53 protein-coding genes and 1 tRNA gene (1 of these 54 only partly in view) are annotated in these 54255 nt (G+C 60.6%); 39 read left to right on the top strand and 15 right to left on the bottom strand.

The genetic code is table 11. The features are described from left to right. Positions 1–4: 4 nt before the first annotated feature. The 3 genes from ACT3TP_RS02205 to ACT3TP_RS02195 all read right to left on the bottom strand — a co-directional run bounded on the left by ACT3TP_RS02205 (position 5) and on the right by ACT3TP_RS02195 (position 2431). Positions 5–88, bottom strand: a tRNA-Leu gene (locus tag ACT3TP_RS02205). A 265-nt stretch (positions 89–353) separates the two neighbouring features. Continuing rightward, positions 354–1016, bottom strand: a complete 663-nt coding sequence (locus ACT3TP_RS02200; protein WP_105552101.1) for an NADPH-dependent F420 reductase — start codon at positions 1014–1016, stop codon at positions 354–356. 113 nt (positions 1017–1129) lie between these two features. Further along, positions 1130–2431, bottom strand: coding sequence for an Nramp family divalent metal transporter (locus tag ACT3TP_RS02195; protein ID WP_105552102.1), 1302 nt, complete (start codon positions 2429–2431; stop codon positions 1130–1132). A 263-nt stretch (positions 2432–2694) separates the two neighbouring features. On the opposite strand from ACT3TP_RS02195, the gene ACT3TP_RS02190 reads away from it, so the two are divergent. The 5 genes from ACT3TP_RS02190 to ACT3TP_RS02170 all read left to right on the top strand — a co-directional run bounded on the left by ACT3TP_RS02190 (position 2695) and on the right by ACT3TP_RS02170 (position 8289). Further along, a complete protein-coding gene (locus ACT3TP_RS02190; protein ID WP_105552482.1) occupies positions 2695–3360 on the top strand; it encodes a response regulator transcription factor in 666 nt (221 codons plus the stop codon). Further along, the gene (locus ACT3TP_RS02185) at positions 3357–4787 is read left to right on the top strand and encodes a sensor histidine kinase (RefSeq protein ID WP_444619045.1); all 1431 of its coding nucleotides are present in this window, start codon (positions 3357–3359) and stop codon (positions 4785–4787) included. The genes ACT3TP_RS02190 and ACT3TP_RS02185 overlap by 4 nt, the downstream gene beginning before the upstream one ends. Next, positions 4780–5742, top strand: a complete 963-nt coding sequence (locus ACT3TP_RS02180; protein WP_444619043.1) for a TAXI family TRAP transporter solute-binding subunit — start codon at positions 4780–4782, stop codon at positions 5740–5742. Before ACT3TP_RS02185 ends, ACT3TP_RS02180 begins: the two co-directional genes overlap by 8 nt. 79 nt (positions 5743–5821) lie before the next feature. Continuing rightward, positions 5822–7138: a M20/M25/M40 family metallo-hydrolase gene (locus ACT3TP_RS02175; protein WP_444619041.1), complete on the top strand. Its 1317-nt coding sequence runs from the start codon at positions 5822–5824 to the stop codon at positions 7136–7138. Between the two features lie 11 nt (positions 7139–7149). Continuing rightward, positions 7150–8289, top strand: coding sequence for an acyl-CoA dehydrogenase family protein (locus tag ACT3TP_RS02170; protein ID WP_444619039.1), 1140 nt, complete (start codon positions 7150–7152; stop codon positions 8287–8289). On the opposite strand, the gene ACT3TP_RS02165 is transcribed toward ACT3TP_RS02170, so the two are convergent. Beyond that, positions 8278–8520 (bottom strand): DUF5703 family protein, encoded by a 243-nt coding sequence (locus ACT3TP_RS02165; protein ID WP_096284409.1) that lies wholly within the window; start codon positions 8518–8520, stop codon positions 8278–8280. The genes ACT3TP_RS02170 and ACT3TP_RS02165 overlap by 12 nt on opposite strands. A 44-nt stretch (positions 8521–8564) precedes the next feature. Here ACT3TP_RS02165 and ACT3TP_RS02160 point away from each other — a divergent pair, with 44 nt between their 5' ends. From ACT3TP_RS02160 to mshC, 3 genes are all read left to right on the top strand, one after another. Then, positions 8565–8783 carry a hypothetical protein gene (locus tag ACT3TP_RS02160; protein WP_096284411.1) on the top strand — a complete coding sequence of 73 codons (219 nt, stop codon included), beginning with the start codon at positions 8565–8567 and terminating at the stop codon, positions 8781–8783. A 78-nt stretch (positions 8784–8861) separates the two neighbouring features. Next, on the top strand, positions 8862–9686 hold the full coding sequence (locus ACT3TP_RS02155; RefSeq protein ID WP_444619037.1) for an undecaprenyl-diphosphate phosphatase: 825 nt from the start codon (positions 8862–8864) through the stop codon (positions 9684–9686). Positions 9687–9776: 90 nt separating this feature from the next. After that, positions 9777–11039 carry a cysteine--1-D-myo-inosityl 2-amino-2-deoxy-alpha-D-glucopyranoside ligase gene (mshC, locus tag ACT3TP_RS02150; RefSeq protein WP_444619035.1) on the top strand — a complete coding sequence of 421 codons (1263 nt, stop codon included), beginning with the start codon at positions 9777–9779 and terminating at the stop codon, positions 11037–11039. 75 nt (positions 11040–11114) lie between these two features. On the opposite strand, the gene ACT3TP_RS02145 is transcribed toward mshC, so the two are convergent. Then, positions 11115–12023 carry a proteasome assembly chaperone family protein gene (locus tag ACT3TP_RS02145; RefSeq protein WP_444619033.1) on the bottom strand — a complete coding sequence of 303 codons (909 nt, stop codon included), beginning with the start codon at positions 12021–12023 and terminating at the stop codon, positions 11115–11117. 83 nt (positions 12024–12106) lie between these two features. Between ACT3TP_RS02145 and ACT3TP_RS02140 the strand changes: the two genes are divergently transcribed. The 16 genes from ACT3TP_RS02140 to ACT3TP_RS02065 all read left to right on the top strand — a co-directional run bounded on the left by ACT3TP_RS02140 (position 12107) and on the right by ACT3TP_RS02065 (position 30765). Then, positions 12107–12820 (top strand): HAD family hydrolase, encoded by a 714-nt coding sequence (locus ACT3TP_RS02140; protein ID WP_444619031.1) that lies wholly within the window; start codon positions 12107–12109, stop codon positions 12818–12820. Beyond that, positions 12817–13944, top strand: coding sequence for a site-2 protease family protein (locus tag ACT3TP_RS02135; protein WP_105552109.1), 1128 nt, complete (start codon positions 12817–12819; stop codon positions 13942–13944). The genes ACT3TP_RS02140 and ACT3TP_RS02135 overlap by 4 nt, the downstream gene beginning before the upstream one ends. A 25-nt stretch (positions 13945–13969) precedes the next feature. Then, on the top strand, positions 13970–15022 hold the full coding sequence (locus tag ACT3TP_RS02130; RefSeq protein WP_255248365.1) for a tRNA (adenine-N1)-methyltransferase: 1053 nt from the start codon (positions 13970–13972) through the stop codon (positions 15020–15022). Positions 15023–15206: 184 nt separating this feature from the next. Then, positions 15207–16844 carry a proteasome ATPase gene (gene arc / locus ACT3TP_RS02125; RefSeq protein ID WP_105569272.1) on the top strand — a complete coding sequence of 546 codons (1638 nt, stop codon included), beginning with the start codon at positions 15207–15209 and terminating at the stop codon, positions 16842–16844. Further along, on the top strand, positions 16841–18457 hold the full coding sequence (dop, locus tag ACT3TP_RS02120; protein ID WP_444619028.1) for a depupylase/deamidase Dop: 1617 nt from the start codon (positions 16841–16843) through the stop codon (positions 18455–18457). The genes arc and dop overlap by 4 nt, the downstream gene beginning before the upstream one ends. A 66-nt stretch (positions 18458–18523) precedes the next feature. Then, complete coding sequence (locus ACT3TP_RS02115; RefSeq protein WP_096284431.1) at positions 18524–18709, top strand: ubiquitin-like protein Pup; 186 nt, start codon at positions 18524–18526, stop codon at positions 18707–18709. Between the two features lie 62 nt (positions 18710–18771). Further along, positions 18772–20145 carry a Pup--protein ligase gene (gene pafA, locus ACT3TP_RS02110; protein WP_444616945.1) on the top strand — a complete coding sequence of 458 codons (1374 nt, stop codon included), beginning with the start codon at positions 18772–18774 and terminating at the stop codon, positions 20143–20145. 194 nt (positions 20146–20339) lie between these two features. Further along, complete coding sequence (locus ACT3TP_RS02105; RefSeq protein ID WP_146113322.1) at positions 20340–21197, top strand: FKBP-type peptidyl-prolyl cis-trans isomerase; 858 nt, start codon at positions 20340–20342, stop codon at positions 21195–21197. A gap of 16 nt (positions 21198–21213) precedes the next feature. Next, positions 21214–21609, top strand: coding sequence for an FKBP-type peptidyl-prolyl cis-trans isomerase (locus ACT3TP_RS02100; protein ID WP_096284437.1), 396 nt, complete (start codon positions 21214–21216; stop codon positions 21607–21609). 104 nt (positions 21610–21713) lie between these two features. Beyond that, positions 21714–23717 (top strand): helix-turn-helix transcriptional regulator, encoded by a 2004-nt coding sequence (locus tag ACT3TP_RS02095; RefSeq protein WP_444619025.1) that lies wholly within the window; start codon positions 21714–21716, stop codon positions 23715–23717. A gap of 3 nt (positions 23718–23720) precedes the next feature. Next, on the top strand, positions 23721–24080 hold the full coding sequence (locus tag ACT3TP_RS02090; RefSeq protein ID WP_096284441.1) for a hypothetical protein: 360 nt from the start codon (positions 23721–23723) through the stop codon (positions 24078–24080). Between the two features lie 32 nt (positions 24081–24112). Then, a complete protein-coding gene (gene tatA, locus ACT3TP_RS02085; protein WP_096284442.1) occupies positions 24113–24328 on the top strand; it encodes a Sec-independent protein translocase subunit TatA in 216 nt (71 codons plus the stop codon). 9 nt (positions 24329–24337) lie between these two features. After that, positions 24338–25189, top strand: coding sequence for a twin-arginine translocase subunit TatC (gene tatC / locus ACT3TP_RS02080; protein ID WP_105569070.1), 852 nt, complete (start codon positions 24338–24340; stop codon positions 25187–25189). Positions 25190–25247: 58 nt separating this feature from the next. Continuing rightward, a complete protein-coding gene (locus tag ACT3TP_RS02075; RefSeq protein ID WP_444619023.1) occupies positions 25248–28031 on the top strand; it encodes a DEAD/DEAH box helicase in 2784 nt (927 codons plus the stop codon). Positions 28032–28065: 34 nt separating this feature from the next. Then, positions 28066–29655 carry an amidohydrolase gene (locus ACT3TP_RS02070; protein ID WP_444619021.1) on the top strand — a complete coding sequence of 530 codons (1590 nt, stop codon included), beginning with the start codon at positions 28066–28068 and terminating at the stop codon, positions 29653–29655. Positions 29656–30036: 381 nt separating this feature from the next. Next, positions 30037–30765, top strand: coding sequence for a polyprenol monophosphomannose synthase (locus tag ACT3TP_RS02065; protein ID WP_096284450.1), 729 nt, complete (start codon positions 30037–30039; stop codon positions 30763–30765). Positions 30766–30846: 81 nt separating this feature from the next. On the opposite strand, the gene ACT3TP_RS02060 is transcribed toward ACT3TP_RS02065, so the two are convergent. The 6 genes from ACT3TP_RS02060 to zapE all read right to left on the bottom strand — a co-directional run bounded on the left by ACT3TP_RS02060 (position 30847) and on the right by zapE (position 35482). Next, a complete protein-coding gene (locus tag ACT3TP_RS02060; protein WP_096284452.1) occupies positions 30847–31194 on the bottom strand; it encodes an RNA polymerase-binding protein RbpA in 348 nt (115 codons plus the stop codon). Between the two features lie 175 nt (positions 31195–31369). After that, positions 31370–32299, bottom strand: coding sequence for an SPFH domain-containing protein (locus tag ACT3TP_RS02055; protein ID WP_255248366.1), 930 nt, complete (start codon positions 32297–32299; stop codon positions 31370–31372). Positions 32300–32354: 55 nt separating this feature from the next. Then, on the bottom strand, positions 32355–32825 hold the full coding sequence (locus ACT3TP_RS02050; RefSeq protein WP_096284454.1) for an NfeD family protein: 471 nt from the start codon (positions 32823–32825) through the stop codon (positions 32355–32357). Between the two features lie 103 nt (positions 32826–32928). Continuing rightward, positions 32929–33777, bottom strand: coding sequence for a putative RNA methyltransferase (locus ACT3TP_RS02045; protein ID WP_096284456.1), 849 nt, complete (start codon positions 33775–33777; stop codon positions 32929–32931). Next, positions 33777–34421, bottom strand: coding sequence for a peptide deformylase (locus ACT3TP_RS02040; RefSeq protein WP_096284458.1), 645 nt, complete (start codon positions 34419–34421; stop codon positions 33777–33779). The genes ACT3TP_RS02045 and ACT3TP_RS02040 overlap by 1 nt, the downstream gene beginning before the upstream one ends. Then, on the bottom strand, positions 34418–35482 hold the full coding sequence (zapE, locus tag ACT3TP_RS02035) for a cell division protein ZapE (protein ID WP_444619018.1): 1065 nt from the start codon (positions 35480–35482) through the stop codon (positions 34418–34420). The genes ACT3TP_RS02040 and zapE overlap by 4 nt, the downstream gene beginning before the upstream one ends. Positions 35483–35820: 338 nt before the next feature. On the opposite strand from zapE, the gene ACT3TP_RS02030 reads away from it, so the two are divergent. The 4 genes from ACT3TP_RS02030 to ACT3TP_RS02015 all read left to right on the top strand — a co-directional run bounded on the left by ACT3TP_RS02030 (position 35821) and on the right by ACT3TP_RS02015 (position 40173). Further along, positions 35821–36180, top strand: coding sequence for an ArsR/SmtB family transcription factor (locus ACT3TP_RS02030; protein WP_444619016.1), 360 nt, complete (start codon positions 35821–35823; stop codon positions 36178–36180). Between the two features lie 496 nt (positions 36181–36676). Next, positions 36677–37138, top strand: a complete 462-nt coding sequence (locus tag ACT3TP_RS02025) for a DUF3817 domain-containing protein (protein WP_444619014.1) — start codon at positions 36677–36679, stop codon at positions 37136–37138. Positions 37139–37602: 464 nt separating this feature from the next. After that, positions 37603–38451 (top strand): SDR family NAD(P)-dependent oxidoreductase, encoded by an 849-nt coding sequence (locus tag ACT3TP_RS02020; protein WP_444619012.1) that lies wholly within the window; start codon positions 37603–37605, stop codon positions 38449–38451. 447 nt (positions 38452–38898) lie between these two features. Next, positions 38899–40173 carry a glycosyltransferase gene (locus tag ACT3TP_RS02015; RefSeq protein ID WP_096284468.1) on the top strand — a complete coding sequence of 425 codons (1275 nt, stop codon included), beginning with the start codon at positions 38899–38901 and terminating at the stop codon, positions 40171–40173. A 34-nt stretch (positions 40174–40207) separates the two neighbouring features. On the opposite strand, the gene ACT3TP_RS02010 is transcribed toward ACT3TP_RS02015, so the two are convergent. Next, positions 40208–41191, bottom strand: coding sequence for an arsenic resistance protein (locus ACT3TP_RS02010; protein ID WP_096284470.1), 984 nt, complete (start codon positions 41189–41191; stop codon positions 40208–40210). Between the two features lie 119 nt (positions 41192–41310). On the opposite strand from ACT3TP_RS02010, the gene ACT3TP_RS02005 reads away from it, so the two are divergent. Further along, positions 41311–41688, top strand: a complete 378-nt coding sequence (locus ACT3TP_RS02005) for a DUF3054 domain-containing protein (RefSeq protein ID WP_096284472.1) — start codon at positions 41311–41313, stop codon at positions 41686–41688. On the opposite strand, the gene ACT3TP_RS02000 is transcribed toward ACT3TP_RS02005, so the two are convergent. Next, the gene (locus ACT3TP_RS02000; RefSeq protein ID WP_096284474.1) at positions 41674–42219 is read right to left on the bottom strand and encodes a hypothetical protein; all 546 of its coding nucleotides are present in this window, start codon (positions 42217–42219) and stop codon (positions 41674–41676) included. The genes ACT3TP_RS02005 and ACT3TP_RS02000 overlap by 15 nt on opposite strands. 2 nt (positions 42220–42221) lie before the next feature. After that, positions 42222–42815, bottom strand: a complete 594-nt coding sequence (locus ACT3TP_RS01995; protein ID WP_096284476.1) for a sigma factor-like helix-turn-helix DNA-binding protein — start codon at positions 42813–42815, stop codon at positions 42222–42224. A 165-nt stretch (positions 42816–42980) separates the two neighbouring features. Between ACT3TP_RS01995 and ACT3TP_RS01990 the strand changes: the two genes are divergently transcribed. After that, entirely contained in the window at positions 42981–43262 is a 282-nt protein-coding gene (locus ACT3TP_RS01990; RefSeq protein ID WP_096284479.1) for an Lrp/AsnC family transcriptional regulator, read from the top strand. 79 nt (positions 43263–43341) lie between these two features. Here ACT3TP_RS01990 and trpD read toward each other — a convergent pair whose 3' ends face one another. Then, the gene (trpD, locus tag ACT3TP_RS01985; RefSeq protein ID WP_096284481.1) at positions 43342–44409 is read right to left on the bottom strand and encodes an anthranilate phosphoribosyltransferase; all 1068 of its coding nucleotides are present in this window, start codon (positions 44407–44409) and stop codon (positions 43342–43344) included. A gap of 287 nt (positions 44410–44696) precedes the next feature. Between trpD and ctaE the strand changes: the two genes are divergently transcribed. The 9 genes from ctaE to ACT3TP_RS01940 form a co-directional block, all read left to right on the top strand. Next, positions 44697–45335 (top strand): aa3-type cytochrome oxidase subunit III, encoded by a 639-nt coding sequence (ctaE, locus tag ACT3TP_RS01980; protein ID WP_096284483.1) that lies wholly within the window; start codon positions 44697–44699, stop codon positions 45333–45335. A 75-nt stretch (positions 45336–45410) separates the two neighbouring features. Next, positions 45411–46205: a cytochrome bc1 complex diheme cytochrome c subunit gene (gene qcrC, locus ACT3TP_RS01975; RefSeq protein WP_096284485.1), complete on the top strand. Its 795-nt coding sequence runs from the start codon at positions 45411–45413 to the stop codon at positions 46203–46205. Between the two features lie 69 nt (positions 46206–46274). Then, a complete protein-coding gene (gene qcrA / locus ACT3TP_RS01970) occupies positions 46275–47324 on the top strand; it encodes a cytochrome bc1 complex Rieske iron-sulfur subunit (RefSeq protein ID WP_096284487.1) in 1050 nt (349 codons plus the stop codon). 2 nt (positions 47325–47326) lie between these two features. Next, positions 47327–48997 carry a cytochrome bc1 complex cytochrome b subunit gene (qcrB, locus tag ACT3TP_RS01965; protein WP_096284489.1) on the top strand — a complete coding sequence of 557 codons (1671 nt, stop codon included), beginning with the start codon at positions 47327–47329 and terminating at the stop codon, positions 48995–48997. 590 nt (positions 48998–49587) lie between these two features. Beyond that, the gene (yczE, locus tag ACT3TP_RS01960; RefSeq protein ID WP_219843893.1) at positions 49588–50496 is read left to right on the top strand and encodes a membrane protein YczE; all 909 of its coding nucleotides are present in this window, start codon (positions 49588–49590) and stop codon (positions 50494–50496) included. A 38-nt stretch (positions 50497–50534) separates the two neighbouring features. Further along, complete coding sequence (locus tag ACT3TP_RS01955) at positions 50535–51704, top strand: M23 family metallopeptidase (protein ID WP_444619049.1); 1170 nt, start codon at positions 50535–50537, stop codon at positions 51702–51704. Positions 51705–52376: 672 nt separating this feature from the next. After that, the gene (locus ACT3TP_RS01950) at positions 52377–52991 is read left to right on the top strand and encodes a hypothetical protein (protein WP_096284493.1); all 615 of its coding nucleotides are present in this window, start codon (positions 52377–52379) and stop codon (positions 52989–52991) included. A 423-nt stretch (positions 52992–53414) separates the two neighbouring features. Beyond that, positions 53415–53939 (top strand): hypothetical protein, encoded by a 525-nt coding sequence (locus ACT3TP_RS01945; RefSeq protein ID WP_096284495.1) that lies wholly within the window; start codon positions 53415–53417, stop codon positions 53937–53939. A 54-nt stretch (positions 53940–53993) separates the two neighbouring features. Further along, positions 53994–54255, top strand: partial view of a phosphatase PAP2 family protein gene (locus ACT3TP_RS01940; RefSeq protein ID WP_141393495.1) — the beginning only. The gene runs 302 nt beyond the window's last position; only the first 262 of its 564 coding nucleotides appear in the window; it begins with the start codon at positions 53994–53996; the stop codon falls past the right edge of the window.

Genomic DNA, 54255 nt, shown 5'->3' with positions numbered 1-54255 from the left:
CCTGTGCGCGAAAGGGGACTTGAACCCCTACCCCCTTGCGAGGACTAGCACCTCAAGCTAGCGCGTCTACCTATTCCGCCACCCGCGCAGGTTATGCGTTGTCTGCGTTGTTATCGCTGGCAACGAAGTAAAACTTTACCACCGTCCGGCGGCGTTTGCCAATCGGGCAGGATTGGCCACCAGGGCTCCAAAATCCGCGGAATCATGCGGGAAACTCGGGTTTGATCAGTAGTTTCGCATTAATTTTCACCGAATCAGTGTTGAGCGTCACAGCAAAACGGCCGATTTCTGGGCTCTGGCGAAGGTTTGAGCCACCCTGTCGCCGTGGTCCAGTTTGTTCTGCCGGATGCGGCTTAGGCCTGCACGATCTCCCGTAGCTGCTCGGCGCCAAGTACCTGATTGAAGATCTCGCCCTCCGGTTCCATCCAGCGGCCGGCGGCAAGATCGGCCAGGCGAACGGGCTCGTAGCCCAGCGCGCTGATCAAAGCCGCGGCGAGCCCGGCGCCTTCGGGATCATCGGTGGCGATCGCGAGCGCGCGTCGTTGTTCGGTCTTTGCCGCTCCGTCGGAGTCCAAATCCCAGTGGCTGATGTGGTTCAGCGCCTTGACGACCCGGGACTCCGGGAAATGCGCGGCGATGGCCTCGGAACTGGATAGCCCGGCCCGCAGGCTGAGTTCGAGCCAGTCGGGCAAGGGCTCGTCCTGCCAGCGGTTTGTCGCATCCAGCAGCACCAGATCCGCCAGGCTGTCCTGCGCCACCTCGTCCAGGTCCTCCTGGGGGACCATGAGGACGACGAGGTCGACGCCCGCACCGATGTCTTGGGCCGGCACCGCCTGGGCCTGCGGAGCATACTGGGCCAGATGGTATTTCATCTGGCCCACGGGCCGTGAGGAGGCGATGTTCACCGCGATGCCGGCCGACGCGGCCGCACGAGCCAAGGCGGTGCCCGCCCGGCCGGCACCCAGGATGCCAATGCGTTCAATTTCTGCCACCGCTGGGTGTGGACTCTGGCCCATATGGATCCTCCTAGCTTCGTACTTGAAGCCTAACCGCAGTTGCCGGGTTGGCGCATGAAAAAGGCCACCGGCCCGAGTATGGAACTCGGGCCGGTGGCCTAGATGGAGATTGGCTAACCGCCGAAGAGCGGAGCGATGTTCTTCCAGAGCTGCTGGAGGCCCAGCGAGATGAACAGCAGCGCGGTAATGCCCAGCGCCGTGTTGGTGTGCCAGCGGTTCGCCCATCCCTTGGGGATGCGCTTGCCGTTGAGCAGGCCCAGCAGGGTGATCGCCAGGAACGGCATGAACAGCGAGCCGAGCACGCCGTAGGCGAGAATCAGCGCGATGGGCTTGTCCAAAAGGAACAGCACCATTGGCGGGAAGGTCAGCCAGAGGACGTAGAACTTGAAGTACTTGCCGCCGGTCAGCGTGTCCTTGTGGCCGGCGGGCTTCTTGCGCATGTGGCCCCAGAAGTCGGCGAACATCAACGATACGCCGTTCCACACGCCAATGATCGAGGAGAACGAGGCGGCCCAGAAGCCCACCAGGAATCCGGTGCCGACGAACGTTCCGTAGCGCTCGTTCAGCACCTCGCCCAGGTCCAGTAGGCCGCGGTCGCCAGCGGAGATCGATACCCCGGCCGAGCGAACGACCTCGGCGCCGACCACGAGCATGGCGAGCACGAAGATGCCGGTCATCACGTAGGCCATCGAGTTGTCGATGCGCATCACGCGCATCCACTTCGGGGTGTTCCAGCCCTTTTCACGCAGCCAGTAGCCATAGGCGGCCAGGGTGATGGTGCCGCCGACGCCGCCGGCCAGAGCCAGGGTGTAGACCACGCCGCCGGATGGGATCATCGGCACCAGGCCCTTGAGCATTTCCGGCACGTTCGGCACGGCGATGATCGCCAAGCCGACGACGGTGACGAACATGATGCCCACGAGGACCGCGGTGACCTTCTCGAAGAAGGAGTAGCGGCCGAACCAGACCATGGCGAAGCCGGCAAGGCCCATCAGCACGGCCCATATCTTGAGGTCCACTGCGGGGAAGAGGGCCGCCAGCGGCATCGCCGCCGAGCTCATCGCGGTGGCGCCGTAAACGAAGCCCCAGAGGATGATGTAGGGACCGAAGTACCAGGTGGTCCAGCGGCCCAGGGACTTCCAGCCCTCGAAGATCGTCCGGCCGGTGGCCAGCGTGTAGCGTCCGGCGCCTTCGACCAGAACGATCTTCAGGATGACGCCCAGGATCACCGCCCACAGCAGGGCGTAGCCGTACTGGCTGCCGGCCACCAGGGTCGCGACCATATCGGCGGCGCCCACACCGGTTGCCGCGACAACCAGTCCGGGGCCGACAATCTTCCATTTTGGTGCTCTGCCGCCGTCGTGGTCGGCGTGCACCGGCGCGCTCTCGGCGCCCGGTTGATGCTGTTCGGCCATGAATGAAGTCCTTAAAGTTTTTGCTCGTATCCGGTGCGAGTACCGGGATGCCTCGGACCAGCGGGTGTGAGCAAGAATCGACCTTGATCTTCATCACTGCCACTAGAGAGACAGATCTAATGTATGGGTGATGCGCGACATAACCAAGGCGTGCGCCAACTCTTAAGTGAATCTTAGGAAAGCAGCGGGCCGGCAAGCCGCCGAAACCAGCTGATAAAGTGCTTCACAGTGCGTGGTGCACCAAGATTTGAAAGGACGTGGCCTTGCAGCTGCTCATCGTCGAGGATGACGACGCCGTCTCCACGGCCCTTGCCGACGCCGTCGCAGCTGCCGGGCACACCGCCGAATGCGTCACCCGCGGGGAGGACGCGTTGCTGCGGCACCGCGAGGCGGACATGATCCTGCTGGACCTCGGCCTGCCGGATATGGATGGGCTGGAGGTGCTGCGCAAGCTGCGCCTGGTGACCACCACCCCGGTGGTGATCCTCAGCGCCCGCAACGACGAACGCAGCGTGGTGCGCGGGTTGCGCCAAGGCGCCGACGACTATCTGGTCAAGCCGATCGGGTTGACGGTGCTGCTCGCGCGCATCGAGGCGGTGGCCCGCCGGTCGCGGATGAGCTCACCGGTCAGCGCCCTGCTGCAGGTAGGGGAGCTGGGCATCGACCTGGACAAACGCGAGGCCCGGTTGGGGGCGCGGGCGCTGAACCTGACCGCCAAGGAATTCGACCTGCTCGCGCTGCTGGCCAAGCATGCCGGCTCGGTGGTCACCCGGGAGCAGATCCTTGATGCCCTCTGGGGAGATGCCTTCGTAGCCGTTTCCCGCTCGCTGGACGTGCACCTGACCGGATTGCGCGCCAAGCTCGAGCGTCCCGGAATGATCATCAACGTCCGCGGTGTCGGCTACCGCCTCGAGGCAAACCTCCAATGAGATTGCGCGTCATCGCCATTCTGGGATCGCTGCTGGCCCTGCTGGTCGTGATCGTCTCCGCGGTGCTGATGCAGAGCGCGAGCGTGGATGCGGCCCAGGAGCTGCGGCTGAGCCGCGAAGCGTCGCTGAATAGATTCATCCAGTTGGGCGCCCAGGCCGAAGCCGAGGCCGAGCACGGCAAGCTGCAGCTGGAAATGGACACCTATTCCAAGCTCTATGACGAGGCTCTGCTGGTGCGCCTGGGCACCGAAACGCTGACCTCCGGCCAGCTCGATCCCACCAGGCCGGAGGTGGCGCGGGCCTTGGAGAATACCGAGCTGAACCTCGCGCATACCGACATCCCCGCGATCAACCCCTTCGCCACCGGCAATGCGCTGATCGCGCGCCCTTTCGGCAATTCCACCCAGGTGCTCGGCTCGGCGCTGCTGGAAGTCAACCTCGACATCTCCCGCCGGTTGGTGCTGGAACGCTGGATCTGGGTGGTGCTGTTGAGCATCGCGGCCGGGGCGGGGCTGCTGCTGCTCGCGGACCGGGTCACCGCCTGGGTGCTCAAGCCGATCCACCGGCTCAATGAAGCGACCAAGGAACTGGCCAAGACGAAGACCTCGACCCCCTTGGAAGCCGCCGGGCCTCCGGAGCTGCGCGAATTGGCGCATTCCTTCAGCAAGATGTCCGATGCGATGACCGCGAGCCTGGCCCAGCAGCGGGAGCTGATTGCCGAAACCTCGCACCAGCTGCGCAATCCCGTGGCGGCGCTGCGCCTGCGGGTGGATCTGCTGAAGCTGCGCCTCGGAGCGGCGGCGGATCCGCAGGCGGTGCAGGCCGTGGAGAAGGAACTGCACCGGGTGGAGTCGCTGCTGGACGCGGTGCTCCGGCTGGCCAGCGCGGATCATCGGCTCTCCGAGCAGGCGGCGGACCGCACCCCGGCTGCCCGCACGGCGGAGGTCGAAACGGTCAAGGTGCGCGAACTGCTGATCGAGGAAATCGAGCGGCAGTCTTCGGCGGCCCGGCAAAGCGGCACCGAGCTGCTGCTGGAATCCGGGAACGAACCGGAGGTCCTGCTGGCCTGCAACGAGTTCGAGCTGCAGCAGATGCTCGCCGAACTCTATGAGAACTGCCTGAAATATGCCGCCGGGACGCCGATCGAAACCACCCTGCGGGCCACGCCTGAACTCGTCGAGATCAGCATCCGCGACCACGGCCCCGGGCTTGGCGAAGCCCAATTGGCGCAGGTGACCGAACGGTTCTGGCGCGCGGACCCGTCCGGGGCGACCCCCGGCACCGGGTTGGGCATGGCGATCGTGGAGCGCCTGGCCCGCGCCAACTCCGGAGAGCTGCGCGTCGCGGCGGCCGAAGGCGGTGGGCTGTGCTTCAGCCTGGTGATGCCGCGCGGCCAGGCGCCGGGCGGGGGTGGCCAAGGTGGCTGAGCACGGGAACCCGAGCCGGCGCAGCGTGCTGCGCTGGGCCGGGCTGGGCGCCCTGGGTCTGCCGGCGCTGGCCTCCTGCACCAGGGGAGCGCTGATCGAGCGGCTGGATGTGGCCGGCGGCGAAAGCGGGGGCATGTACTTTGAGTTCGCCAACCTGCTCGCCGCGGCGCTGGTCCGCTACGGCATCGCCGCGCACTCGGAAGCCCTGGTGACCGAGGCGAGCGTCGAAAACCTCGAGCTGCTGGAAAACGGGCGGGCCGGGCTCTCGCTGGCGCTGGCGGACACCGTGGCCCAGCACGAGCGCTCCGCGGATTCCTCGCTGGTCGCCCTGGGCCGGGTCTACCAGAACTACTACCACTGCATCGTGCGCCGCGAGAGCCGGATCCGCTCGCTGGCGGACCTCTCCGGCCAGCGGCTGGGTACCGGGGCGCCGGGTTCGGGCACCTGGGTGACCGGGCAGCGCATCCTATCCGCCGCCGGGCTGGCGGAGGAAGGAACCAAGCCCAGAGAACGCCAGTTGGGCTATGTGGCCGGACTGCAGGCCCTGGAAGCCGGGGAGATCGATGCGCTCTTGCTCTTCGGCGGAATCCCGGTCAGCTCCATCACGGCGTTGGGGCGGGAGGTGGACCTCCGGCTGATCGATCTGGCGGGGGTGCTGCCGGCCTTGCGGGCGGAGTATCCGCGGCTCTACGAGCATGTGATCATTCCGCGTTATACCTATCCGGGGGTGGCCGAGGTGGACACCGTGGGTGTAGCGAACCTGCTGATGGCCAACGCCGCGCTGCCGGCTCCGGTGGCGGCGGGAATCGTGGAGCTCTTGGTGGACCATGCGCGAGAACTGATCCCGCGCAATAGCGCCGGCATCCAATATCTCACCCCCGATACGCTGATCTCCACCGGCGGGCAGCGGCTGCATCCGGCGGCCGCAACCACCTACCGCAGGCTCCATGGCTAGCGCGGCCAACGCGCCATGGGCCGTGGGGAACTAGGGTGGATAGCAACCGAGGCCGCCACCGCGAACAGAGGATCCAAAGATGCCGAGCACGCACGCCTATGAGCTTATGCAAGAAGAAGTGGTGCAGATCTGCCGCAAGCTGATCAGCATCGACACCACCAACTTCGGCGAGAACAACAGCCGCGGCGAACGCGAGGCCGCCGAGTACATCGCGGCGCTGTTCGCCGAGGTCGGCCTGGCCGCGACAATCCATGAATCCGCGCCGGGACGCGCGAACCTGATCGCCAGGATCCCCGGCAGCGACCCGAGCCTGCCGGCGCTGGTGGTGCATGGGCATCTGGACGTGGTCCCGGCGATCGCCGCGGACTGGTCGGTGGACCCCTTCGGTGCCGAGCTCATCGACGGCATGATCTGGGGCCGCGGGGCGGTGGACATGAAGGGCATGGACGCGATTATCGTTGCGGTGATCCGGCGGCTGATGCGCAGGCGGATCAGCCCGCGCCGGGATCTGATCATCGCCTTCTTCGCCGACGAGGAGGCCGGCAGCGACTGGGGCTCGATGTGGATGGTGGAGCAGCATCCGGAAGTCTTCGCCGGGGCCGGGGAGGCGATCAGCGAGGTCGGCGGATTCTCCACCGAGATCGCCGGGCAACGCGCCTACCTGGTGCAAACCGCGGAGAAGGGCATCGCCTGGATCAAGCTCGCCGCGCACGGGGTGGCCGGACACGGCTCGCAGCTCAATCCGCGCAACGCGGTGACGGCCCTGGCCGCCGCGGTGGCCCGGATCGGTGAATACCAGTGGCCGCTGTCCTATACAAAAACCACCCGCGCGCTCTTCGAGGAGCTGGCGGTCATCTGCGGCACCGAATTCGACGAAGAGAACCCCGCACCGCTGCTGCAGGCCTTGGGGGATACCAGCCGCTTTGTCGGCGCCACCCTGCAGAACACCTCGAACCCTTCGGTGCTCAAGGCCGGCTACAAGCACAATGTGCTGCCCGGCTATGCCGAGGCGCTGATCGATTGCCGCACCCTGCCCATGGAGCACGAATCCACCATCGAGAAACTGCGCGAGCTGGCCGGCGAACACGTGGAGCTCACCCTGCTCCAGGACCAGCAGTCGCTGGAGGTGCCCTTTGGCGGCGAGCTGGTGGATTCGATGGTGCAGGCGCTGGTGGCCGAGGACCCCGAGGCGGTGGTCCTGCCCTATATGCTCTCCGGCGGCACCGACAACAAGGCGCTGGCGAAGCTGGGGATCACCGGCTACGGTTTTGCCCCCTTGCAGCTGCCCAACGATCTTGATTTCACCGGAATGTTCCACGGAGTCGACGAGCGGGTGCCGGTCTCGGCGCTGCAGTTCGGAACCCGCGTCCTTGACCGGCTATTGCGCAACTACTAGGAGTTACCAACGTGCCTATCGAACAAATCCTCAGCGATGAGCTGCTGTCCCGCTTCCGCGAACGCGCCGGCGGCTATGATGCCGCCAACGCCTTTGCCACCGAGGACTTCGAGGAATTAGCGGCCCTGGGCTATCTCAAGGCCCTGGTGCCCGAGTCATCCGGCGGTTTGGGCTGGAGCTTCGAGCAGCTGGTGCTGGCCCAACGCCGGCTGGCCACCGCCGCGCCGGGCACCGCCCTGGCAATCAATATGCACCAGGTCTGGGCCGGCGTCGCCTATCTGCTCGCCGCCCGCGGGGACGCGCGCCTTCAGCTGGTTACCGAGTGGATCGCCGCCGGGGAGGTCATGGCCTTCGGGATTTCCGAACCCGGAAACGACTCGGTGCTCTTCGACTCGAAAACCGCGGCGACAACCCTGGCCGATGGGTCCGTCAGCTTCACCGGCACGAAGATCTTCACCTCGCTCTCCCCGGCCTTCACCCGGCTTGGCGTATTCGGCAAGGACGAGGCCAGCGGGGAACTGGTGCACGGGTTCGTCTCCCGCGGCGCCGGGGTCCGCTCGCTGGAGGACTGGGATACCTTGGGCATGCGCGCCAGCCAGTCGCACACCACCAAACTGGAAGGCGCGGTGGCCCCGGCCAGCTGGGTGCACACCCGGCTCGAGGTGGGACCGAACGCAGACCCGCTGATCTTCGGAATCTTCGCCTCGTTCCTCACGCTCACCGCGAGCGTATATGTCGGGATCGCCGAACGCGCCGTGGAGCTTTCGCAGGCGGCGCTGCGCCAGCGCACGCACCAGGACGGGGGCAGCTACACCCAGGACGTGCGCGCCAGGGGAGTGCTGGCCCAAGCCGGAATGCGAATGCTCAGCCTGGACGCCCTGCAGCGCGCCGTCGCCGCGGATCTGGAAGGGCAGGTAGCGCACGGGCCGGGCTGGTTCCCGCGCCTGGTCACGCTGCGCACCCTCGCCGGGCAGAGCGCACGCGACAACGTCGAGGCCGCCGGGCAGCTGCTCGGCGGCGGCGGATATTTCCGCGGCAGCGAATTCGAGCGGCTCTACCGCGACGTGCAAGCCAGCTGGTATCACCCATCCAATGCCGCCTCGGCGGAGAATACCGTGGCCAGCTGGCTGGTGGGTCCCCTAGAGCCCTGAGCGCTCCAAGGTGCTGACCACCCGGATCACCTTGCGGCGCAGCCAATATTTGCTCGCTCCGCCCTCGTAGCGCAAGGTGCGCATCAGCTCCCATTTGCCGTTATCCGAATGCTCGCGCAAGGCGGCCCGTGCCACCTGCTTGGATTCTGCAGGGAACGCGGTGATCACCAGATACTCGTAACGGTCGTCATTATTCAAGTGCAGCGGAGCCTTGATTAATTCCTGAAGCATTACACCCCTATCGAAAGAATGATTTCGGTTGTAGCGTGTGACTCATGAGCACCGAACCGAGCTACGCCCTGCAACTGCTGATCTCACGCCTCGAGCAGCACCTGACCGTAGTTTCCCAGAGCCGCGGGTCGGCCGACGCCGCGGTCGATGCCGCCTTCGGCTCGCTCGCCGAAGCGTTCGAGAGCTATGAGGATGCACTCTACGAGCAATATTCCGAACTTCTTCCGTTCACCATACCTACGGATGACGACGATGACGAGTGAGTACGGCCACGGTTTGAATTTCCCTGTGAAAGCCGTGTAATCACCAATACGCCCCTCGAAATGACGTAGTGTCAAGGGGTGAATTGGTTTGAAGCAGCTTTCCTCGGATTAATCCAGGGCCTGACAGAGTTCTTGCCCATCTCCTCATCGGCCCACTTGCGCATCGTGGGCGAGCTCTTGCCCAACGCGCAAGATCCCGGTGCGGCCTTTACCGCGATCACCCAATTGGGGACCGAAACCGCGGTGGTCGTCTTCTTCTGGCGTGACATCGTGCGGATTATCGGCGCCTGGTTCCGGGCGATCACCGGCAAGATCCCGCACTCTGACCCGGACGCAAAAATGGGTTGGCTGATCATCGTCGGTTCCCTGCCGATCGCCATCCTGGGGCTCCTGCTCGAAGACTATATCGACTCGAACTTCCGTTCGCTGTGGATCGTGGCGACCATGCTGGTGCTCTTCGGCCTGTTCCTGGCCATCGCCGACCACTACGGCAAGCAGGAACGCACGCTGGATAAGCTCACCGTCAAGCACGGCGTGTTCTACGGACTAGCCCAGGCGATGGCGCTGATCCCCGGCGTGTCGCGCTCCGGCGGCACGATCACCGCCGGGTTGCTCATGGGCTATACCCGGGAAGCCGCCGCACGCTATTCCTTCCTGCTGGCCATCCCCGCGGTATACGCCTCGGGACTGTACAAGCTGGCCAAATCCTTCTCCGAGCCCGGGGTCTACACGCTGGCGCAGACCGGGCTGGCCACCGCGATCGCCTTCGTCGTCGGCTTCCTGATCGTGGGCTGGTTCCTGAAGTACGTCTCCACCCACTCCTACCGGCTCTTCGTCTGGTACCGGATCCTGCTGGGCCTGGGATTGTTCGTATTCCTGAGCCTCGGAATGATCAGCGCCTAAAACTCTGTAGCCCGCGCGGGAATAAACCCTGCGCTCGTTGACTTGCCCTTAAAGGAAGATCGTCTATACATCTGCGAAAGGATGTACTCAGTGCTCGCGTGGAAGTCTCCGCAAGTGCCACATGTTGTTGGCTCCGCACCTATTCTGGAGGTCTTCGACACCTCCAGCGGAACCAAGCAGGCCACCGCTCCGGCCGATCAGGCCAACGCCCCGGCAAGCATGTATGTCTGCGGGATCACCCCGTACGACGCCACCCATATGGGACACGCCGCCACCTACGTCACCTTCGATTTGCTGCACCGCACCTGGCTGGATAACGGCCGCGAGGTCACCTATACACAGAACATCACCGACGTTGATGACCCGCTGCTCGAGCGCGCCACCGCCACCGGGGTCGATTGGCAGGACCTCGCCGAAGACCAGATTCAGCTCTTCCGCGAGGATATGGAAGCGCTGAACGTGATTCCGCCGCAGCACTACATCGGCGCGGTCGAATCGGTGCACTGGCTGGTTCCGGTGGTCGAACGGCTGCTCGCCGCGGACCTGGCCTACCGGGTGCCGGCCGACGCCGACGGGGTGGAAGGGGATATCTACTTCGATACCCTCGGCTCGGAGAACGGCGCCTGGAAACTCGGCCAGGTCTCCAACTACGACCGCGAGACGATGCTCGGCTTCTTCGCCGAACGCGGCGGGGACCCGGACCGCACTGGCAAGCGCGATCCGCTGGATCCGCTGCTCTGGCGCATGGCCCGCGAAGGCGAACCCTCCTGGGCGGGCGGCGAGCTGGGCACCGGGCGCCCGGGCTGGCATATCGAGTGTTCGGTGATCGCGCGAAGGACCCTTCCGGCCCCGTTCACCGTGCAGGGCGGCGGATCGGACCTGATCTTCCCGCACCACGAATTCTCCGCGGCGCACGCCGCAGCCGATGACCAGACCGCATTGGCCCAGGCCTATGTGCACACCGGCATGGTGGGCCTGGACGGTGAGAAGATGAGCAAGTCCCTGGGCAACCTGGTGCTCGTCTCCAAGCTGCGCGCCGCCGGCGTGGAACCGGTAGCCATCCGCGCGGTGCTGCTCTCGCAGCACTACCGGACGAACTGGTCCTGGACCGAGCAGCTGCTCGCCCAAGCCCAGGAACGCGTGGCTACCTGGCGGGCCCGGATCGCCGGCGCCGGGCTGGCCGAAGCCACCGCGCTGCTGACCCGGATCCGCTCGCGCATGGCCGATGACCTCAACGCCCCTGCGGCCTTGGAGGCCATCGACCAGTGGGCCGCCACCGCGTCCGAAGGCAGCGGGGAAGGCAGCGAGCTGCTGGCCCGCGGAATCGATTCCCTGCTGGGGCTGAAGCTCTAGCGGCAACCTGGCTCCCCACAAACCGGTCCGCGACGTTCGGCACCGGTTTGTGGGGAGTTTTTTGTGCCCGAAGGACTAGATCTCGAAGTCCGGGCCGTGCTCCTCGCCGCGGGAGCGTCCCCGGCGGCGCAGATAGCGTTCGAATTCACGGGCGATGGATTCGCCGCTGGCTTCGGGAAGCTCGCTGGCATCGGAGGCCTGCTCGAGCTGCTGCACGTATTTGGCGACCTCCGGATCCGCGGCCGAGAGCTCGTCCACCCCGCGCTTCCAGGCGCTGGCATCCTCGCGGAGCTTCTGCGAGGAAACCTGCATCGGAACCAGCTCTTCGATCATCTCCACGATCGCCAGTTCCACCCGCGGGCTGGGGGCTTGGGCCACATAGTGCGAGAGCTGCGCCCAGAGCGACATGGTGGGAATGCCGTGTTTCTCGAATTCGGCCCCGAGCACCGCCGGAATCCCGGTGGGCCCCTCATAGCGGGAGGCCGAAAGCTTAAAGTACTCCTGCACTTTCGGATGATCGCTGTTGAGCACCGTGGGCACCGGGCGGGTGTGCGGCACATCGGCCAATAGGGCGCCCAGGGAGAGCACCGCATGGACGTTTTCCGCCTTGGCGTGCTCCACGATCTGCGCGCAGAACCGCTGCCAGCTAAAGGTCGGCTCCACCCCGACCACGAGCAGCAGATCCGCCGGGGCCAGCGGATTGTCCATCCGGTACAGCTCTGTGGTTGGCCAGTCTATGACCCGGCCTTCGGCGGTCACCCGTGACTGCGGCCGGGTGAACTGGTAGTCGTAGTAGTCGTCCTGGCCCACGGTGGCCAGATGCTTCGGGGCGCCGCTGTTCAGGATGCGGCGCACCGCGTCGCTGGCGGCCGATCCGGCATCGTTCCACCCCTCGAAGGCCGAAATCAGCACGGTGGGACGCATCTCATGTTCGGTTTGCGCAACGAAGCCGTTCAGCGTTGGTGCGTGGTATTCCTCGCTCATGACTTGCCCCTCTCCAGCCTGCGCACCGCCCCGGCAGAGGCGGCGAAGCGGTTTAGCCCCACTCTTCCATCTAGAATGGACTCATGCCAAGCACCAAATCAGCGTTCGATGCAAAAGTTCCAGCCCCCGGCCCCCACGCGGTGCTCTGGGATATGGACGGTACCCTCATCGACACCGAACCCTATTGGATCGCCGCGGAGATGGAACTGGTCAAATCCCACGGCGGAAGCTGGAGCGAGGAACAGGCGTTTAACCTCGTCGGCCAGGCCCTGCCCAACGGGGCGAAAATCCTCCAGCAGGCCGGGGTGGACCTGGGCATCCGGGAGATCATCGAACACCTCTCCGGTCAAGTCGTCGCCGGCCTGACCAGCGACGTGCCCTGGCGGCCCGGCGCCCTTGAACTGCTCAGCGCACTGCATCGGGAGGGAATTCCGCAGGCGCTGGTGACCATGAGCGAGCGCAGCATCGTTCACGAGCTGATGGCGGCGCTGCCCGAAGGGATCTTCACCGCCAGCGTCACCGGCGAAGAGGTCACCCACGGCAAGCCGGACCCCGAACCCTACCGGCGCGGATTGGCGTTGCTCGGCGAGCGGCTCGGCCGCAGGTTCGACCCCGCACGCTGCATCGGCTTCGAGGATTCCAAGCCCGGAATCACCTCGGCCGCCGCGGCGGGACTGCACGCGGTGCTGATCCCCAACGCTACGGACCCCGGCGTGGGGAACTGGCGGCGTATCGATACGCTGGTGGACATAAATCTCAAGACGATGACCGATTGGCTGGTGCAGGTTAACGCGTGAGCGAAGCTACTGAAAAAGCCCCGGGGCTGAAACTTGGCCGCATCGGCGGGGTGCCGGTGTACCTGTCGAATTCCTGGTTCATCATCACCGCGGTGATCACCGTGGCCATCGGCCTGCAACTGTCGAATAATGCGCTGATCCCGCCGCTGGTGGCCTACCTGCTGGGTTTTGCCTGCGCCGTGGTGATCGCGCTGGCCGTGCTCGTGCACGAGGTGTCCCACGCGTTGACCGCCCGCGCCTTCAAATGGCCCGACGCGCATATTGTGCTGACCCTGATGGGCGGGCACACCCAATTCGGCTCCTTCAAGGCCAAGCCCGGGGCCTCACTCGCGGTGGCCATGGCCGGGCCGCTGTCGAATTTTGTGCTCGCCGGGCTCGCCTGGTTGGCCCTGCAGCTGCCGAACCTCGGGTTGTACCCGGGCTTGCTGCTGAACTTCTTCGTCTACGCGAACCTGCTGCTCGGCGCGTTCAACGCCCTGCCCGGCTTGCCCTTGGACGGCGGCCGGCTGGTGGAGTCCGCGGTCTGGAAGCTGACCGGCTCCCAGTTCAAGGGAACGATCGCCGCCTCCTGGGTAGGCCGTTTCATCGTCATCGGCGTCCTGGCCTGGTTCATCGTGGTGCCGTTCCTCAAGGGCGAGCAACCGCAGCTGCTGACCATGGTGGTCGGGGTGATGGTGGCGGTCTTCATGTGGCAGGCCACCACGGCGCTGATCAACCACGCCAAGATGATGCTGAACCTGCCCAAGGTGATCGCCGGGGACCTGATGTCCCCGGCCAGCGCGATGATGTCGGTGGCCACGGTGGCCGACGTGCTCACCCGCAGGCGGAACCGCGGCGGTCAGATCATCCTGGTCGACCCGCAGGGCATGCCCTGCGGCGTGGTCGACGAGCAGGCATTGAGCCGGGTGGATCCGGCCTCGGCCGCGCAGGTCTCCGCGCTGGCGGTATCCCGCGCGCTGGGCCGCGGCGCCGTCGTGGCCCAGGATTCCGATGGCCGCCAGCTCATCGACTACCTGGCCAGCGTGAGCACCGCGGAGTACGCGGTCATCGATGCGCGCGGCACCGTGGTGGGCCTGCTGCACCAACGCAAGATCATCGCGGCCGTCACCGGCCGCAAAGCCTAGAAGCTCTACAACAAAGGAAAACTCAGTGAGTGCTCAGAACACCGCAGCGCCGCATGGCGCGAATGCCCGGCGCGGCCCCTTCCGCGTCGGAGACCGCGTCCAGCTGACCGACCAGAAGCGCCGGATCAACACCATCACCCTGGAGGACGGCGGAGAATTCCACACGCACCAGGGAGTGCTGGGACATGACGCGATCATCGGCGCCTTGGAAGGCAGCGTGATCGAAAACGTCGAGGGCGTGCGCTACCAGGTGCTGCGTCCGCTGGCGAAGGACTTCGTGCTGTCCATGCCGCGCGGCGCGGCCGTGGTCTACCCCAAGGATGCCGCGCAGATCATCCAGTTCGGCGACATCTTCCCGGGGGCGCGCGTGGTGGAGGCCGGCGTGGGTTCCGGCGCGCTGTCGATCTCGCTGTTGCGCGCGGTCGGCGACCAGGGCTACCTGCACTCCTACGAGCGCCGCGAAGAATTTGCGGATATCGCCCGCGGCAATATCTCCACGGTCTTCGGCGGTGAGCACCCGGCCTGGCATTTGTCCATCGGCGACTTCCAGGAGAAGGTGCTCGAGCTGGAGGAACCGGGCAGCGTGGACCGCGTGGTGCTGGACATGCTTTCGCCCTGGGAATGCCTGGACGCGGTAGCGACCGTGCTGGCTCCGGGCGGGGTGTGGACCAACTATGTGGCCACCGTGACCCAGATGTCCCGCGTGGTGGAGGCGATTCGCGCCTCGGGGCAGTTCACCGAGCCCGAATGCTTCGAAACCATGGTGCGCGGCTGGCACGTTGATGGCCTGGCGGTCCGCCCGGATCACCGCATGGTGGCGCACACCGCATTCTTGATCACCGCCCGCCGCCTGGCCGACGCCCAGGACGGCATCCCGAAGGCCAAGCGCATCAAGGAGCACGGCTACTCGGCCGAGGACCTGAACGCCTGGACACGGGAGCATGACAAGGAGCAGTGGACCGAAACCGCGCTTGGCGAACGCGGTATTTCGCCGAAGAAGCTGCGTCGTGCCGCCAAGGACGCCAACCGTCCGAACCGGATCCGCGAAGGCGAAAACGTCTCAGATACCGAGAACTAGCGTTTCAATATGTGAACTAAAGCCCCGGGAAATTCAATCCCGGGGCTTTACGTTCATAGGATGGACTCAGAACGACCCGCACAGCCAGCACCAGTAGCTGGCCACGCGTGGCGAACGGCGAGGTTTGGGAGAATACAACGTGAGCGAAAACAACGAGGCGCAACGCGTCGCCGAACGGCTTCAGATGACCGAACGCCAGGTCAACGTGCTGCGCGAGAAGAACCGCAACCTGGACAAGCAGCTTGCCGGGATCAGCGGAAACAACCAGCGCCTCGTGGCCCTGTTGGAGCAGACTCGCGAACAGATCATCAACCTCAAATCCGCGCTGGAAAAAGACGGCGATACCCCGTTCAGCCACGGCACCATCGTGGCCAAGCACCCACGCAAGCATCCCGAAGCAGGCCTGGGCATCGAAACCACCGCCGCGCAGGCGGTGGATGTGATCCACTCCGGACGCAAGATGCGTGTGGCCATCAGCCCGCTGCTGGATTTCGCCAAGCTGCACGTTGGCCAGCAGGTGCTGCTCAACGAGGCGCTGGTGGTCGTTGCGGGCCTGGGCTACGAGCAGTCCGGCGACCTGGTCACGATCAAGGAAATCCTCGAAGACCACCAGGCGGTGGTGATGGCGCGCGGCGATGACCAGCGAGTCATCGAATTCGCCGAGCCGCTGCGCGGGGAACACCTGCGCGTCGGGGACCAGCTCACCATCGATGCCCGCACCGGTCTGGCGGTCAACCGGGTGCAGCTGACCGATATGCAGTCGCTGGTGCTCGAAGAGGTGCCGGATATCGACTATTCCGATATCGGCGGCCTGAATTCGCAGATCGAAGCGATCCAAGACTCGGTGGAGCTGCCTTTTGCCCACCCCGAGCTCTACCGCGAACACGGGCTGAGCGCACCGAAAGGCATCCTGCTCTACGGCCCTCCGGGCTGCGGCAAGACGCTGATCGCCAAGGCCGTGGCCAATTCCCTGGCCCAGCGCGCCGCGGCCCGCAAGGGCACCGGCCAGGCGAGAAGCTACTTCCTGAATATCAAGGGTCCGGAACTGCTCGATAAGTATGTGGGCGAAACCGAACGGCATATCCGGCTGATTTTCGCCCGAGCCCGGGAGAAGGCGCTGCACGGGGACCCGGTGGTGGTGTTCTTCGACGAGATGGAATCCCTCTTCCGCACCCGCGGGTCCGGGCTGTCCTCGGATGTGGAAACCACCATCGTGCCGCAGCTGCTGGCCGAAATCGACGGGGTGGAACGCCTGGATAACGTGATCGTCATCGGCGCGTCCAACCGCGAGGACATGATCGACCCGGCGATCCTCCGCCCGGGACGCTTGGATGTGAAGATCAAGATCCGCCGCCCCGACGCGCGAGGGGCCAGCGAAATCTTCGGCAAATACCTGACCACCGAGCTGCCGCTGCACGAATCCGAGGTGGCCGCCGACTCCGGGGACGCCCAAGAGACCGTGGACCGGATGATCGCCGGCACCGTAGCGGCCATGTACTCCACCGAGCAGTTCAACGAATTCTTGGAGGTCACCTACGTCAACGGCCAGGTGGAGGTGCTCTACTTCAAGGACTTCTCCTCCGGCGCGGTCATCCACAATGTGGTGGACCGGGCCAAGAAGCACGCGATCAAGGCGCTGATCACCAGCGGGGAACGCGGGCTGAAGATGGAATACCTGCTGCGCGCGGTGCGCGAGGAATTCGCCGAGCACGAGGATATGCCAAATACCACCAACCCGGATGACTGGGCGCGGATCTCCGGGCGCAAGGGCGAGCGGATCAGCCACATCCGTTCGCTGGTCAAGGCGAAGGACGCCTTGTGAGCGCCCGGCGCCTGGTCGGTCTGGAAACCGAATACGGGATCATTCGACCCGCGATGCCGCAAGCCAACTCGACGGTGCTCTCGGCGCAGATCGTCGACGCCTACGCCCAGCTGGTGCGCGACTCCGGCACCGATGCCCGGGCCGCGCGCTGGGACTACTCCGATGAATCGCCGCTGGCCGACGCGCGCGGGCATGCGGTGGATCGCGCCCTTGCGCATCCGAGCCAGCTGACCGACTCCGAGCCCACGCTGGGGGACTGCGCGGTCTGGACGGCCGAATCGATCGCGCTGGACGGCAACGACGCCCGCGTCGGCGCCACGCTGTACCAGGAGAAGGACGCCACCGACGTGGTGATGAACATGGTGCTCGGCAACGGCGCGCGGCTCTACGTGGATCACGCGCACCCCGAATATTCCAGCCCCGAGGTCACCTCGCCGCGCGCGGCGGTGCTCTGGGACCATGCCGGGGACGAGGTGATGCGCCGGGCTGCGGCTAGCGCCGCAACGCTGGGCAGCGGCGAACTGCTGCTCTACAAGAACAACACGGACAACAAATCCGTCTCCTATGGTTCGCACGAAAACTATCTGGTGCCACGCGAGGTGGAATTCTCCGCGCTGGTCAGTGGGCTGACCGCCTTCTTCGCGACGCGGCAGATCTTCTGCGGCGCCGGACGCGTGGGCCGCGGCATGCTCGGGCGCGGCGCCGAATTCCAGATCTCCCAGCGCGCCGACTTCTTCGAGGCCGAGGTGGGCCTGGAAACCACCATCAACCGCCCGATCATCAATACCCGCGACGAACCGCACGCCAACTGGGACAAGTACCGCCGGCTGCACGTGATCATCGGGGACGCGAACCTCGGACAGATTTCCACGCTGCTGCGTGTGGGCACCACCAATCTGGTGCTCAGCCTCATCGAAGCGGGAATGTCCCCGAAGCTCGAGCTGGCGGACCCGGTGGCCGCGCTGCAGCAGATCAGCCACGACCCCACGCTGCGCGCCACGGTGGCGCTGCGCGGCGGCCGCAGTCTCACTGCAATTCAGATCCAGCGCAGCTACCTGGAGGCCGCCGAAAGCTTCTGCGCGCAGCGGGATCTGCAAGATCCGGATACCAACGAGATCCTTCGCCGCTGGCGCGACATCCTGGACACGCTCGAAAGGGATCCGCTGGAAGCGGCCGCGCAGGTCGATTGGGTGGCGAAGTACAAGCTGATGAAGTCCTTCACCGAACGGCACTCGGTGGGCTTCGACGATGCCCGGGTGGCCCTGATGGATCTGCAATGGGCGGATCTTCGCCTGGACAAGGGCCTGTACTACCGGATGGCTTCGCGGGGGCTGATCGAAACCATCTTCAGCCAAGCCGAAATCAACGCCGCGGTGGATCATCCGCCCGAGGATACCCGCGCCTACCTGCGCGGCATGACGCTGCAGCGCTATGCGTCATATGTGGTGGCCGCGAACTGGGACGCGCTGTCCTTCTCGGTGCCCGGCGCCCGCAAGGTCAGCCGATTCCACATGCCCGAACCGCTGGCCGGCAGCCGGGCGCAGGTGGGGGAGCTCTTCGACGCCGAACTGGAAATCGCCGAGTTCATCGAGCAGTTGGCACGACGGCGCTAAACGGCGCAGAATGAAAACCTGAGGCGCGCAAAAACGTGGCGTTTCGACAGACTTTAGGAGAAGACCATGACCCAGGAAAATTTCTCGGCTCGCCGCGAAACCCAAGCGCAAGCGCTCGAAGCCGAGCAGGTGCAGGCGAACACGACCGGCACCAGCGCAGGCGTCGATGACCTGCTCGATGAAATCGACTCGGTGCTCGAGTCGAATGCCGAAGAGTTCGTGCGTGGATTCGTCCAAAAGGGTGGCCAGTAACCCGCGGGTGCAGCAGGTAACCGTTGCCTATGGGCAACATCATTGAGGGGAAGTAACTTCTGGTGGATCGCAGAATCTTCGGTCTGGAGACCGAGTTTGGGCTGAATTACGTGCCGTCCGACGGGCGGCGGCTCACCCCGGAAGACGCGGCACGGCACCTTTTCCGGCCGGTCGTCGCCTGGGGGCGTAGCTCCAACGTGTTCCTGAACAACGGTTCGCGGCTCTATCTCGACGTCGGTTCCCATCCGGAATACGCCACCGCCGAATGCGATCAGCTCCTGCAGCTGATCGCCCATGACCGGGCTGGGGAGGCGGTGATGCTCGATTTGGTCGAGCAGGCCGAGGAGCAGCTGCTCGAAGAAGGCCACGAGGGCCGTTTGTTCCTGTTCAAGAACAATGTGGACTCGGCCGGCAACTCCTACGGCTGCCACGAGAACTACTTGATTCCACGCAAAATCGAGTTCAAGCGGCTCGCCGACATGCTCATTCCATTCTTGGTCACCCGCCAGCTGCTCTGCGGTGCCGGGCATCTGGTGCAGGTTCAGGACCAAACCAAATTTGTGTTCTCCCAGCGCGCGGACCATATGTGGGAGGGCGTCTCCTCGGCGACCACCCGTTCGAGGCCGATTATCAACACCCGCGACGAACCGCATGCCGATGCCGAATACCATCGCCGCCTGCATGTCATCGTGGGGGATTCCTCGATGAGCGAAACCACGCAGCTGCTGAAGATCGGGGCCACCGACCTGGTCTTGCGGCTGATCGAGTCGGGGGAGATCTACCATGATCTGCGCCTGGAAAATCCGATCCGCTCGATCCGCAGCATCTCCCATGAATTCACCGGCCAAACGGTGGTGCGTTTGATGTCCGGCGACGAGCCGACGGCCTTGCAATTGCAGTGGAAGATCCTGGAACTGGTCAAGGCGTTTGTGGCCCGCCATGGGGCACACCACGACCAGGTCGAACGGGTTCTCGAATTGTGGGAGCGGGTGCTCGTCGCCATCGAAAGCCAGGACTTCTCGCCGATCGACCAGGATATCGACTGGGCGATCAAGCACAAGCTGATCACCGGATATGCGAAGAAGAACGACTTGGCACTGGATTCGCCTCGGATCGCGCAGCTGAACCTGACCTATCACGACATCGACCCGAACCGCGGGCTCTTCCATCTGTTGCGCCGCCGCGGACTGGCCAGTTCGGTGCTTGATCCGGCGATGATCCACGACGCGGTGGAGAACCCGCCGGCCACCACCCGTGCGGCTCTGCGCAGCAAATTCATTCGCGCCGCGCGCGCCACCGGCCGGCGCTACTCAACCGACTGGGTCCATATGAAGTATGAGGAAGGCGAGGGCGGGGTCGTGTTGTGCAAGGATCCCTTTGCCACCTCTAATTCGGCGGTTGATGAGCTCATTGATGTGATGCGCCGCCCCGTATGACCAGCTGAAAACAAGTATTTTCACAGTAAATACCCCTAAGCTAGATGCAGATCGTCGCGCGCCCTTGCTTCGGCAAGATGCGTCAGCAGAACAAATAATTCTTATCGGAAAGAAGATTCGTGCGAAAAGTTTTGGCAGTATGTGCAACCGCGTCCGTCTTGGCCCTCGTCTCCTGTGGTTCGGGCTCCAGCTCCGTGAGCAAGGTCGAGGTGAAGCCAGCCGCAGACGAGCAGACCGCGCCCGAGGTTAATTTTAAGGCTCCGCTGCTTACCGAGAAGGAAGAGGCAGTCACCGTCGTCGAGGGTGATGGTCCCGATATCAAAGATGGCGACACCATCGACATCCAGTCGGGCCTCTACAAGACCATCGACGGGCAGCTGACCAACGAAAACTTCACCGGCGCCACCACGCAGATGCCGGTGGACGCCACGCTTAAAGAGCAGATGCCTGAACTCTATGAGACCCTGCTGACCTCGCAGGTCGGGGACTGGATCGCCTACGCGGCCATCGACGGAGTGCAGCAGCCCGACGGCAGCATCGCCGAGCCTGCCGAGGGCGCTCGCGCCGAACGCCTGATCGTCATCAAGATCGCCGACTCCGTCGGTGCCAGCAAGCCGCTGACCCAGGACGAGGTCAAGAAGCTGAAGGACGACGGGAAACTGCCAACCGTAAAGACCGGCAAGGGCGACCCGATCATCACCATCCCTAAGGACACCGAGGCACCCGAGGGCCTCGTAGTGGATGTCCTCGAAGAGGGCACCGGTCCGGAAGCCACCGAAACCGCCAGCGCCAACGTCCACTACCATGGCGTGCGTTGGGAAGACGGCAAGAAGTTCGACGGAAACTTCGGCGACGACAAGGGCTTTGACATGAAGATGTCCGGCGGCGTGATCGAGGGCTGGCTCGAAGGCCTGAAGGGCCTGAAGGAAGGCAGCAAGGTCTTGCTGACCATCCCGTCGAATATGGCCTACGGTGACGACGTTTCCTCCGGACGTCCAACCGGACCGCTGGTGTTCTACGTAGAATTAGACAAGGTAACCGAAAGCAAGTAACAGAAAGGCCGTAAACATGTCCTTTGGAGAACGTAATTACGACCGCACCAAGCCTGAAATCGACTTTCCAGGTACCGACGCGCCCACCGAGCTGGTCATCACCGACCTGATCGAGGGCGACGGCGCCGAGGTCACCCCGGGCACCACCGTCCAGGCGCACTATGTAGGCGTTTCTTGGTCCACGGGCGAAGAGTTCGACGCGTCCTGGAACCGTGGTTCGACCCTCGACTTCCCAGTGGGCGTCGGCATGGTCATCCAGGGTTGGGACCAGGGCCTGTTGGGCATGAAGGTCGGCGGTCGCCGCCGTCTGGAGATCCCGTCCGAGTTGGCCTACGGCGAACGCGGCGCACCGGGCGCCATCGCGCCGAACGAAGCCTTGATCTTCGTGGTTGACCTGATGGGCACCAAATAGTTCATTGAAGAAAGCCCCAAGAGTTGCGGACATTTTCGCAATTCTTGGGGCTTTCCTCGTCTTCAAAGTCTTGGATCAGCGTGGAAGTTCGTTAGGGTAGGCACGTGAGCACAAAGCAGAGTGACGGACCCAGCAAGGCGGAACGCCTGACAAGTCTCATCTACGCGTTGGCGACTACCGAACGGAAGTTCAATGCCGAACGCATCGGAGACTATCTGAACCCTGCTGGCAACCCGGAGGCCCGTGAAAAGGCCATCGAACGGTTGAAGGACGAGATCCGCAACGAGTTCGGGCTGCGGCTGATCTCCGAAAGCGTCGACGGGACGGCGTACTACCGAATCGATACCAGCGACTGGTTCTTGCCCGCAGTGAACTTCACCGTCGCCGAAACCGGGCTGATCGCCCTCGCGGCGAGCCTCTGGAAGGATTCGAAACTCCAAGCCCTCGCGCTCAGCGCCGCCGCGCGCATCACCGGCACGCAGAGCACCGAGCTGAGCATCGCACCCTATGCCGCGGCAATGCTCCCGCGGCTATCCATGGACGACCCAAATTTCAAGACCTGCGCGCTGGCGGTCTTCAACAGGAAAACGCTGAAGTTCGACTATCAGGACGCCCAGGGAAACACGAGCAAGCGTGTCGTGGATATGTGGGGGATCGGCCAACGATTCGGCAACTGGTACTTCACCGGCTGGGACCACTCGCGCGCCGCCCAGCGCGTTTTCAGGCTCAACCGCGTGCTGGGAAACTTTGCCACCCAGGTTCGCCGCGAGGGCGCCTCCCGCGGGGATTACCGGGCACGGCCAAAAGATTTTTCGATGACCCGGGTGCTGCAGGATTTTGACCTGCGCAACCCCGGGCATCTCGCGGTGGTGGAACTGCTCGACGAGCGGGCCACCCCGCTGCGGGCCCGGGCGATCAATGGGACGCGCAGCTCCGCGACGCTCAATATCGGATATGCCGACCGGCATTCCTTTGCGGCCGAGCTAGCCAGCTACGGGGCGTCCATCAGGGTTCTGGAACCAGCACCACTGGTTTCCCAGGTGGCCGCTATTCTCCGCCAGGCCCGTGCGGCGCAGGCCGATATTCCCACGCGCCCGGCGGTGCAGAGCGCAAAGTTCACGCCGCACCGCGCCATGGGACGAAGCTCAACCGCCCAGCAGGTGATGCGGAATATCGACATGATCCAGTTCGTGGTCGCCCAGGGCTCGGCGACCATCGGCGAGTTGAGCGAACGCTACTCGTTGACGCAGGCGAAGGTCCGCGACGAGCTGGCGATGATCATGATGTGCGGTGTGCCAAATGGCCAGCACGATGAACTGATCAACGTGAACGATGGCGATCTGGATTCGGACGTAGTCACCATCTCCAACGCGGCCCTGCTTGCCGAACCGCAAAAGCTTGCCCCGCTGGAAGCCGTGGCGGTGCTGGGCGGTTTGAACGCCCTGGGCAGCATCCCGGAATTTGAACACCGCGACGTGCTGCAGACCGCGTTGGAGAAGATCAATGCCGCGGTGGCACGCTTCGAGGGGTGGAATGGGGCGTTGGGCTTTGCCTTGACCCAGGTCCGCGAGCATGACACTCCGGGCCAGCTGATCCAGGCGCTGCGCAACGCCGAGGTCGTGGAAATCGACTACTATTCGGCGAATTCGCAAACCCACCAGTTGCGCGTCATTGAACCCTTGCGGATCATCGAAGACGGTCCGGTCCAGTACCTGCGTGCGTGGTGCCGTACCCGCGAGGCAATCCTCACCTTCCGGGTTGACCGCGTGCTCGAAGTCACGCTCACCGGGGAGCGCTTTGAACTCACCGAGCGCCATCGGGATGTCGAGAAGCTGGATTTCAGCTATTCGGCAAACAGCGATGATCTAGTAGTTGAATTTTTCGTGCATCAGGACGTTCTGCCGGTGATCGAGGCGTTCAACCCGGTAGCATGGTCTCAATCCAAGGTTGACTCGGGTCATCTCGCGAAAGTGCAGCTATCGGACCATCTCGTTGCGGCCCCTTGGGTGGCCCGCAACGGCGGTAAGATTGCTGTAGTCGCCCCTGACGCTACACGCGAACGCGTGACTAAGTGGTTGGACGACGCTATCAGAATGTATGAGGATTGATAGATGCTTCCTTGGTGGTTTTGGGTTCTCCTATGGACCGTCCTAGTCCTTGCAACGCTGCTCCTGGCGGTGTTTGCCGGCTTCCGTTTGTTCCGCCGCGGCATGGCCGTGCTCGGCAGCGCCTCGGACGCGGCTGACCATATTAGCGGCGAATTCGCCAAGCCCGGCAGCGTAGTTGACTACGCGCCGGTGGGGCGGCGGTACCCCCACGGAACCGATGCAACTCATGGCGATCCAGAGAAGATCTCCAAGAAGAGGCTGAAGGGCAAAGCCGAACGAATCGAGGCGCGACGTGTTAAGCGCGTGGCTCGTCGCAGTGATCGAGGACAGGCGCAAAACATGCGCGATCTGAATCTGTTCTGACGTAGACTTAAGTTTGAGAGAAGGGAACCAACATGTTTGGTGGTTTACAGGGATGGCATTTGGTCATCATTATCGTTTTGGCATTGCTGCTCTTCGGTGCGCCGAAGCTTCCGGGTTTGGCGCGCTCAATGGGTCAGTCACTGCGTATTTTCAAGTCTGAGGTTCGTCAGATGAAAGACGATGACAAGCCGGAAACCGTTGACGGGACCGTGAATGAACCGAATCCCGACGAAAAGAACAATTCGTAGACCTTTTCAGTGGTAAATAGCAAAGATAAGGCACCGCGGTCCAAGAAAAAGACGCGGTCCAAAGACGCCGAGGGGCGGATGTCCCTCAAAGACCACCTGATCGAAGCGCGCAATCGGCTTTTCAAGTCGTTGATCGCCCTGGCGATCGGTACCGTGGCAGGGTTCTTCCTCTACGACGAACTGCTCGCGCTGCTCATCGAACCGGTGAAGGCAGCCGGGGGATCGGTGAACTTCACCGCGGTAATGTCTCCTTTCGACATTCTGCTGAAGGTCGCGATCTTCGTTGGCATAGTCGCTTCCTCCCCGGTCTGGATCTACCAGATCTGGGCCTTTATCGTGCCCGGATTGAAAAAGAAGGAACGCCGCCTGGGCTATTCCTTCGCCGCCGCAGCCGCACCCTTGTTCCTCGGTGGCGTGGCCATGGCCTACTTCGTGCTTCCTTTTGCATTGCAGTTCTTTATCGGGCTGGCTCCGGAGAATTCCGAAACTCTGTTCACCATTGATACCTACCTGCCATTTATCTTCCGCTTGTTGCTCGCCTTCGGCCTGGCCATGCTGGTACCGGTCTTGATGGTGGGTTTGAACATGGTAGGAGTGCTGCATTCAAAGGTCATTCTCAAGAACTGGCGGATTACCGTCTTCCTCATCGCCCTCGTGGCAGCCATGGCGGCACCCGGCGGCGACGCGATCACCATGTTCGCGCTAGCTGGACCGCTCTTCCTGACCTTCGCAGCGGCCACGCTGTTCTGCTTCCTGAACGACAAGAAGCGGGCCAAGAAGCAGGCGGCACAAGATGCGGCAAACGAGAATATGGCGGACGGGACCGCCTCATCGATCGATGAACCAAGTACCGAGGTCTAGCACCAATAGCTAAGTGTTTCGGAACGGCGATCCCGTTCCAGAAAGTGAACGGCCGATAGTGACTTCACCCGCGGAGCGATACGCGAATTCCAAGGAACGACAGGTCGAAAGCGGCACCTATTTGCCCGACTTCCGTGCCAGCGTGTCCTTCAACCTCGACGAATTCCAGTCCCAAGCCTGCCAGTCGGTGGCCAACGGCCATAGCGTGCTGGTCGCCGCGCCCACCGGTGCGGGCAAGACGGTAGTCGGTGAATTCGCTATCTATCAGGCGATTCACGAGCACCGCAAGGCCTTCTACACCACCCCGATCAAGGCGTTGAGCAACCAGAAGTATTCCGAACTGGTCAAACGCTACGGGCCGGAGCAGGTCGGGCTGCTCACCGGCGACACCTCGATCAACAGCGAAGCCCAAGTGGTGGTCATGACCACCGAAGTGCTGCGCAATATGCTCTATGCGGACTCCCGCACGCTGGACGGGCTGGGCTACGTGATCATGGATGAGGTCCATTACCTCGCCGATAAGTTCCGTGGCGCGGTGTGGGAAGAAGTCATCATCCACCTGCCCTCGAACGTACAGACAATTTCCTTGTCGGCCACCGTATCCAACGCCGAGGAATTCGGTGGTTGGCTGGACACCGTGCGCGGGCAGACCGACATCATCGTCTCCGAGCATCGCCCCGTCCCGCTCTTTCAGCACGTGATGGTCGGCCCTGAGCTCGTGGATCTCTTCGCCGAAGACGTCGCCTTTGACCGGGCGGCGGACGAAGATGCCAAGATCAGCGTCAACCCCGAATTGCGCAAGCTGGTTCGCAGCAACCGTCCGGCCGGACGCCCCCAGCGTGGCGGACGGGGTCCGCAACGCGGCCGTGCCCAAGGACCGGGCCAGAGCCGCCGGGTCAGCCGCCGCGACGTGATCTCCCGGTTGGATAAGGCCGAACTGCTGCCGGCGATCTTCTTCATCTTCTCCCGCAAGGGCTGCGACATGGCCCTGCAGCAGTGCGTCTCGGCGGATCTGCGGCTCACTACGAACGAGGAAGCCGCGCAGATCGCCGAGGTGCTGGATGAGGTCGCCTACCGGATACCCGGTGAGGACCTCGATGTGCTCGAATTCTGGTCCTGGCGCGACGGACTGCTGCGCGGGATCGCCTCGCACCATGCAGGCCTTCTGCCGATCTTCAAAGAAATTGTGGAAGACCTTTTCGCCCGAAATCTGATCAAGGTGGTCTTCGCGACCGAAACGCTGGCCTTGGGTGTTAATATGCCGGCCCGTTCGGTGGTGCTGGAAAAGCTGGTGAAATTCAACGGCGAATCCCATGTGCAGATCTCCTCGGGGGAGTACACCCAGCTCACCGGGCGCGCAGGTCGCCGCGGCATCGATGTTGAGGGCCACTCGATCGTGCTGTGGAATCCGGATATCGAACCGGAAGCCTTGGCCGGGTTGGCCTCCCGGCGTACCTACCCGCTGAACTCTTCCTTCCGCCCGACCTACAACATGTCCACCAACCTGCTGGCGCAGTTCGGACGCGAACAGACCCGCCAGATCCTGGAGTCGTCTTTCGCGCAGTATCAGGCGGACCGTTCGGTGGTCGGCATGGCGCGGCAGGTGCGTTCGCGCGAGGAGTCGTTGGCCGGCTACGAGAAGTCCATGGAATGCCATCTGGGGGACTTCCGCGAATATCTGAAACTCCAACGCGACCTTTCCGAAGCCGAAAAGCGGGCGGCCAAGAACCGCAAGAACCTGCGCCGCTCGGCCGCAGAAAATTCCCTGCAGTCGGTGATCCGCGGCGATGTCGTGGATCTGCCCGGCGGACGACGATTCGGGCGGGCGGTCATTGTCGCCCTGGACGAGTCGCTGTACAACCCGCGCCACACGGTACTGACCGAAGAAGGCCAACTGCGCCGGCTCTCCGTCGATGACCTCAACGGTCCGATAGAGATCATCTCCCGCATCCGGATCCCCAAGGGGTTCACCGGAAAGAGCCCGAAGGAACGCCGGGATCTGGCCACCGCCCTGCGCAATGCGATCGCCGATGAACGCCCTCCGCGACAGGACGCCCAGAGCTTCAATTTTGACGGTGCGGACTCCGTCGAACGCGAGAGCGACAAGCTGCGCCTGGCCATGAAGGACCACCCCTGCCACGCCTGCTCCGACCGGGACGCGCATATGCGCTGGGCCGATAGGTACTGGAAGCTGAAGAAGGACACGGACAAGGCACGCCGCGCGATCCGCGGGCGCACCAATACGATCGCCACCGAGTTCGACAAGGTCTGCAAGGTCCTCGAGCGGTTCGACTACCTGATTCCCAGCAATGACGGCGAAGACTACGAAATTACCGCCTCGGGCCGTCGGCTGCGTCGCATCTACGGCGAACGCGACCTGTTGACCAGCCAAGTCCTGGAAACCGGCAAGCTCAACGGGCTGCACCCCGAAGAGCTCTGCGCGGTGGTTGCGGCGCTGGTCTACCAGGGACGCCGTGACTACGACAGGCCCGACCCGAAGATGCCCACCGACCGGGTCGGCGATATCTGGACCCAGACGATCAATATCTGGGGCACGCTCTCGGACGCCGAGGAGGCACTGGGGTTGAACCCCACCGCACCGCCCGAGGCCGGACTGATCTGGCCCATGTACAAGTGGTCGCGCGGCGCTTCGCTCAACAGCGCACTGCGCGGGGGAGATATGGCCCCGGGCGACTTTGTGCGCTGGGCCAAGCAGGTGATCGACACCCTGGACCAGTTCGGCAAAAACACCGACCTGCCGGTGGAGCTGGTCAGGTCCGCACGCCAGGCAGTTGACCTGGTCAAGCGTGGGGTCATCGCCTATTCGAACGTCCTTGATTAATCGCAGCCGGTTTGAGAACAAAGGAAAATAACTCGTGGCACTAACCCTGTACCGCAATGGATCCATCTATTCCGCGGCCGATCCTTTCGCAACGGCTCTGGTCATCGACGGGGATACCGTCGCCTGGCTGGGCGGTGAAGAGGCCGCCGACCGTTATGCGGCAAAGGCCGATCGGGTGATAGATCTCCAAGGCGCCTTGGTGACCCCGGCGTTTGTGGAGTCCCATGCCCATTTGGCGGCCCTTGGCCGCAGCCTCGGGGGAGCGGACCTGACCGGCGCCGGCTCTGCCACCGAACTGCTCAGCCTGCTGGCGCAGCGTGCCAAAACCGCCGAAGATGTGGTGGTCGGCCAGGGCTGGGACGAAACCGCGTGGTCCGAGCCTTCGCTTCCGAACGAAACGGATCTGACCTCGGCCGCCGCTGGCCGGCCATATTACCTGTCCAGGCGCGACGTGCACAGCGCCCTGGTGAACCGGGAGCTGCTGGACCGCCTCGGTCTGGGCTCCATCACCTCGGGCCTGGTCCGCGGCGCCGAGCACGACGAGGTACGCCGGGCGTTGCTGACCCAAGGCCCAGCGGTGGAGCAATTCCAGCAGCTGGCCCTGGAGCACTACGCCTCGCGTGGCTTTGCCACGGTCGTGGAGATGGCCGCCCCGCAGCTCGAGGGCCGTTCGGCGCTGGACCAGCTGCTGGCCAAGGACCTCACGGTTTTGCCGCAGGTCTATGCTTACTGGGGCGAGCTGGTGGACAGCGCCGAGCAGGCCGATGAATTGATGCGCTCCTTCCCGACGGGCCGGGTGCTTGGACTTGGCGGAGACCTGAGCGTGGATGGCTCGCTAGGCAGCCGCACCGCGTACTTGCGCGAAGACTACAGCGATCAGCCCGGCCACCGCGGCCAGGCCTATCTGAGCGTCGAGCAGATCGCCGGACACCTGATTGCCTGCTCGGAGCAGGGGATCCAGGCAGCGTTCCACGTGATCGGCGATGCGGCCCTGGATCTGCTGCTCGCGGGCTTTGATGCGGCGGCGCAGCGGATCGGTGTAGCCAAGCTGCAGTCGGCGCGGCACCGCTTGGAACATGTGGAGATGGTAGATGAGCCAACTCGTGCACGGTTGCTTTCCTACTCGATCACCGTGTCCATGCAGCCGGGCTTCGACGCGCTCTGGGGCGGCCCTGAGGGCATGTACGAGCAACGCCTAGGCGAGCGCGCGGCAACGATGAACAATCTTTCTGCCATGCTCTCCAGCGGCGTTCCGTTGGTGCTTGGCTCTGACGCCCCGGTCACCGAGGTCGATGGTTGGGCCGTGGTGCGCGCGGCCATGTCCATGAGCAACCCGGAGGCACGTATTTCGGCTCGCGCCGGATTCATGGGCCAAACCCGCTCGACCTATCGTGCGATGGGGGAGCTGAACCCATTTGCCGGACAGCTGGTTATCGGCGCTCCGGCCACCTTCGCGGTGTGGAGCGCGTCCGAATTGGCGATTCAGACCCCGGATGAGCGGATTAGTTCCTGGAGTACCGATGCCCGGGCGGGAACGCCGATGCTTCCGGTGGTTGATGAAGAGATTCCGCGGTGCTTGCGAACCGTGCGTGCCGGTGCCACGATCTTCGACCGGATGGATTAGCGGAATTAGCCCTCAGCATAATCCCCTCTGCTTCAAGTTCTTCGTTATCACAAATCTAGGCTTTGACAAGTATAGATTTAGTGAAGATTGTAGTCACCATATGGTTGACAGCCGGGGTAGGGGAACGACTAGGCTGGGGGACAGCGCCTCATCGTAATGCACTGCATTGCGTTCGAAACGACGCAGTACGATAGCGATCCCCGGTGACCTTAGATAACATTTCGCACGCTTCACGTATGTGAGATTGGGCCGAAGTCACCGGGGATTGCTGTGTCTAATAGTGCTGCGGGTTTCCGGGTGACTATACTTTGAATTTGGCTTTACTCTCCGCCCTGTTCGCAGGTTGGAACTTCTGTTGTATATCTAGAAAGGTGCCGCCGCGTGCGCGTCATTACGATCATTCCGACTTATAACGAATTGGAGTCGCTCCCACTGACGGTGGGGCGTCTTCGACAGGCCGTTCCGGATTCGGATGTTTTGATCGTGGACGATAACTCCCCGGACGGCACCGGTGAACTTGCGGACAAGTTCGCGGCCGAGGACTCATCGGTCCACGTCCTTCACCGGACCGGCAAGGAAGGCCTGGGCGCCGCCTACATCGCTGGCTTCCGCTGGGCGCTGGAACGCGACTACGACGTGCTGGTGGAAATGGACGCCGATGGCTCGCATATGCCTGAGCAGCTTCCACGCCTGCTGGAGGCCAGCGCCGCCGGCGCCGACCTCGTCATTGGTTCACGCTGGGTCAAGGGCGGTGAGGTCGTCAACTGGCCGCTGCACCGCAAGCTGATCTCCCGCGGTGGCAGCTTCTACGCTCGCACGATGCTCGGCCTGCCGCTGCGCGACATTACCGCCGGATACCGCGCCTTCAAGCGCACCACCCTCGAAGCGATCGATTTCGACGCGGTAGAGTCCCGCGGCTACGGATTCCAAGTCGACATGACCTTCCGTGTGGCGATGCTGCGCAAGAAGATCGTCGAGGTTCCGGTGACTTTCGTGGAACGTGAACTTGGCGATTCGAAGATGAGCGGAAACATCGTGTTCGAAGCAATGTGGAACGTGACCCGTTGGGGACTAGGCGCACGTTGGAAGAAACTGACTTCCAAGAAGTAGCGCCAAGAGCGTAGAAAAGGGAGGCGGTTTCCAACTCATCGAGTTGGAAACCGCTTCCCTTTTCTGCAGAAGACTCGAAAACTACGCTGATTCGCCACGCGAAACGCGCAGGTGGGTCAGGCGGTCGCCCAAGATCTTCTCAAGTTCTTCCGTGCTACGACGCTCTAACAGCATGTCCCAGTGGGTACGTACCGGCTTTTCGTTCGCTGCTTCAGGGGCGTTAGCCTCGCCGTGGACCAGCTTTGCCTCTTTGCCGCTCTTGGTGAGCCAAGTGGCAGGAATTTCGGCTTCGGCTGCGAAGACGATGAAAATACCTTCGCCCTCTTCGGTACGGTACTCCACACGCTGACGGGCAGCCGGCTCCACACCTGCCTCAGATTCCATGCTCTGTGCACCCAGGCGCATGCCTCGTAGGCTGCGATCGCTCATGATTTCCCTCCGCGGTGTTTTAAAGAATTCGCTACACGTACCAACGATTGGTCTCACTAAATAATTCCCAGGGAATATTCGCGACACCAAAACATCCATTATACGCGTCGATGGCGGGGTACGTCATGCGCACCCCGCCATCGAACTGATGATATTCACCCTACATGCTCTGAAATTAGATTCCGGAGTTGTTTTTTGGCGATTCTACCGGTCCTTCGCCCGGGTTCTGGCTGTTGCTGAACGCACCGCCAATGCCCTTCAAGGCCTCGGTCAGCTCGCTAGGGATAACCCAGAGCGTATTGCTCGTACCCTCGGCCAGTTTTGGCAAGGTCTGCAGGTACTGGTACGCGAGCAATTCGGAATCCGGCTTACCGGCGTGAATTGCATCGAAGACCTTCTGAATAGCTTGGGACTCGCCATCAGCACGCAAGATCGATGCCTGGGCATCACCTTCGGCCTTCAGGATCGAGGACTGGCGCTGGCCTTCGGCGGTCAGGATCGAGGACTGCTTGACGCCTTCGGCGGTCAGGATCGCCGCACGGCGATCTCGATCCGCGCGCATCTGCTTCTCCATCGAATCCTGGATCGAGATGGGTGGATCGATGGCCTTCAGCTCGACGCGCGAGACACGAATGCCCCATTTGCCGGTAGCTTCGTCCAAGACACCGCGCAGCTGGCCGTTAATCTGGTCGCGGCTGGTCAGAGCCTCTTCCAGGTTCAAGCCACCGACGACGTTACGAAGCGTGGTGGTGGTGAGCTGCTCTACCGCCTGAATATAATTCGCGATTTCGTAGGTGGCGGCGCGTGGTTCGGTGATCTGGTAGTAGATCACGGTATCGATCGAAACCACGAGGTTGTCTTCGGTAATCACCGGCTGCGGTGGGAAGGAAACAACCTGCTCACGCAGATCAAGCATCGGCAGGAGTCGATCCACGAATGGGATCAGTAGCGTCAGCCCCGGGTTGAGGGTTCGATTGTATTTGCCGAGACGTTCCACAATGCCTGCGCGTGCTTGCGGCACGATACGAACACTGCGCAACAGAACGACGATCACGAAGATCGCCAGGACGACAAGTACAATCGTCGTGCCAAATCCATTTTGCATGGTGTGTACTCTCTTTCCTAGTGCGTAGTAATAGAGGTGTTAAGCCGTGATGAGATTAAGCTTCGTCTTTCGGTGCGGGGGTGAGGTACGCAGTAGCGCCCTGGATGCGGCTGACTACCGCATAGGAACCCGGAGACATGGTTGCTGCATTCGCTTCGGCTCGGGCAGTCCAGATTTCACCGGCAATTTTTGCAGATCCGGATAGACGTGACGTCGGTTCCAGAATCAGCGCATCCTGTCCGATCAAGCGTTCAATATTCGTTCGGAAGCCCTCGGGAGATTTCTTCAGATGTTTAATGGCAACCGGCCTGACCAAGAAGATCATCAACAGCGACATTAAACAGAACACGACAACTTGCAACCAGATAGGTCCGTCGAAAAGCGCTACGGCGACACCGCCCAACGCGCCCACGCCAAGCATGACGAAGTAAAGATCCAACGAGATCATTTCGATTATGGCCAACAGCAGGAATAGCGCGAGCCAAATGACCCAGGCATTGCTGATAATCCATTCTGCCGTTGTCATGGCATCCACCTTTGTTCAAAAGAGCAAGGGCCAATTGCGAGTGGCCTTTGCTCCATTCTGCCGTAAGGCGACAAGAAAAGCGGTAGTCATTTTGGGGTATTTTCTAGCCTTCGCGGACGAATATATGTACTCCAAAGGATGCGTTGACTCTTTGCGCGCCGAGGGATTCGGTCTTAGCGCGTAAATCCTCGGGGGAGAGATGATGTCCTGCCGGCCCCATGAAGGCCAAGTTGAACAGGTCGATGGTCTGCAGATCCATGGCATAGGTCAAGTTTGTCGACTGTTGATGCCGCAACCCCGCGGCACGGAACTTTTCGATCAACGAAACCTCCTTGTTTTCTGCGATCCCAAGCATTCCCAAAGACTCACGGATCTCTTGCAGATGGTCCTGCGCCGCGGTGACGACCAAGCAAACACCGTTTTCGCGTAGGACACGATGAAACTCTGCTGGATTATGTGGGGCAAAGCAGTTCAGGACCACGTCCCGCGATTGATCTGCCGACGGTAAGCGACGCCAGACGTCCCACACCATGGCCAGTGTATGCGGCAGTTTCGCCGCCCGACGCATGGCATAGCGTGAAATGTCCAAGGCCAGCGCGTCGATCTCGGTTGCGTATGCCGAAGCGATCATTTCACCCAGGTAGTAGCCAGTTCCGGCGCCGGCGTCGAGCACCTCAAGCTTGCTCTCAGAATGGTGTCCGGCAATGGAAGCACTGAGCTCCTTCGCCAAGGGTGCGTAGTGCCCTTGGTTCTGGAAGTCTTCGCGGGCGTTGACCATCGGACCAGTATCTTCGATGAAGTTTGTCCCGCGGCCGGTTAAGAAGTTGAAATACCCTTGCCTAGCCGCATCAAAACGGTGTCCGTCCGGGCAGTGCAGGCTGCGTCGCGGCTCGGTGGATAGGACCAGTGGCTGATCACAGACCGGGCACAGAACCGTGGTGCTTTTCGACATTAGAAATTCAGCTCTTCTCGGGCCTGGCCCAGATCAAGTCCTGGATAGCGGTAGAGTTCGGCCTCGCCAACGAGCGAACGAGTGAGCGCCTTGTCGATGTAGACGGTGCCAGCTAGATGATCCGTTTCATGCTGCACAATTCGTGCCTGCCAACCGGAGAATTCGCGGGTGAACATTGCTCCCTCGCGGTTGCTGTAACTGGCGCTGATCTCGGCAGGACGGTGAACTACAGCCTGGAATCCTTCGAAAGACAGGCAGCCTTCATAGAAGACCGCCTCGCGCACACCAACTGCACGATAGCTTGGATTGAAGATTTCTAGGTATTCCAAGGGAGTGCGTTCGCGTAGCGCAGCAGATTCCTCGTCAATCGGGTACAAGTCTTCGAGCACCGCAATCTGCAGCGGGATGCCGATCTGTGGCGCGGCGAGCCCCACCCCGGGAGCGGCGTACATGGTCGCTCGCATGACCGCCAGCAGCTCGTCGAGCAGCGCTGCGGGGAGCTGGCCCTCGTAGTGCTGAGCTTGTTGTCGCAGCACCGGGTGTCCTAGCTGCACAATCGGGACTACTTGATCCTTGGACTCTGCCAAGATCCCCACCACCAGATCGGTGAGGTCTTTGGCATCTAGAACTTTGCGGTCATTCACTGGGTGATCCGATCAGTCGCTTCTTCTGAATATTGCAATTGCGCCAAACGCGACTCGAGCCGGGCGCGTTCTGTGTCGTGCAGCCTGTGTCCCAGATGTTCTAATCGATCTTGGGTGTAAAGGTGCACCTCCAGGTCCCGGTCATAGAACACGTCTATGAGGTTGGCGAAACGCCGTTCCTCGTCCATTGGCATGGCCTGGCTTGAGGGTACCGAGGTGATGTGCCAGCAGCTGAATCGGGAGGCGAGGGCGAGGTAGTCCGCGGTATTCCGGCGGGTGCGGCAGAGCTGGTCAAAAGAAATTTCAATGGTTGCTCCGCGGTATCTAGCGGGGCCGATTTTGTCGTAGCCAACCTCAATGTGCACATCAAAATCTGATTCGTCAATAGGGGAGTACCCCGGGTTGAGAGTGCCAGCGCGGTAGCCTTCGCGACGCATTCCAGCCGGTGCCGCTAGCGTGCGGTAATCCACGGCAGCATCCAGCTCGAAGACATCAAAAGTTGAACGAATTAACTCGATGGTGGGCTCCGCGAGATGGTGGAAGTACTCGTCATCCAGAAGCTTCTCTGGCTCGTAGTTCGAGGTCGTAACCAGGAAGATTTCATGTTCTTGGCAGTAGCTGACGAGTTTGGCCATGAACATGGCATCACCTGGTTCAACGCAATGGAACTCATCGAACAGCAATATTTTGATGCCGGTCAGTTCACGCTCCAACCCCTGTGCAAAAACCGAGCCAAGGCTCCGCTTCTCGGCATGCTCGCCTGGCTGGTTAATCGCCCGGAAGAACTCATGGAAGTAGTAGCGCGCTGTGACGGTCGGATCCAGATCCGCGCAGAAAGCGTCTAGCAGCATCGATTTGCCACGTCCCGGCGGACCATAAACGTAGACGCCACGTGTGGCTTGAGCCGACGGGTTTGCAAGCTTTTGACTCAGCAGTTGGACGAGATCTCGCTGACGCTGATCGAGGCTGAAGCCCTGACGTTGCAGAGCCGAAAATACACGCCGCCTACGTTGCGCGACTCGACGGGTGCGCAGCAATCTAGCAGGCAGAAGTGAAGGCATGACTAAATCTTCCCATTAGCTCTAGCGACTGCCAATTTTCTTCACGCTGTCGTCAGCGACCACGAGGGACCAAGCAGGTAAGGTGGCCTTGACAGAAATTCGACAATGAGTGCAATGCACCATGTCAGCAAGCTATTTACAGTAATTTAAGCTTCAAGTATTATCAGGGGAGTGGCTCGCTCATTCGACGCGCCTATGATCAAGGCAATCATAAAGTCATGACTTGGCTATCGCTTTATTCGTTCTCGTGACCATAATGGTTGCACCGAGGCCTCTTTGTGCGGCGAGTCGCTGGCATCACAAACTCCGGCCAAGCGCCTAGTCGAGGAGTGAGGATCATGACCAGTGAATACGCTGGGTTGCCAACACGCGAGGACATCATATCCAATGATCTGCTCGACATGTCCATGACGATCCTCAAGACCTTGTCGGATCCAGCCAGGCTGCAAATGCTTTGGGCGCTGACCAAGGCAGAGCATTCCTTATCGGAGCTTTCGCAATTCGTTGGAGTCAGCCCAACTGTTGCTGGCCAGCTGCTTGCGAGGCTTCGGACCACCGGAGTGCTGCAGACGCGCAAATCCGGTCGGCACGTCATCTACTCGATGCAAGACGAGCGACTCAAGAAATTCATCGGGCAGACATTGGACTTCGCCGAATACCGACTTCGCATCAGCAATGAAGACGAGCCGACCATCTAGGCGGCGCCGAGCCACGGCGGTGCATTGCCCGAATCAATCCTGCGCCAAGCAGCTAGTAATCAACCCTACTCAACTCTTGCCTATAGAGCCGATAATCTACATTATGTAAAGTAGCGGAAATCTGGCACTCCCCATGGCGGTCTTGCTCATGGCATTTGCCCCGGCTAATTGCAGTTGGGGGCATTCTAATTTCTGTCTCATTTTAGTTGAGGCAGATCCAGTTCAATATGGGCGGATAATTCTCTCCGGACGGCAAGGATATCGGTTTCACGGATGTGGGAATCGATTGCCAAATAGCGACTGTTGGCAACTGTTTTTAGAAGCAAGGCATATCGATGGCGGAACTCGTTTCTGCGGAAGCAAAATGCGCCAGCTCACGCGGAGTCAGGCTGAATGGAATGAGCGAATTAAGCGCACTTAGTTCGAGCCGATAGTCTATAGGCAGAGATAATCTCGAAGTTGTTCTCCCCCACCACTCAAGGACTGAAATCAGCCCATGTCTCCAAGCGCCCTCTATCGCACCGTTGCCAGAGCCGAAGCCGTCACCTGGACTATGCTCATTGTCGCAATGATCTTAAAATACGGGGTAAAGGTTGGCGATTGGCCCGTTTCCATTGCCGGTTTTATCCATGGGTTTGTCTTCCTGTCCTACGTTGTCATGTCGGTTCTCGTAGGCATGAACCAGCGCTGGAGCAAACGTCTCATTATCGGCGCCGCGGCTACCTCGATCATTCCGTACCTCACTATCCCCTTTGATAAGTGGCTGGAGAACAAGGGAAAGCTCGTTGGCGCATGGCGCACAACCGCGAGCAACCATCCTGATGACAGGAAATGGACCGATGCAGCCATGCGTTGGATGGTGGGCCGTCCGGTGCTGACCGGAGCGATCCTGTTGCTTGCGGTAGTCGGGATTTTCTCGACCATGCTGGTCCTTGGCCCCCCGGGCGGACGCGGTTAGTACCCTGAAATAAACCATGGATTAGTCGGCCATGCTGCCGAATGCATTTAGGTGCGAGGTTGTTTTGCTACACCCGCGACAACCACTAGCCCCGAACACTTGGAAGCGTTCTACCAAACGCAGGTCAATCAGGTCGATGTCCGGGATCGGCTACGCGCTCCCCCGACTCGGTTCAGATGACTCAGAACCTTCCAGACGGAATTAGTCCTAGTGGTGCTTAGACTATTAGGCATGGATCGGGCCCGCGACGATCCAAGAAGATTACGCTAGAATCCTGATCAGCCAGACCTCGACGTGGAACGCAGCAACACAGCTGATCCGGCACCCGGGAGATCCGTAGCCATCAGTCAATCGATGGCTACGGCTAGGAACCAGCGATATTGCAGCTCTGTACGCAACCCGAATTTCCAGCTGTCTACCAACTAGGGCACAATCCCCTGCCTTCCCAAATGAAGAGGACCACCATGTCAACTAAACTACCGACAGTAATCATCACCGGTGGGACCGGCGGCATGGGGATAGCAACGGCCAGGCTCATGGGGCGCGACCACCGAATCGTACTGGCAGACCTCGACCAGACGCGCCTCGATGATGCAGTGCGCGAGCTGGATATGGCCGGAATCGAGGCAACGGGCATAGTGTGCGATATTGCCGACAAAGCGTCCGTCGAGCACCTTTTCCAGTTCGCGGTCTCTGCCGGAAGCCACGTTCGCGCGGTGGTCCACGCCGCTGGCATCAGTCCGCAAATGGGTACGGCTGAACGCATCGCCCGCATAAATGCAACTGGCACAGTCAACATTGCGCAGGCGTTTCTCTCCAGGGCGGCCGCCGGTGACGCACTGGTCAATGTGGCATCAACCGCCGGGCATAGCATTCCCAAGCTGCTGATTCCGTCGCGTGCTTTCCGACGCGCCGAGCAACAGCCCGACGTCTTTGAGCAAGCGATAGTTAAGCGAGCGAGGCTCGTCGGCCCAAAGCTGAAAGCTGGTCTGGCCTACGCGATCAGCAAGAACTTCGTCCACTGGTACAGCCGTTTCGTTGCGGCGCGGTTCGGCGAGTTGGGAGCACGGGTCGTTTCAGTCTCCCCGGGGAGCTTCGACACCGCAATGGGGCGTCTGGAGGAGAACCACGGGGCCGGCGACCTCATCAAGTCGGCAGCAATCAAGCGATTCGGCAAGCCCGAGGAAGTCGCGGCTGTTATCGCGTTCTGCGCCAGTGAAGCACCTGGCTACCTGACCGGGATCGATATTCTGGTCGATGGCGGCACCAAGGCCGGACAAGAGTTCGCAACGACACAGAAGAAGGCAGGCTGAGAGGAATAGCGCTTTCTGCTTGTTGCCCACGGCGAACGCCCGTCCCAAGTCCAGACGTGCTTCCCTGCTGAACGGGGCGCGGGCTACTAGCCTCCGGTCCCGGCCTTCTTACTTGCAGAAACCGCCGACATGGCAGCGATTCAACAGCCCGGCACCGATCGGTAAACGAAATGTGGGGCGCGGCACCCCTCGATCGCGAGGCGCCGCCACCGAGCGCGGAGCTTCACAAACAACCGCATCGTCTTCAGTTCCCTCACCAATGATCTGCCTTCCGCAGCGAATCGCTGCCGCCAGCAAGTCCCTGTTCAGCTACGCATTACCAGGGCCGGTTGGTCACGCGCTGTTTCTCCGGATTCTACGGCGGTCCCTGGAATTCCGGCAGGAGTAGCATTGGCGGTGTGCCGGGAAGCCTGCTCGCCAGGTGGTCCCGTCGGGAAGGAACTAGCCATGCGCGTCTTGATCATGTCGTTCGGTACTCGCGGCGACATCCAGCCCTATGCCGCCCTGGCCGGTGAGCTGGCACGTTCCGGGCACGACGTCACCTTTGCAGTCCCCGAGCGGTTCGCGGATCTGGTACCGCAGGGCGGAGCCGGAAGCGTCACGCACTACCCCTGCGGTTCCGAGATGCTGCGTCTGCTGCGCGAGGTCTTGCCCGAGCTGCGCGGTCCGCGCGACGCGCTGAAGACCCTGGGAATCATGACCTCCGCGATGCGCGAGCTGAACTCGGAATGCTGGGCTGCCGCGCAGTCCTTGCGCCCGGACATCGTGGTGTACCACCCCAAGTGCTTGGCCGGGCAGCACATCGCGCAGGCGCTGGGTGTGCCCGGCGTGCTTTCCCTCCCGCTCCCGTTTTTCACCCCGACGCGTGCGCATCCGGTGCCTTTCCTCGGCGGCGCCTCCTTCGGGGCGTGGGGTAACCGTGCGACTTTTGAATTCAGGCGGATGACTGGGATCCTCTACGGCGCCATGATCAATGATTTCCGGCGCGAGGTCGGTCTGGGCCGCGTTGCACGCCTCGCGGACCCGCTCAAGAATCCCGACGGGAGCCCGGTCCACGTCCTGTACCCATACAGCAAACACGTGCTGCCAATCCCCCGCGACTACCCATCCTCGGCCCACGTCACTGGATACTGGTTCCTGGATCAAGGTGATGACTCCAATTGGGAGCCACCGGCACGGCTGGTGGACTTTCTCGCGAATGGATCCCCTCCGGTGTATGTCGGGTTCGGTTCCATGGGCTTTGGCAAGGGGGCAAACGAACGCCGGCAGGCGATTTTGGCCGCGCTGCGGATTAACGGTTTGCGCGGGATCGTTGCGACCGGGTGGGGCGGGATCACCGCGGGCGAGTCCGGGACGGACGATGTCCTCGTCATGGAGGGCGCTGCCCACCAATGGCTCTTCCCGCGCGTCTCGGCGGTAGTGCACCACGGCGGTGCCGGCTCGACAGCGGCCGGGCTGCGGTCGGGGCGGCCGACACTAGTTGTCCCGTTCCTTGGAGACCAGCCGTTCTGGGGCGCGCGATTGCACGCGCTGGGGGTCGGGCCGGCTCCGCTACCGGCCAGGAACTTGGTTACCGGCCTGAACGATCGTCTCGGCGACCTTGTCCGCACGGACTCCTACGCGATCCGCGCCGCCGGGCTAGGCGCGGCAATTCGAGCCGAAGACGGCCTCGGCGTCGGCGTGCAGGTGCTGGAGCAGATCGTCGACGGGTTTGCGCGTTGAGCCAAATTCGGCTGGCGTGGAGCCGAGTGCTCACCTAGTTCCGGACAGGATTTGTCTGCCGGAGAATTTTCGGAACCAAACGTATGAGTATCAACATGCACAGCAGTTCTACCAGCGTCTGGGTGACCACAACCGTGGGTGCCAGTTCGTATTTTGCCGGCAAGGCCAGAGCCAAGGGCAAAACGACTAACGAGTTTCGGGTGATTCCGCTGAAGACCAATGCGCGACCCGCAGCAACATCGGAATTCGATAATTTGGCGACAAGCGTTCCGGCGGCAGCCATGATGATCGCGAAAGCCACAAATATCGGCAGGACACGTAGCACTTGCTGCAGCTCCGTCGCCACGAGGGCGATCTGCGATCCTACGACCGCGGCAAGAGTCGCCATCATGAGAGGCACCATTAACCACTGGGCGGCCGAGATAAGGGTACCGGCTTGGGGTGATCGTTGGGCTAAAAACCTGGTCAGCGTAGCCGCAACCAGAGGGAGAACGATGAGCCCCAGAAAGGCGCCCAGAAACTTTCCTGGCGCGAACAGTTCCACTGCTTTTGGGCCCATTACCAAGAAGATAAACGCTGGTATCAGAAGCATCTGCAATATCATCAGCAACGGTGTTGCGGCCAGCAGCCGATGGCCTGCTCCCCCGGCAATGTTCGTGAACACAATGACATAGTCCACGCAGGGAGCCAACAGCACCAGCAGGACGCCAACCAGGAGTGCCTGATCGTTTTGCACGAAGCGCGATAGGCCAAAGACGACGAGGGGAACCAAGAGGAAATTCACGAGTACCAGCGCACCGAGAAACTTCAGGTCTTTGAACGCAGAGCCGAGTTTTCCTAGCGGCAAGGCCAAGAACGTGGCATAAAGCAAGAGCCCAATCAGTGGATTGATCGTGATTTCCAGAACGGGTTTGCCCGCGGGCAACCACAGTCCGAGCAGGCAGCCGCCGAGTATCGCAGCTAAATAGAGAACAATCTGGTGCCGTTCCATCCAAACTTCACCAGGCCAGCTTCTCATGCCTCTCAGTCTAACGATCTGCGGAGCCCGCCAGCAGCGCAGCGCTTTTGTGGCGAAGGCGACGGGGCTCGATGCTGATCGGAACACAATCCGTTCAGGCCATTGCCTAAGATGGAATCATGTCTGAAAATATTCGCAAATGGCCGTTGTGGGCCGGCATCGATCTTGTGCTCATTGTTCTCTTTGCGCTTCTGGGGCGACGCGAACATGAGCACGCGCTGTCAATCAGTGGAATATTGATGACGGCCCTACCATTCCTGATCGCCTACCTGATCATGACGCTGATTTCCCGGCCGTGGGTGACCATCAACCGACTATGGCCAACCGGTGTTCTCGTCTGGCTAGGCACCGTGGCTCTTGGACTTGCCTTGCGGGTGGCGATGAATTCGACAGCTGCCCTGCCGTTTATCATCGTGACGGTTTTGGCGCTTGGACTCTTCTTGATGGGGCGACGTCTCGTCTGCAAGCTCGTGGCTCTTCGCTCAGTGAAGAAGTAGTATGCCTAGGCCATAGCCGGCGGCGGCGACTAGGCAACTTGAAAACGTTCCCAAGATGAACTGCTCGGCTGCCTGATGGTTTTTCAGTTCGGAGAAACGGCCAAGGCCCTTAACCGCAAGTACGACCGCGATGCCTTCCGGCCAATGTGCCCAGAGCGTCGCAACTACCGCAGAGCGCTCCAGCAGTCCGATCCACAAGCCGCCACGCAGTGGCGAGGCATCGGTCTTTGGGCTTTCTTCCACCTGGTCCTGGCGCGAGGCCAACTGGAAAATCAATTCGGTGAGCGGTCCGCCGAAGCTTACGGCAAAAAGCACGCTGACCGCGATGATCAGTACTTCGGGAACGGCGGCTGGGCCTTCGTCCGGGCGGGCGGCAAGTCCCAGGATTAACGTCACTACGGCAGCCATTGCGGCAATGACCGTGAGTACATTGCGGAACTTCGCCTTAGCGCCCTGTGCCCCGCCGAGGAAGCTGGCGGCCACGGCGATCACTACGGCCAATACAAGTACGGACCAGGCAACCCAGAGCATGGTCACTCCCCTATCTGTCGCAGTTGCTTGGACAAAGATTTGGTGGCTTCCTCCATCATGCGATTCGCTTCGAACCATAGTGCTGCTGAAAGCCTAGATGAGACGGCCTGCTGGGTGATGCCCAGGCGCGCGGCAATTTGTTGTTGGGTCAGCCCCTGATCGGCTAACGTTCCGGCTTCCCAAGCCGTCGCCCGCCGTTTGGAAATGATGCAAGCGGTGAGCTGGAGTTCTGCTTCCAGTCGAGTCGCTTCTTCCGTGGGTCCTTCGACAGCCACGTGTGCGTTCGTGTTCTTGGCTCGTTCCACCGCATCTCTGGCGAATACGAACGCCGGTCCCCTGCCGGCACGAGTTTCTTTGGGCAGCGGGAGTTCTACTTGGCCAAAGCCAAGGCCAACGCTCCAATCCCCCGAAGCGGCCATCATAACGGCGAGATGGATTGCTTCCATTGCGTCATCGAAGACGGCTTGGACTTCATCGCCCGCCGTACGCTGGAACGGCCTAATGTGCGAGACCGTGGAGTTGGCCTGCTCTATTAGCGCTTCAACCTTGTCCTCGCCTTGACGCGATCGACGCTGGTCGATAGTTAATACGATCATACCTACAATCCTAATACCTTGTATTATTTTTTACAAAAGTTAAAGATTGTTTAATGCCACGCATAGGCTTGACTCACACATGGGACTCCTCTGCGCAGTGCACTAGAGTTATTTCATGAAGCAAAACCCCAAAAGCGGGGAAAATTCTAACGTTGAGAGGTTTTCATGGTTACCGCATTCGTCATGATTCAGACGGCAACCGACAGTATTCCTGAGTCGGCGAAGCAGATCTCGGAAATCGAAGGAATTAGCGAGGTGTATTCCGTCGCCGGCGACTGGGATCTCATCGCCGTGGCACGCGTCCACAAGCACGAGGACTTGGCCGAGGTAATTGCCAATCGACTGTCGAAGATTCCTGGCATCCGCCAGACGCAGACGCACATTGCCTTCCGTGCCTACTCGGCACACGATCTAGAGGCGGCCTTCTCGCTGGGTCTAGACGACTAAGAGTCTGTTCCCACAAGAAAGGGAGCTTGTCTCGGATTGCCAGGCATCCGAGACAAGCTCCCTTTCTTGTACGATCGTTCTACTTTCCGACGATCTTGGAAGTTGTTGCCGACCAGGTATTCAAGGCCTTCGCGGCGGCGCCCGAATCGAGCGAATGCTCCGCGCGGAGCATTGCCGCGCGCATCCGGTCCTGAAAACTTCCCTGGGCATCCTGCGCAAAGGCGACCATGCCCGCGGCGGAGTTCAGCACCACGGCATCTCGCACCGGACCGGTTGCACCGGAGACGATATCGCGGACCACTCCCGCATTAAAGGCGGCATCTGCCCCGCGCAGGTCATCCAGCGTCGCGCGCGCAATGCCCAGGTCTTGTGCGTCAAAAGCGAACTCTTCCACCTTGCCCTCGCGCACCTCCCACACCATATTGGGCGCGGTGGTGGTGAGCTCATCCAGGCCATCATCGCCGCGGAAGACCAATCCGCGCGACCCTCGGCTAGCGAGAACCCCTGCCATGATCGGTGCCATGCGCAAGTCCGAGCAGCCAATGGCCGAAGCGCTGGGAAGCGCCGGGTTAGTTAGCGGTCCCATGAAGTTGAAGGCGGTAGGCACCCGCAGCCCGCGACGCGCACCGGCAACATGGCGCATCGAAGGGTGGAAAATATTGGCAAAGCAGAATGCGATGCCCACCTCGTCATAAACGTCGACCAGGCGTTCGATCGGTACATCGAGATGCACGTCGAGCGCCTCGAGCACATCGGCAGAACCCGAAGAGGAAGAGGAAGCGCGATTTCCGTGCTTTACGATCTTCACCCCGGCGCCGGCGCACACCAAGGTAGACATGGTCGAGATGTTCACCGTGTTCTGGCGATCGCCACCGGTGCCAACAATGTCTAGCGTTTGTGCATCGATGGTCAGCTCGCGCGCGTTGGCCACCATGGAGTCGACCAGACCGGTCAATTCCGCCACGGTCTCGCCCTTGGCGCGGAGCGCAACAAGGAAGCCGGCGATCTGGACGTCGCTAGCTTCTCCGGTCATGATTTCGTTCATCGCCCAGGCCGCTTGTTCGCGGCTTAGGTTCTCTCCGCTAATCAGGGAAGCCAAAAGATCTGGCCACGTTGGGAACTTTTCGTTTGCAAGGCTCGTTGACACGTACGTAAGCCTATCGATGCTGCTCCCCCGCTGCTACTTCGTGTCGTTGCGTGATGTGCCGCAAGACAGCGAACTTATCGCCGAAAATACCCCTAATTAGGGCACGTTTATGTTTCATAAACGATTGTTTCGTGCGGCGCGCCGGATCAAGCTCTACGAATTGTAGAAAGAGTTTGTCGGCTACTTCCGCGTGTTTCCGCGGTTGTTCTCTAAGTGTGTCGTAGAAAACCTCATTCAACCATGGTTTGCATTGGTATCTGAGGCCTGTTTAGAGACATAATGACAGTGTGACAACTGCGACTCATGCCCCAAATACGACGGCGCCACATGCGCCGAACCGCCCAAACATGGTGTCGGTGGGAACGATGGTGTGGCTCTCCAGCGAGCTCATGTTCTTCGCCGCCCTCTTCGCCATGTACTTCAGCCTCCGGGCTGCCGCGCCCGAGCTTTGGGCGACCGAAACCGCAAAGCTGAACGTACCGTTCGCGCTGATTAACACCTTGATTCTGGTGTCCAGCTCGTTCTCGTGCCAGATTGGCGTGTTCAAAGCCGAAGAATTCAAGCCTCGCCGTTCCGGTGGACTTTTCAAGTTCAAGGAATGGGGAATGATCGAATGGTTCATCCTTACCTTCATTCTCGGCGCGATCTTCGTCTCTGTTCAGGCTTACGAATACGCCGTGCTGGTAAGCGAAGGCGTAGCACTGAACTCGAACTCGTACGCTTCCTCGTTCTACATCACCACTGGCTTCCACGGCATTCACGTGCTCGGTGGCCTAATAGCATTCTTGCTAATTATTGGTCGAGGAATGCTAGCTAAGAAGTTTGGTCACTTTGAAGCGACCGGCGCCATCGTTGTGTCTTACTACTGGCACTTCGTTGACGTTGTGTGGATCGCGCTCTTTGCGATCATCTACTTCTTGCAGTAGGCAACTAATATCCATCAGTTGCCTCCACAGAAGTATGGCAACACCACACCAAGAAACTAAGTGAGGAACCAGCAAGTGAAGGCTCTTTCGAAAAAGCGCCGCCACCCGCTCGCCGCTGTGGCCCTGCTGTTGTTCGGATTGCTGGTCACCGGCAGTCTTTACACTGCAGCCGGTAGCGTAAGCGAAGCGAAGGCAGCGGAAACCACTTCTGCATCGGCAGCCGATGTAGAGGAAGGCCAGAAGCTTTTCGTAGCCAACTGCGCCACCTGCCACGGCATGAACGCCGAAGGCTCCGAGGAAGGCCCCTCGCTGATCGGCGTCGGCGCCGCAGCGGTTGACTTCCAGGTAGGCACCGGCCGTATGCCAATGCAGATGCAGGGCCCGCAGGCCCAGGTTAAGCCAGTTCAGTTTGACGAAGACCAGATCTCGCAGATGTCGGCCTATGTTGCGAGCCTAGGCGCAGGTCCAGCTATTCCGGACGAAGAATATTTGGACACCACCAAGGGCGACGCAGCCCACGGTGGCACCGTATTCCGCGTGAACTGCGCAATGTGCCACAACGCTGCTGCCGCAGGTGGCGCGTTGACCCGCGGCAAGTTCGCACCGACGCTGGCCGGCGTCTCAGAGAAGCACATTTACGAAGCGATGGCTACCGGTCCGCAGAACATGCCAGTGTTCAACGACTCGAACATCACCCCGGACGAGAAGCGTGACGTTGTCACCTTCCTGAAGACCATCGAAGCTAATGGCTCTGCCGGTGGCGCTGCGCTTGGATCCCTGGGTCCAGTGGCTGAAGGCCTCTTCGTATGGACCGCCGGTTTGGGCATCATTATCGCCTTCACCATTTGGTTGACCTCGCGTCCTTCCTAAGGCTTTCGCGGTGAAAACCGCAAACATCACTACGTACATATATTCCTAACAGAAGGATGAGAGAGAAACATGGGCGACCATAGTCACGGCAGTCCCGAAGAATCGGGCACCGTTGCTAAGGCTGACGATGTAGCTCAGGACCGGTTTGCCGATCCAGGACTCCCCCCACATCGTCCGCGTCTCGCAGATCGCGATCCGCGCGCAGCCAAGCGACACGAGCGCCAAGTTGCGCTGCTATTTACCATCTCCATCATTGGCACGCTGTTCTTCTTCGTGGCTTACTTCGTCCTGGGCCACCTGGGTGAAATGACCTTCGCTGAACTGCGTGTGCAGAACGCTGCACTGGGCCTGGGCACCGCATTCGCGATGCTCGGTATCGGTGTAGGTATTGTTCACTGGGCCAAGACTCTGATGCCGGACCACGAACTCGTTGAATCACGTCACGAGATCAGCTCCGAAGCAGATCGCCAGGATGCAGTCGATATCATCGACACGGTCATCGATGAGAGTGGTATCAAGCGCCGTCCGCTGATCCGCAACACCTTGATCGGTGCCATTGCCTTGGCTCCGATCCCCGCAATCTTCATGTTCCGCGACCTGGACCGTACCGGTAAGACCGCGCACGAGATGATCGATTCCATGCGTCACACTCTGTGGGACACCGGCGTTCGTCTGACTCGCGATCCATCGGGTACCCCGATCAAGGCCTCGGACGTGCAGCTTGGCTCCGCTTTCCACGTGATCCCTGAGGGTCTGGAAGAAGCAGAGAACATGCTCAACGAAAAGGCCAAGGCCGTTGTGCTGCTCATGCGCATGGACCCGCAGGAGATGAACATCTCCGAGGGCCGCGAAGACTGGCATGTAGATGGCATTGTTGCCTACTCGAAGATCTGCACCCACGTGGGTTGCCCGATCGCATTGTACGAGCAGCACACCCATCACCTGCTGTGCCCCTGCCACCAGTCGACCTTCGACCTTGCCAACGAGTGCAAGGTAGTCTTCGGTCCGGCTGGACACGCACTTCCGCAGTTGCCTATTACCGTGGACGCTGACGGCTACCTGGTAGCCCAGAGCGATTTCCACGAACCTGTAGGCCCAAGCTACTGGGAGCGTGGTTAATCATGGCATCGCCTAATGAATACACCCCCTCGACCGCTACCGGACGGATCGCGAACTTCGTCGATTCCCGCGTTGGCGCTTCGGGCATGGTCAAGGAATTCGGTCGCAAGATCTTCCCTGACCACTGGTCCTTCATGTTTGGTGAAGTGGCGCTGTACACCTTCGTACTGTTGCTGCTCTCCGGCACGTTCCTAACCTTCTTCTTCGATCCTTCGATGACGCACGTGACCTACAACGGTTCGTACGTGCCGCTGAAGGGCATTGGAATGTCGACCGCCATGGCTTCCACCCTGGACATCTCCTTTGATGTTCGCGGCGGCTTGTTCATGCGCCAGGTTCACCACTGGTCCGCACTGCTCTTCGTAGCTTCCCTGTCCGTGCACATGCTGCGCGTATTCTTCACCGGCGCCTTCCGTCGCCCACGTGAATTGAACTGGGTTGTCGGCGGCGTGCTGCTGATCATGGGTCTTGCAGCTGGTTTCACCGGCTACTCCCTCCCAGATGATCTGCTTTCCGGCAACGGTCTGCGCATTATCGATGGTGTGATGAAGGCACTGCCTATCGTTGGTACCTACCTGTCGATGTTCTTCTTCGGTGGAGAGTTCCCGGGCTTGCACGTCATTCCCCGCTTGTACTCGCTGCACATCATGATCGTGCCTGCGGTGATCATCTTGCTCCTGGTGATCCACCTGTTCATGGTTGTGACCCACAAGCACACCCAGTATCCTGGCCCAGGCCGCACCAACGACAACGTTGTTGGCTTCCCAGTTGGTCCGGTATACGCAGCGAAGGCCGGTGGCTTCTTCTTCATCGTCTTCGGTATCGTGGCATTCATTTCGGCGCTCTTCCAGATCAACCCGGTCTGGAACTACGGTCCGTATGACCCATCGCCGGTTTCTGCTGGTACCCAGCCCGACTGGTACATCGGCTTCGTCGATGGCGCCTTGCGTTTGATGCCTGGTTACCTCGGTAACTTCAGCTTGGAATGGGTTATTCCATTCCCTTGGGGCGACAACACTTTGATCTTGAGTGTTCTGCTTCCTGCATTGGTTCCTGCCGGCGCACTGTTCGCAGTGATGTTCGCCTGGCCATGGATCGAACGTTGGATCACCAAGGACAACCGCGAGCACCACCTGTTGGACCGCCCGCGCAACGCTCCATTCCGTACCGCGGTGGGTGCCGCTGGCGTGGTCTTCTACTGCGTGATGTGGGCAGCTGCCTCGTCTGACTTGATCGCAACTCACTTCCACATATCGCTGAATGACGTCACCTACTGGTTGCGTACGCTGTTCTTCCTGGGCCCAATCTTCGCCTTCTGGTTGACGCGTCGTATCTGCTTGTCGCTGCAGCGCAAGGATCGTGAGATCGTACTGCACGGTCGTGAAGCTGGCATTATCCAGATGTCCCCTGAGGGTGGCTTCTCGGAGAAGCACGAGGAAGTCGACGTGTACAAGCGTTACCTCCTCACCAACTTCAACGACAACAAGTACATTCCGGCACAGCCGGATGCAGCAGGGCACGTCTCCGGTTCGGAGAAGCGCCGTGCGGCGATCTCGAAGTTCTTCTTCGAAGATCGTGTTGCCCCAGTTACCCCAGCGGAGCTTGAAGCTGCACACGCAGCCCACGGCCACCATGAGGTTGAGGGTGAAAAGCAAGACTCGATCGAGAAGTAAGCTCGACTCGCATTAGTCACAAGAAGAGGGGCACACCAGTTGGTGTGTCCCTCTTCTAGGTTTAACAGCGCATTGCTGCGCTCTGCTCCCCCGCAACCGGCTTTCCTCGCGGGCAGCTCCACCATCTCCGGGCATTCAGTTGAACGTGGCGGCGTTCCCAACTGATCATTGAGCACATCGGCTGTCGTGAAGCGTCTCGCCCAAGCATTGGACCGCTTCCCCAGGCCCGCAGTACTGGAACCACGCGCATACGAGGCAGCCAACCCGCTTAGTGGCCTGTGAGGCGCTCCGGAGCGCCGCCTGCGAGCACGTGCTGGTATGCGCGGATACTCGGCGGCGAGAGGGCCGCACAGACCCTCTGAACCCTGAAACCTGTCTATCCACGTATGGCCTAACGTTTTGTCATGCGAACCACTTGGGCATAACATCAGGTCAGCGATGGTTAGTCAGTCGGTGTAGTGAGTTCGGAATGATCAGATCTCCGCGATTTGGACTGCAACGCTCCTCGCTCACACTGATTCAGCCGACAAACCACGGTGGTTCAATTCTCAGCCCCGCTAGAGCAGTGTTTTTAATCGAAAGTAGTTTTTGTGAAGAAGAAAAGTGCAAGTGACAATCCTGCCACCCTTGTACGGATGAATGCATTTCAGCAGTTCTCAGCTGGCAGGAAGCTGCGCAGAATTCCGCAACTGCTCTTGGGGCTGGCCGGCTATGGCGCTTCAGTAATGCTCCTTGTGCAGTCCGGACTAGGCGCAGCAAGCTGGAATGTCTTAGCTGAAGGAGTAGCAAATACGTTCAGCATCTCGTTCGGGTGGGCAACCAATATCATTGCGGTACTGGTGTTGCTTGCTTGGATACCAATCAAGGAGCTTCCGGGGCTGGGAACTTTCCTGAACGTCTTCATCGTTGGATTCGCTGCCGACGCAATGGGTCTCGTACTTCCCGTTCCGGATAATCTCACCATGCAGATCGTCTACTTCGCGACCGGCATCATCCTCTACAGTTTCTTCGACGCCCTCTATCTTGGCGCGCAGTTTGGATCCGGCCCTCGAGACGGACTGATGACGGGCTTGATGCGCATTTCGGGTCAGCCGGTCTGGAAGGTCAGAACGGCTATCGAAATCACTGTTGCGGTTGCAGGGTGGTTCATGGGCGGCATGGTTGGCGTTGGCACCGTCGTGATTGCTCTCTGCGTCGGTCCGCTGATCGGCTTTTTCCTCCCACGCGTGACCGTCAGAATCCGCCCGGATCTCTCGCAGGCCGTGTGGTTCAAAGGACTGGCGCCTTACCTCTCAGAGAACGCGCGGAAGACTTTCCAACAGACCTCTAACATCAACATCACGGCAACGAAAGTGGCGAAGGTTCAAGAACCGGTTCAAGGTTCCTCGCCGGCCATCGCCACCGTGAGCGTGCAGACAAACGCTGACTCGTTGAAATTTCTGCTCAGCCGCGCAGACGGACAGTGGATTGTCGAGAAAATTACGAGCGATCCTTCGTGAAGCGCCCTGGAATCCTCGGTGTCTTGGGCTTGATTACTGTGCTGATCTTCGGGCTGGTCTTTGGCGGAATTATTATCCTCGGTGACAGCCCCCGCAGCGAGGCCGACATTGAAACTGACTGTTCACCAGAGGGGGCTGTGCCGAAAGAAGTCAACGTCAAAAACCTGCCCACCACCGACGTTGGATCCTACAACAAACAGCAACTGACCAACGCTGCGATCATCATCAACGAAGCAAAAACAGCGGGAGTCAAACAGCAAGGCGCGATCATTGGCCTGATGACCGCCATCGAAGAAAGCTCCCTGAAAATACTCGCCAACGACGGGTCCTGGGAGTACCAGGAAGGCTCCCGCATCATGACGAAACCCGAATGGGCACAGGCACGTCAAACTGTGGTGAAGTCCCTGGATCTTCCTCATGAAGGAGTCGGGCACGCGTGGGATGCGCTAAGTCTCATGCAGCAACGGCCGAGTGCAGGATGGGGCACCGTTGAGCAGATCATGGACCCTTCCTATGCAGCCGGCACGTTTTTCAGCCGTCTGAAGAAGGTGCCCGACTGGGAATCGCTGCCTTACGAGCTGGCCGCGGAAAAAGTCCAAGTGTCGGGACTGCCTGATAATTATGCGCGCCAGCGTGCCGACGCGGAACTGCTCTACGCCGCGCTGCAAGGTGCCACCGTGGAAGTCTCTGAAGACGACGAATCCTACGCGCAATGCAAGGACGGAGGCGACACCAGAAAACCAGACTCGGGCGACCCCTATGATGGGCCCACCAGCGATTCCGGATGGGTCTTCCCCGTGGAGAACATTTCAAGAATCCAATACAACTATGGTGAAAATCGGGGTCAATGGCCGCACGCAGGTGAAGACTTCAGCTCACCGAAAGACACGCCGATCTATGCTGCAGCCGATGGCCAGGTTATCCGGGCTAGCTGCTCCAACCTGGTGGTTGGCCGATCCCCATGCCAGATTCAGATCGACCACGGACAAATCGGTGGGCAACGGGTCAGCACACTCTACGTGCATATGTTCGAAAATGGTGTGCTCGCCAACGTCGGAGACGAAATGGAAGCAGGGGAGCGCATTGGCAAAGTCGGAACCAATGGCAACTCCACCGGGTATCACCTCCACTTTGAGGTGTGGCTCGGCAAGAAAATTATAAATCCCGTGGCATTCCTTAAAGAACAAAGTGTGAAAATCCCTGCCTAAGGATTGACAGAAAGCATAGAAGGGTCAGTATCCAGGACTATTTTACTACTGATGACGCCAAGGTTGGAGATCGTGGCTTTGGTTTCCTATGGGTGGTCTAATAATTTCTCAAACCATGTACAGCATCTCGTTTTTATATACAACCCTTGATTTAAATGTTGTAGATGCTAGCGTGACTGCCAGGGAATCTTCAGAAAAAGGAAAGGGTATTCCCAAAACGACAAATTATCGAAGGTGGTCAAGGATGCATTGGGCACTCCCAAAAAGAGTTAGAACAGCACTAGTGGCTGCAGTTCTAACGGCATTAGTCGCCACGGTTCTGGTAGCAATTGCCACTGGATCCGCTCAGGCGGCTCAATACACATACGCAAACGACACCCTGATATCGAAATTACAAACTCGAAGCAGTGGGTATAGAGCATCAATAAACGGTGCCGTAGTGAACTTGCAGCCTTTTAGCGCGGACGGAGCATCAGCTTCTGTGTCGCAAGAAACCTACCGACCTGCTCCATATGAGCTAATAAGTTTTACCACCGCAGCATCCATCAATCAGATCTTCACAAGAGCATATGACGTGCATCAGAGGTGCTTCTGGAATTTCCCTCACAGGCCCGGAGATATTGGGCAACTGAGGATAACTTGCAAAGTGAAGTACTAAGTTAGGAGAGAGCAATGCGAAGGATAGAAGCATTTTCTGCGTTGGGAGTCATGGCTCTAGCCCTTGTCGCAGTAGCAGCGCCAGTGTCAGCAGCGGACCAGTCGTACATGGCGGTCCAAGATCTAGTCCCAGCGTTGGCGGAGCCGCAGGCTGAATTAGACAGAGGTTTGCCCCTTGATGTGTTGGATGAGTTAGGAGGTTTGAATCCTGATTCGACACGGTTCCTCGGTGAAGACGATAAAGCGAGCTATTGGGTAGCGCAGGACGAACCATCCAATGTGTGTCTTGTGATCCACACCAGCTGGTCAACATCCTCTTCATGCGCGGATTTTCCGAGGTTCCATAGATCAGGCATAGGCATGGCAACTGGGCAATCGTATGAAGTTCCCGAGGACATCATTGAAGCGTACTTACTCCCATCGGATATTAGTCCTGAGCAAATTGCCGAGACCGGAGCCTATCGCGATGTGAAGTTGTCTAGTCAGGCGACCAAAAAACTAGAAAGTGACCTGCTTGTTGTCGATACAGCAGCAAGTGACAAATTGTCCGGCGAGACAATCGAACGTTCATCCGGTGAGAGTTTCCAGTTCACTCCACTCGAGTATGGTCCTAGCAGTGAGGGCAAATGATGCCGATCGAATTGTCAGCTAAGCGGTGGTTGGCCATAATTGTAGTCGCCATCATGGCCTTTGTGGCAGTGTCGATTTCTGTAACTTCCGCCCATGCGGCTTCTTTCCAATACGCAAAGAACATTAGTACACCAGAAAACGTTCGAAGGCATTCTGGTCCCAGGGCAGTGGTGTATGGCGGGAGTTCCACGGTTCAGCTAGGCATCGGAACGCACACGATCAAGACTTACTACTCCCATCCTGGCTATCGTGTAGTTAGCGCCAATACTTCCGAGGCAGGGCTGATAAACAACATCGTTCATGTTGCGAAAGAAAACGCGTCAAGTGAGTGCTACTGGTCATTTCATGGAATCGGTGGAGACGCGAAGCTTGATTGCTGGGTGAAATGAGATCAGGACGCCTAGGAATAAAGGGAGTGATCTGATGTTGATTAAAAATTACGCCAAGACTGTGAAATTTGTTGTTTCAGGTGTGGCGATAGCGTTGATTTATGTCCTCACTCTTGGGGTGTTGACCGCTCAAGCAATAGGGTTGCGCGGAGGGGCGGTTCTAAACCTAAATAATGAACTTGTAGGTGTGCAAGATCCAAGTGTTCCGTACTTACAGATAGTTGCTGTAATGGGGGTTGGGCTGCTTGCGGCTTATGCTGTTTGGTACGCGCCTCGGCGTCTGCCGACGAGCAATCAGCTTGCCTTGACCATAGGTTTCTTTTCCACAAGCGTGGCCCTTGTCGTGTACAGCTATGCGTTTATTGAACGAGGCAACCCGATGCAAAGCATAGCTACTGGAGAACTTGAGGGATGGGAAGGGTGGTTGCTAAAGGCCAGTAATGAGTCTTCCCTTCATCTTGTGCTGGCACTGGCTTTCTGCCTTGGCGTATATCAGGTGATTGGAACGTTGCGAGGAAGTGCGAGAAGCAGTAGTGAAAGTGGCACAGGGGGCTCCTAGCCCTCTCCCGTATGAGATTATCGTTCCGAGGGATCAGATTGCTAGGCTCAAGCGGTGGAAAAATACGCCAGATTCATCAGCAACATTGCTTCACCGCCTGCACTAGTCACTCTCGTACTCCTGAGCACTCCTCTAAGACATGCCCACGTCGCGTGGCCACCAACCTTGGTGGCCACGCTCTTCGTCGGACTGATTCCCTGGGCGGCGCTGATCTGGATGAGACTGCGCGGACAGGTCACCGACGTGCACGTCACCCAACGCCAGCAACGTTGGCCGATCCTGCTGATCACCCTGATATCAATCCTTGGCGGAATCG

The organism is Glutamicibacter sp. AOP38-B1-38 (genome assembly GCF_052377485.1).
Classification (GTDB): Bacteria; Actinomycetota; Actinomycetes; order Actinomycetales; family Micrococcaceae; genus Glutamicibacter.
The sequence above is the reverse complement of the archived record's forward strand: the minus strand, read 5'-3'. Positions and strand labels throughout refer to the sequence as shown.

Coding starts and splice junctions, on each gene's coding strand:
- ACT3TP_RS02010 (WP_096284470.1), bottom strand. CDS start 41,191: ATGAGAAGCTGGCCTGGTGAAGTTTGGATGGAACGGCACCAGATTGTT.
- ACT3TP_RS02100 (WP_096284437.1), top strand. CDS start 21,214: ATGTCCTTTGGAGAACGTAATTACGACCGCACCAAGCCTGAAATCGAC.
- tatA (WP_096284442.1), top strand. CDS start 24,113: ATGTTTGGTGGTTTACAGGGATGGCATTTGGTCATCATTATCGTTTTG.
- ACT3TP_RS02055 (WP_255248366.1), bottom strand. CDS start 32,299: ATGCAAAATGGATTTGGCACGACGATTGTACTTGTCGTCCTGGCGATC.
- ACT3TP_RS02195 (WP_105552102.1), bottom strand. CDS start 2,431: ATGGCCGAACAGCATCAACCGGGCGCCGAGAGCGCGCCGGTGCACGCC.
- ACT3TP_RS02165 (WP_096284409.1), bottom strand. CDS start 8,520: ATGCTTCAGGAATTAATCAAGGCTCCGCTGCACTTGAATAATGACGAC.
- ACT3TP_RS02060 (WP_096284452.1), bottom strand. CDS start 31,194: ATGAGCGATCGCAGCCTACGAGGCATGCGCCTGGGTGCACAGAGCATG.
- ACT3TP_RS02140 (WP_444619031.1), top strand. CDS start 12,107: ATGCCAAGCACCAAATCAGCGTTCGATGCAAAAGTTCCAGCCCCCGGC.
- ACT3TP_RS02005 (WP_096284472.1), top strand. CDS start 41,311: ATGTCTGAAAATATTCGCAAATGGCCGTTGTGGGCCGGCATCGATCTT.
- ACT3TP_RS01950 (WP_096284493.1), top strand. CDS start 52,377: ATGCGAAGGATAGAAGCATTTTCTGCGTTGGGAGTCATGGCTCTAGCC.
- qcrA (WP_096284487.1), top strand. CDS start 46,275: ATGGGCGACCATAGTCACGGCAGTCCCGAAGAATCGGGCACCGTTGCT.
- ACT3TP_RS02185 (WP_444619045.1), top strand. CDS start 3,357: ATGAGATTGCGCGTCATCGCCATTCTGGGATCGCTGCTGGCCCTGCTG.
- arc (WP_105569272.1), top strand. CDS start 15,207: ATGACCGAACGCCAGGTCAACGTGCTGCGCGAGAAGAACCGCAACCTG.
- ACT3TP_RS02050 (WP_096284454.1), bottom strand. CDS start 32,825: ATGACAACGGCAGAATGGATTATCAGCAATGCCTGGGTCATTTGGCTC.
- zapE (WP_444619018.1), bottom strand. CDS start 35,482: ATGCCTTCACTTCTGCCTGCTAGATTGCTGCGCACCCGTCGAGTCGCG.
- qcrB (WP_096284489.1), top strand. CDS start 47,327: ATGGCATCGCCTAATGAATACACCCCCTCGACCGCTACCGGACGGATC.
- ACT3TP_RS01995 (WP_096284476.1), bottom strand. CDS start 42,815: ATGATCGTATTAACTATCGACCAGCGTCGATCGCGTCAAGGCGAGGAC.
- ACT3TP_RS02045 (WP_096284456.1), bottom strand. CDS start 33,777: ATGTCGAAAAGCACCACGGTTCTGTGCCCGGTCTGTGATCAGCCACTG.
- ACT3TP_RS02090 (WP_096284441.1), top strand. CDS start 23,721: ATGCTTCCTTGGTGGTTTTGGGTTCTCCTATGGACCGTCCTAGTCCTT.
- ACT3TP_RS02160 (WP_096284411.1), top strand. CDS start 8,565: ATGAGCACCGAACCGAGCTACGCCCTGCAACTGCTGATCTCACGCCTC.
- ACT3TP_RS02175 (WP_444619041.1), top strand. CDS start 5,822: ATGCCGAGCACGCACGCCTATGAGCTTATGCAAGAAGAAGTGGTGCAG.
- ACT3TP_RS02115 (WP_096284431.1), top strand. CDS start 18,524: ATGACCCAGGAAAATTTCTCGGCTCGCCGCGAAACCCAAGCGCAAGCG.
- ACT3TP_RS02015 (WP_096284468.1), top strand. CDS start 38,899: ATGCGCGTCTTGATCATGTCGTTCGGTACTCGCGGCGACATCCAGCCC.
- ACT3TP_RS02000 (WP_096284474.1), bottom strand. CDS start 42,219: ATGCTCTGGGTTGCCTGGTCCGTACTTGTATTGGCCGTAGTGATCGCC.
- ACT3TP_RS02030 (WP_444619016.1), top strand. CDS start 35,821: ATGACCAGTGAATACGCTGGGTTGCCAACACGCGAGGACATCATATCC.
- ACT3TP_RS02020 (WP_444619012.1), top strand. CDS start 37,603: ATGTCAACTAAACTACCGACAGTAATCATCACCGGTGGGACCGGCGGC.
- ACT3TP_RS01945 (WP_096284495.1), top strand. CDS start 53,415: ATGTTGATTAAAAATTACGCCAAGACTGTGAAATTTGTTGTTTCAGGT.
- ACT3TP_RS02145 (WP_444619033.1), bottom strand. CDS start 12,023: ATGAGCGAGGAATACCACGCACCAACGCTGAACGGCTTCGTTGCGCAA.
- ACT3TP_RS02025 (WP_444619014.1), top strand. CDS start 36,677: ATGTCTCCAAGCGCCCTCTATCGCACCGTTGCCAGAGCCGAAGCCGTC.
- ACT3TP_RS01990 (WP_096284479.1), top strand. CDS start 42,981: ATGGTTACCGCATTCGTCATGATTCAGACGGCAACCGACAGTATTCCT.
- ACT3TP_RS02200 (WP_105552101.1), bottom strand. CDS start 1,016: ATGGGCCAGAGTCCACACCCAGCGGTGGCAGAAATTGAACGCATTGGC.